General features: G+C 45.6%; 56 protein-coding genes (1 of these 56 running past the window's edge). 15 read left to right on the top strand and 41 right to left on the bottom strand.

The genetic code is table 11. The annotated features are described in order from the left end of the window. Window positions 1-516, top strand: partial view of an exodeoxyribonuclease VII large subunit gene (gene xseA / locus VHA02S_RS02390; RefSeq protein WP_038898480.1) — the final stretch only. The gene continues 816 nt to the left of window position 1, outside the view; the window shows 516 of its 1,332 coding nt (coding positions 817-1,332); its start codon lies off the left edge, out of view; its stop codon occupies window positions 514-516. Here the strand turns inward: xseA and VHA02S_RS25170 are convergent. The 21 genes from VHA02S_RS25170 to trmJ form a co-directional block, all read right to left on the bottom strand. Continuing rightward, window positions 513-737: a zinc ribbon domain-containing protein gene (locus VHA02S_RS25170; RefSeq protein ID WP_005447696.1), complete on the bottom strand. Its 225-nt coding sequence runs from the start codon at window positions 735-737 to the stop codon at window positions 513-515. The two genes, xseA and VHA02S_RS25170, sit on opposite strands and share 4 nt — an antisense overlap. Window positions 738-809: 72 nt before the next feature. Next, entirely contained in the window at window positions 810-1,814 is a 1,005-nt protein-coding gene (locus tag VHA02S_RS02385) for a GGDEF domain-containing protein (RefSeq protein WP_005447698.1), read from the bottom strand. A gap of 294 nt (window positions 1,815-2,108) precedes the next feature. Further along, on the bottom strand, window positions 2,109-2,978 hold the full coding sequence (locus tag VHA02S_RS02380; RefSeq protein ID WP_038898532.1) for an alanyl-tRNA editing protein: 870 nt from the start codon (window positions 2,976-2,978) through the stop codon (window positions 2,109-2,111). A gap of 93 nt (window positions 2,979-3,071) precedes the next feature. After that, the gene (gene der, locus VHA02S_RS02375; RefSeq protein ID WP_009697676.1) at window positions 3,072-4,568 is read right to left on the bottom strand and encodes a ribosome biogenesis GTPase Der; all 1,497 of its coding nucleotides are present in this window, start codon (window positions 4,566-4,568) and stop codon (window positions 3,072-3,074) included. Between the two features lie 181 nt (window positions 4,569-4,749). Next, window positions 4,750-5,910 carry an outer membrane protein assembly factor BamB gene (bamB, locus tag VHA02S_RS02370; RefSeq protein ID WP_005447701.1) on the bottom strand — a complete coding sequence of 387 codons (1,161 nt, stop codon included), beginning with the start codon at window positions 5,908-5,910 and terminating at the stop codon, window positions 4,750-4,752. A gap of 12 nt (window positions 5,911-5,922) precedes the next feature. Then, on the bottom strand, window positions 5,923-6,537 hold the full coding sequence (locus tag VHA02S_RS02365; protein WP_009697674.1) for a YfgM family protein: 615 nt from the start codon (window positions 6,535-6,537) through the stop codon (window positions 5,923-5,925). A gap of 126 nt (window positions 6,538-6,663) precedes the next feature. Then, a complete protein-coding gene (hisS, locus tag VHA02S_RS02360) occupies window positions 6,664-7,932 on the bottom strand; it encodes a histidine--tRNA ligase (RefSeq protein WP_005447704.1) in 1,269 nt (422 codons plus the stop codon). Between the two features lie 55 nt (window positions 7,933-7,987). Then, entirely contained in the window at window positions 7,988-9,106 is a 1,119-nt protein-coding gene (gene ispG, locus VHA02S_RS02355; RefSeq protein WP_005424674.1) for a flavodoxin-dependent (E)-4-hydroxy-3-methylbut-2-enyl-diphosphate synthase, read from the bottom strand. A 5-nt stretch (window positions 9,107-9,111) separates the two neighbouring features. After that, window positions 9,112-10,077, bottom strand: a complete 966-nt coding sequence (gene rodZ, locus VHA02S_RS02350) for a cytoskeleton protein RodZ (RefSeq protein ID WP_038898478.1) — start codon at window positions 10,075-10,077, stop codon at window positions 9,112-9,114. A 418-nt stretch (window positions 10,078-10,495) separates the two neighbouring features. Beyond that, window positions 10,496-11,623 carry a dual-specificity RNA methyltransferase RlmN gene (gene rlmN, locus VHA02S_RS02345; protein ID WP_009697672.1) on the bottom strand — a complete coding sequence of 376 codons (1,128 nt, stop codon included), beginning with the start codon at window positions 11,621-11,623 and terminating at the stop codon, window positions 10,496-10,498. Window positions 11,624-11,833: 210 nt separating this feature from the next. After that, window positions 11,834-12,259, bottom strand: a complete 426-nt coding sequence (gene ndk / locus VHA02S_RS02340; RefSeq protein WP_005440311.1) for a nucleoside-diphosphate kinase — start codon at window positions 12,257-12,259, stop codon at window positions 11,834-11,836. A 100-nt stretch (window positions 12,260-12,359) separates the two neighbouring features. Beyond that, on the bottom strand, window positions 12,360-13,658 hold the full coding sequence (gene pepB, locus VHA02S_RS02335) for an aminopeptidase PepB (RefSeq protein ID WP_005447710.1): 1,299 nt from the start codon (window positions 13,656-13,658) through the stop codon (window positions 12,360-12,362). 172 nt (window positions 13,659-13,830) lie between these two features. Beyond that, window positions 13,831-14,025 (bottom strand): Fe-S cluster assembly protein IscX, encoded by a 195-nt coding sequence (iscX, locus tag VHA02S_RS02330; RefSeq protein ID WP_005424887.1) that lies wholly within the window; start codon window positions 14,023-14,025, stop codon window positions 13,831-13,833. 44 nt (window positions 14,026-14,069) lie between these two features. After that, window positions 14,070-14,408: an ISC system 2Fe-2S type ferredoxin gene (fdx, locus tag VHA02S_RS02325; protein ID WP_005424889.1), complete on the bottom strand. Its 339-nt coding sequence runs from the start codon at window positions 14,406-14,408 to the stop codon at window positions 14,070-14,072. 13 nt (window positions 14,409-14,421) lie between these two features. Then, window positions 14,422-16,275, bottom strand: coding sequence for a Fe-S protein assembly chaperone HscA (hscA, locus tag VHA02S_RS02320; RefSeq protein ID WP_005447712.1), 1,854 nt, complete (start codon window positions 16,273-16,275; stop codon window positions 14,422-14,424). A 21-nt stretch (window positions 16,276-16,296) separates the two neighbouring features. After that, window positions 16,297-16,812: a co-chaperone HscB gene (gene hscB, locus VHA02S_RS02315; RefSeq protein ID WP_005447715.1), complete on the bottom strand. Its 516-nt coding sequence runs from the start codon at window positions 16,810-16,812 to the stop codon at window positions 16,297-16,299. Between the two features lie 55 nt (window positions 16,813-16,867). Beyond that, complete coding sequence (gene iscA / locus VHA02S_RS02310; RefSeq protein WP_005424893.1) at window positions 16,868-17,191, bottom strand: iron-sulfur cluster assembly protein IscA; 324 nt, start codon at window positions 17,189-17,191, stop codon at window positions 16,868-16,870. Between the two features lie 73 nt (window positions 17,192-17,264). Beyond that, complete coding sequence (iscU, locus tag VHA02S_RS02305) at window positions 17,265-17,648, bottom strand: Fe-S cluster assembly scaffold IscU (protein ID WP_005424883.1); 384 nt, start codon at window positions 17,646-17,648, stop codon at window positions 17,265-17,267. A gap of 37 nt (window positions 17,649-17,685) precedes the next feature. Further along, the gene (locus VHA02S_RS02300) at window positions 17,686-18,900 is read right to left on the bottom strand and encodes an IscS subfamily cysteine desulfurase (RefSeq protein WP_005447719.1); all 1,215 of its coding nucleotides are present in this window, start codon (window positions 18,898-18,900) and stop codon (window positions 17,686-17,688) included. Between the two features lie 28 nt (window positions 18,901-18,928). After that, window positions 18,929-19,435, bottom strand: coding sequence for a Fe-S cluster assembly transcriptional regulator IscR (iscR, locus tag VHA02S_RS02295; RefSeq protein WP_005381720.1), 507 nt, complete (start codon window positions 19,433-19,435; stop codon window positions 18,929-18,931). Between the two features lie 125 nt (window positions 19,436-19,560). After that, complete coding sequence (gene trmJ, locus VHA02S_RS02290; protein ID WP_009697671.1) at window positions 19,561-20,280, bottom strand: tRNA (cytosine(32)/uridine(32)-2'-O)-methyltransferase TrmJ; 720 nt, start codon at window positions 20,278-20,280, stop codon at window positions 19,561-19,563. Between the two features lie 231 nt (window positions 20,281-20,511). Between trmJ and suhB the strand changes: the two genes are divergently transcribed. Beyond that, the gene (gene suhB / locus VHA02S_RS02285) at window positions 20,512-21,315 is read left to right on the top strand and encodes an inositol-1-monophosphatase (protein ID WP_005447724.1); all 804 of its coding nucleotides are present in this window, start codon (window positions 20,512-20,514) and stop codon (window positions 21,313-21,315) included. 71 nt (window positions 21,316-21,386) lie between these two features. On the opposite strand, the gene VHA02S_RS02280 is transcribed toward suhB, so the two are convergent. The 7 genes from VHA02S_RS02280 to VHA02S_RS02245 form a co-directional block, all read right to left on the bottom strand. Beyond that, window positions 21,387-21,725: a hypothetical protein gene (locus VHA02S_RS02280; RefSeq protein WP_033002896.1), complete on the bottom strand. Its 339-nt coding sequence runs from the start codon at window positions 21,723-21,725 to the stop codon at window positions 21,387-21,389. Window positions 21,726-22,204: 479 nt separating this feature from the next. After that, the gene (gene secF / locus VHA02S_RS02270; RefSeq protein WP_005447727.1) at window positions 22,205-23,152 is read right to left on the bottom strand and encodes a protein translocase subunit SecF; all 948 of its coding nucleotides are present in this window, start codon (window positions 23,150-23,152) and stop codon (window positions 22,205-22,207) included. Between the two features lie 14 nt (window positions 23,153-23,166). Then, the gene (gene secD / locus VHA02S_RS02265) at window positions 23,167-25,023 is read right to left on the bottom strand and encodes a protein translocase subunit SecD (RefSeq protein WP_005447728.1); all 1,857 of its coding nucleotides are present in this window, start codon (window positions 25,021-25,023) and stop codon (window positions 23,167-23,169) included. 21 nt (window positions 25,024-25,044) lie between these two features. Continuing rightward, the gene (gene yajC, locus VHA02S_RS02260) at window positions 25,045-25,374 is read right to left on the bottom strand and encodes a preprotein translocase subunit YajC (RefSeq protein ID WP_005424903.1); all 330 of its coding nucleotides are present in this window, start codon (window positions 25,372-25,374) and stop codon (window positions 25,045-25,047) included. A 177-nt stretch (window positions 25,375-25,551) separates the two neighbouring features. Continuing rightward, window positions 25,552-26,688 carry a tRNA guanosine(34) transglycosylase Tgt gene (tgt, locus tag VHA02S_RS02255; RefSeq protein ID WP_009697666.1) on the bottom strand — a complete coding sequence of 379 codons (1,137 nt, stop codon included), beginning with the start codon at window positions 26,686-26,688 and terminating at the stop codon, window positions 25,552-25,554. 207 nt (window positions 26,689-26,895) lie between these two features. After that, entirely contained in the window at window positions 26,896-27,948 is a 1,053-nt protein-coding gene (gene queA / locus VHA02S_RS02250) for a tRNA preQ1(34) S-adenosylmethionine ribosyltransferase-isomerase QueA (RefSeq protein WP_038898477.1), read from the bottom strand. Between the two features lie 228 nt (window positions 27,949-28,176). Then, window positions 28,177-29,346 (bottom strand): trypsin-like serine protease, encoded by a 1,170-nt coding sequence (locus tag VHA02S_RS02245; RefSeq protein ID WP_038898475.1) that lies wholly within the window; start codon window positions 29,344-29,346, stop codon window positions 28,177-28,179. A 259-nt stretch (window positions 29,347-29,605) separates the two neighbouring features. Here VHA02S_RS02245 and VHA02S_RS02240 point away from each other — a divergent pair, with 259 nt between their 5' ends. Both VHA02S_RS02240 and VHA02S_RS02235 read left to right on the top strand, forming a co-directional pair. Next, window positions 29,606-29,827 carry a hypothetical protein gene (locus VHA02S_RS02240; RefSeq protein WP_038898474.1) on the top strand — a complete coding sequence of 74 codons (222 nt, stop codon included), beginning with the start codon at window positions 29,606-29,608 and terminating at the stop codon, window positions 29,825-29,827. 234 nt (window positions 29,828-30,061) lie between these two features. Continuing rightward, window positions 30,062-30,508 (top strand): CBS domain-containing protein, encoded by a 447-nt coding sequence (locus VHA02S_RS02235; RefSeq protein WP_009697664.1) that lies wholly within the window; start codon window positions 30,062-30,064, stop codon window positions 30,506-30,508. Between the two features lie 101 nt (window positions 30,509-30,609). On the opposite strand, the gene aceA is transcribed toward VHA02S_RS02235, so the two are convergent. The 3 genes from aceA to VHA02S_RS02220 all read right to left on the bottom strand — a co-directional run bounded on the left by aceA (window position 30,610) and on the right by VHA02S_RS02220 (window position 35,231). Further along, complete coding sequence (gene aceA, locus VHA02S_RS02230; protein ID WP_005440333.1) at window positions 30,610-31,923, bottom strand: isocitrate lyase; 1,314 nt, start codon at window positions 31,921-31,923, stop codon at window positions 30,610-30,612. Between the two features lie 167 nt (window positions 31,924-32,090). Further along, on the bottom strand, window positions 32,091-33,719 hold the full coding sequence (gene aceB / locus VHA02S_RS02225; protein ID WP_005424786.1) for a malate synthase A: 1,629 nt from the start codon (window positions 33,717-33,719) through the stop codon (window positions 32,091-32,093). Window positions 33,720-34,325: 606 nt separating this feature from the next. After that, window positions 34,326-35,231, bottom strand: coding sequence for a hydrogen peroxide-inducible genes activator (locus tag VHA02S_RS02220; RefSeq protein ID WP_005440336.1), 906 nt, complete (start codon window positions 35,229-35,231; stop codon window positions 34,326-34,328). Between the two features lie 200 nt (window positions 35,232-35,431). On the opposite strand from VHA02S_RS02220, the gene VHA02S_RS02215 reads away from it, so the two are divergent. From VHA02S_RS02215 to VHA02S_RS02190, 6 genes are all read left to right on the top strand, one after another. After that, on the top strand, window positions 35,432-36,040 hold the full coding sequence (locus VHA02S_RS02215) for a peroxiredoxin C (protein WP_005445301.1): 609 nt from the start codon (window positions 35,432-35,434) through the stop codon (window positions 36,038-36,040). Between the two features lie 275 nt (window positions 36,041-36,315). Beyond that, window positions 36,316-37,059 (top strand): copper homeostasis protein CutC, encoded by a 744-nt coding sequence (locus VHA02S_RS02210; RefSeq protein ID WP_009697663.1) that lies wholly within the window; start codon window positions 36,316-36,318, stop codon window positions 37,057-37,059. 66 nt (window positions 37,060-37,125) lie between these two features. Continuing rightward, on the top strand, window positions 37,126-37,902 hold the full coding sequence (ppk2, locus tag VHA02S_RS02205; protein ID WP_005445296.1) for a polyphosphate kinase 2: 777 nt from the start codon (window positions 37,126-37,128) through the stop codon (window positions 37,900-37,902). Between the two features lie 9 nt (window positions 37,903-37,911). Next, a complete protein-coding gene (locus VHA02S_RS02200) occupies window positions 37,912-38,844 on the top strand; it encodes a LysR family transcriptional regulator (RefSeq protein WP_038898473.1) in 933 nt (310 codons plus the stop codon). A gap of 138 nt (window positions 38,845-38,982) precedes the next feature. After that, entirely contained in the window at window positions 38,983-39,621 is a 639-nt protein-coding gene (locus tag VHA02S_RS02195) for a YadA C-terminal domain-containing protein (protein ID WP_005445292.1), read from the top strand. A gap of 53 nt (window positions 39,622-39,674) precedes the next feature. Beyond that, window positions 39,675-40,154: a hypothetical protein gene (locus tag VHA02S_RS02190; protein WP_038898472.1), complete on the top strand. Its 480-nt coding sequence runs from the start codon at window positions 39,675-39,677 to the stop codon at window positions 40,152-40,154. A gap of 3 nt (window positions 40,155-40,157) precedes the next feature. Here the strand turns inward: VHA02S_RS02190 and phoU are convergent, their stop codons facing one another. Genes phoU through VHA02S_RS02170 form a run of 4 tightly spaced genes read right to left on the bottom strand, consistent with a single transcriptional unit; the run spans window position 40,158 to window position 45,615 of the window. Then, window positions 40,158-40,856 carry a phosphate signaling complex protein PhoU gene (gene phoU / locus VHA02S_RS02185; protein WP_005440349.1) on the bottom strand — a complete coding sequence of 233 codons (699 nt, stop codon included), beginning with the start codon at window positions 40,854-40,856 and terminating at the stop codon, window positions 40,158-40,160. A 32-nt stretch (window positions 40,857-40,888) separates the two neighbouring features. Beyond that, on the bottom strand, window positions 40,889-41,707 hold the full coding sequence (gene pstB / locus VHA02S_RS02180) for a phosphate ABC transporter ATP-binding protein PstB (protein ID WP_009705559.1): 819 nt from the start codon (window positions 41,705-41,707) through the stop codon (window positions 40,889-40,891). Window positions 41,708-41,709: 2 nt separating this feature from the next. After that, complete coding sequence (gene pstA / locus VHA02S_RS02175) at window positions 41,710-43,383, bottom strand: phosphate ABC transporter permease PstA (protein WP_053051845.1); 1,674 nt, start codon at window positions 43,381-43,383, stop codon at window positions 41,710-41,712. 27 nt (window positions 43,384-43,410) lie between these two features. Next, window positions 43,411-45,615, bottom strand: a complete 2,205-nt coding sequence (locus tag VHA02S_RS02170) for an ABC transporter permease subunit (RefSeq protein ID WP_038898455.1) — start codon at window positions 45,613-45,615, stop codon at window positions 43,411-43,413. A gap of 212 nt (window positions 45,616-45,827) precedes the next feature. Between VHA02S_RS02170 and ppk1 the strand changes: the two genes are divergently transcribed. Both ppk1 and ppx read left to right on the top strand, forming a co-directional pair. Next, window positions 45,828-47,918 carry a polyphosphate kinase 1 gene (gene ppk1, locus VHA02S_RS02165; protein ID WP_038896018.1) on the top strand — a complete coding sequence of 697 codons (2,091 nt, stop codon included), beginning with the start codon at window positions 45,828-45,830 and terminating at the stop codon, window positions 47,916-47,918. Next, a complete protein-coding gene (ppx, locus tag VHA02S_RS02160) occupies window positions 47,902-49,407 on the top strand; it encodes an exopolyphosphatase (RefSeq protein ID WP_038898454.1) in 1,506 nt (501 codons plus the stop codon). The genes ppk1 and ppx overlap by 17 nt, the downstream gene beginning before the upstream one ends. Before the next feature lie 34 nt (window positions 49,408-49,441). Here ppx and VHA02S_RS02155 read toward each other — a convergent pair whose 3' ends face one another. From VHA02S_RS02155 to phoB, 3 genes are read right to left on the bottom strand one after another with little or no spacing between them, the layout of a single operon-like run. Then, complete coding sequence (locus VHA02S_RS02155; protein ID WP_038898453.1) at window positions 49,442-50,407, bottom strand: PstS family phosphate ABC transporter substrate-binding protein; 966 nt, start codon at window positions 50,405-50,407, stop codon at window positions 49,442-49,444. Further along, window positions 50,407-51,705 carry a phosphate regulon sensor histidine kinase PhoR gene (gene phoR, locus VHA02S_RS02150; protein ID WP_005445279.1) on the bottom strand — a complete coding sequence of 433 codons (1,299 nt, stop codon included), beginning with the start codon at window positions 51,703-51,705 and terminating at the stop codon, window positions 50,407-50,409. The genes VHA02S_RS02155 and phoR overlap by 1 nt, the downstream gene beginning before the upstream one ends. Window positions 51,706-51,745: 40 nt before the next feature. Continuing rightward, window positions 51,746-52,435, bottom strand: a complete 690-nt coding sequence (gene phoB, locus VHA02S_RS02145; protein WP_005424836.1) for a phosphate regulon transcriptional regulator PhoB — start codon at window positions 52,433-52,435, stop codon at window positions 51,746-51,748. 224 nt (window positions 52,436-52,659) lie between these two features. Here phoB and rdgC point away from each other — a divergent pair, with 224 nt between their 5' ends. The 3 genes from rdgC to VHA02S_RS02130 all read left to right on the top strand — a co-directional run bounded on the left by rdgC (window position 52,660) and on the right by VHA02S_RS02130 (window position 55,398). Next, window positions 52,660-53,574 (top strand): recombination-associated protein RdgC, encoded by a 915-nt coding sequence (gene rdgC / locus VHA02S_RS02140; protein ID WP_005445276.1) that lies wholly within the window; start codon window positions 52,660-52,662, stop codon window positions 53,572-53,574. A gap of 166 nt (window positions 53,575-53,740) precedes the next feature. Next, a complete protein-coding gene (gene trhP, locus VHA02S_RS02135) occupies window positions 53,741-55,141 on the top strand; it encodes a prephenate-dependent tRNA uridine(34) hydroxylase TrhP (protein ID WP_005440369.1) in 1,401 nt (466 codons plus the stop codon). A gap of 2 nt (window positions 55,142-55,143) precedes the next feature. After that, a complete protein-coding gene (locus tag VHA02S_RS02130) occupies window positions 55,144-55,398 on the top strand; it encodes a YfhL family 4Fe-4S dicluster ferredoxin (RefSeq protein WP_005445273.1) in 255 nt (84 codons plus the stop codon). 41 nt (window positions 55,399-55,439) lie between these two features. Here VHA02S_RS02130 and VHA02S_RS02125 read toward each other — a convergent pair whose 3' ends face one another. From VHA02S_RS02125 to VHA02S_RS02115, 3 genes are all read right to left on the bottom strand, one after another. Then, the gene (locus tag VHA02S_RS02125) at window positions 55,440-55,748 is read right to left on the bottom strand and encodes a hypothetical protein (RefSeq protein WP_005445270.1); all 309 of its coding nucleotides are present in this window, start codon (window positions 55,746-55,748) and stop codon (window positions 55,440-55,442) included. 337 nt (window positions 55,749-56,085) lie between these two features. Beyond that, window positions 56,086-56,925, bottom strand: coding sequence for a penicillin-insensitive murein endopeptidase (mepA, locus tag VHA02S_RS02120; protein WP_038898452.1), 840 nt, complete (start codon window positions 56,923-56,925; stop codon window positions 56,086-56,088). Between the two features lie 12 nt (window positions 56,926-56,937). Further along, window positions 56,938-57,270 carry a DUF1904 domain-containing protein gene (locus VHA02S_RS02115; RefSeq protein ID WP_009697655.1) on the bottom strand — a complete coding sequence of 111 codons (333 nt, stop codon included), beginning with the start codon at window positions 57,268-57,270 and terminating at the stop codon, window positions 56,938-56,940. Window positions 57,271-57,671: the final 401 nt, after the last annotated feature.

The following is a 57,671-nucleotide window of genomic DNA, read 5'->3' as shown; positions in this document are numbered from 1 at the left end:
GCTTTGGTGACTCGCCAACATAAGCTAGCCAGTGCAATGCGTTACTACCTAGCGCAACAAAAACAGCAATCGGCTCAACTGATGCACCGTTTAGATCGCCAGCATCCAAGCTATCAATTGCAGCGTCAGACGCAACAACTTGATGAGTTGGAAATGCGCCTACAACGCGCAATGCAACGATTTATCACGACACGCCAACAAGCAGTTGAGCGTAAACATCATCGTCTACAACTGAACTCACCAGTAAAACATTTGGCTGAGCAGAAGTCGAAGCTTGACCGCGTTGAGCAAAAGCTAATGGATGCAATGGATCGCAAGTTACTGACTATGCGTCACCAACTGGCAATCGCGGCAGAGAAGCTAGATACGGTAAGCCCACTGGCAACACTAAAACGTGGCTACTCAATTACTCAAACTGAGCAAGGTCAGGTTGTTACCCAAGCAAAGGATGTAAAAACGGGCGACGTTTTAGTCACCCGCTTATCTGATGGTGAGCTTCGCTCAACGGTTAATTAACTGACTTTTTGAAACTCAAATCGAACACGTGATTTCGATTTGAGTTCATTACAACTATTGCAGAAATAGTTTGCCGCACCACAAGCCTGTAGTTTTTCTAACTCCGCATCGCAATCTGGGCAAAACCCTACCTTCTTATAATCTGAGTCGCACTGATTACAGTGATATTGCCCAGTCCATTCCAGTTCTACGTCGCAAGTTGGGCAAATATTTGGTTGCATAACTTCCTCTAAATAACTTCAATTCACTGACTTACAGTCTAATCATAAGCCAGCTTAACGCTTTGATCTTTATCACGCTCGCTTAGCACGCTTGTTCTGATACATAGCAACATCAGCTTGTTGAATAAGCTGCTGCAACACTGCACGCTCACTAGCTGTACTACAAGAAGCGCCAATACTGGCTTTGACTTGATATTCTTCTAATTGGTAAATCTGATTAAGCTCATCCGCTAAACGAGAAACAAAGTGAAAGTAGGTCTGCTCATCTGGGAAACAACAAAAACCGACAAATTCATCACCACCGTAACGTCCGATCACCGAGCAAGAGCGAAAAGCTTGTTTTAAATGTTCAGCTACTAGTACTAAAACTTGATCACCAGTCTCATGACCAAATCGGTCATTAATATACTTAAACTCATCAATATCAACGAAGAAACAGGCGACTAAGGCATTACGACCACATTTACCGTTTATTTTCCGGTCAACTTCTGACAACAAAGCACGACGGTTAAAGCAGTGCGTGAGAGGATCTCGACTGGCATGAAAATGAAGCTGTTCTTCTAAACGGTATTTCTCTAGCGCAACGGCATACAAGGCAGCTAGCATTTCGAGCACTTCAAGTTCATAAGGGTGAGGTTTGGAAGGGACGTTACTGTAAATAGCAAATGTACCCAGAACATGACCATCCGATGCAATAATCGGCACTGACCAGCACGCATGAAGTTGGGCTTGTTGAGTGAGTTTAAGAAAAGGTGCCCAGTTAACATGATGATCGATATCGCTAACAACCACAGTTTGTTTTAAGAATGCAGCAGCACCACAAGACCCGACCTTTGGTCCAATGGGGACTCCTTCAATAGCTTGGTTGTAGAAATCAGGTAAATGCGGAGCAAATTCCAAGTGCAATGTATTGGTATCGGGGTGCAATCGAAGTATGGAAGCTTGCCTCTTACCGAATAGGTGTTCACTTAACTTAATAACCTCATTGTTGAGGCTATCGCGTTCCATTCCCAGAGCAAGCTTACCTAAAAGACGATTGACTGCTCGGTGAGCATCTAACAGTCTATCTTTATCCATAATGGCGTAATCATATCGTTATTATGTTTATTAACCTGAAATATAATAAATCTATTAATATGACACAGGTAACTAACTCACATTATGCGAACGCGGCACTATAAAAGATCGCATGCTGATCATCGGATATTACCCTTTTGATCAGCGATCACCCCTTAAAAGAATATTTATATAACCACATACCGAAAGCATAAGTTACATATTCTGTCTTTCAATTTAAAACAGAACTTAAAACCACACTTCCGAGAAAACAAACAAATAAACAGAATATAATAAAAAGATCAAAAAGCTAAATTAGCGAATTACATCGGTGTGCATTTCGATGGTTTGTGAGTCTATCTCCACCAGTGTTACTTGGATGGAACCAAAGTCATTCAAATGGCTCGCATGCGTTCCCCCACAAGGGATGAAAGCGATTTCACCTTCGCCTAAATCACACTGCCAGTAACGTGAATCGGTAAGGTGTTCACCATGGCAATCGATGGTGATCGCAACGTCCCTTTTTAGCCAATCTCTCAACAGAACATTCACCTGTTGTTCGATGCTTTTTAGGTCAGACAGCATATCTGCACTGTTTAACCCCCTTTTACGGAGTGTTTTACCTAAACGATAGGTATCCAAACATTTATCTGAGGTAACAAAGCTGGTCTCTTGGGCATAGCTGTTGAAGTCATAATTACCATGTGGGTCTTTACGATCTGCATCTTTTCGCCAATAGTTTTGTGCAAGTACCTTGTTGAGCGCAAGGTATGCGATGTGCCCAGCACTATGACCACGACTCAGTGACAGTTGGTATTCCTTATCTACTTCTAGTAATGCAGCATCACCAACGGCAACAGCTTCTGTACGTGGCAACACATGTACCACAACAAACACCCACCCTTCCGTATCACGTTTTACCGGAATTTCAGTACCGACGAACAACTTTCCACTCGCAAGTTCTACCGCACCAACTTGGCAATCGACCACTTCAAAGCTCATGCCCTTAATAGTTAGTGTGCCTTTGTCAGCGGGATGATCTGGCCAAATGTGGCTGACAGGATGAAAAGGGGTCTCCTCAGTAACAACGTAAGTGACTTCTTCAGTTGAGTGAGAAAGTTGTACTGGTGCTTCCAGTTGCCAAGTTTGATGACAGAAGCGAGTTTTGGTAGCTGTGATCGTCATGTTAGTCATACTTCTAATGCATTGGTTCGAGCAAAAATCTGCTTATAAAAAAATACCCAAGTCGAAACTTGGGTATTCAGAAAATCTTAGCGATTACTTGTTGCGGTTTTTCACCGCAGACATCATACGCTTGCGCTTACGTTCTTGAGACAGCGTTAGCTTGTTTGTACGGTTTTCGTACGGGTTATCGCTGTTCTGGAAGTTAATACGGATTGGTGTACCCATGATTTCCAGAGACTTGCGGAAGTAGTTCATCAAGTAACGCTTGTACGAATCTGGTAGATCGCGAACCATATTACCGTGAATAACTACGATTGGTGGGTTGTAACCACCCGCGTGCGCATATTTCAGTTTGATACGGCGACCACGAACCATTGGCGGTTGGTGATCGTCTGTTGCCATCTTCATGATACGAGTTAGAACAGAAGTACCAACACGTGTCGTTGCTGACTTGTACGCTTCTTGAATCGATTCGAACAAGTGACCAACGCCTGTACCGTGAAGCGCAGAGATAAAGTGAATACGTGCAAAATCAACGAAACCTAAACGGCGGTCGAGTTCTTTCTTCACGTTCTCTTTCACTTCGTTATCTAGACCATCCCACTTGTTCACGGCTAGTACGATTGAACGACCTGCGTTCAATGCAAAGCCAAGTAGACTCAAGTCTTGATCAGAAATGTTTTCGCGCGCGTCGATAACCAATAGAACCACGTTTGCGTCTTCTACGGCTTTCAGTGTTTTAACAACAGAGAACTTCTCTACTGTTTCGTTGATACGACCACGACGACGTACGCCTGCAGTATCGATCAACACGTATTCACGACCATCACGTTCCATTGGGATATAGATAGAGTCACGAGTGGTGCCTGGCATGTCGTATACCACGACGCGCTCTTCACCAAGAATACGGTTTGTTAGTGTTGATTTACCAACGTTTGGACGACCAATGATTGCCAATTTGATTGGCTGGTCTTGCAAACGTTTGAACTCCGCTTCAGCATCTTCTTCGGTGTAATCTTCAATCGCTAGCTCTTCATCTTCGAATTCAGTCAGATCTTCAATCTCACCTTCTTCAGATTCGCTTGCTAGAAGATCATCGAAAAATGGCGCTAACGCTCGTTCCAACAATGCTGTCACACCACGACCGTGTGCCGCAGCGATTTGGTACATGTCATCAACACCAAGTTGCCAGAAATCGGCACAAGCAGCATCAGCATCAATACCATCGATCTTGTTTACTACCAGCATTGCTGGTTTTTCGATTTTACGCAGATGCGCGGCAATCGCTTCATCCGATGGTGTTAATCCAGCACGACCGTCAACAAGGAATAGCACTACGTCAGCTTCATCAATCGCTGCTAACGATTGTTCCGCCATCTTTGTTTCTACACCTTCTTCCGTGCCATCAATACCGCCGGTATCAATAACGATGAATTCATGTTCTTCGCCAAGGCGAGCTTGGCCATATTTACGGTCTCGCGTTAGGCCAGGGAAGTCCGCAACCAACGCATCACGCGTACGTGTCAATCGGTTAAATAGTGTAGATTTACCTACGTTCGGACGCCCCACAAGAGCAACAACAGGTACCATAACAACCTCTACAATAATCTTTCTTCTGTAGTTATAGGTAACGACTTGCTTGATGCCAAATCAAACCAGCTTTTTACCTATAACCACGTCAGGAATAACGGTTAATAAATAAAAATTTCAAACAACAAAACGGCTCCTAACTGTTACCAGCCAGGAGCCGAATGTGAATTATATCACGATATTATTCGTTGATGGTTAGTTTCTTTACATCGCCATTGCGAGTTGTAATCACGTAACCATCAGACAATAGTGTCGGACCAACAGCAAAACCACTGTCATCGACATATTGTTGTGCAACGAATTCGCCAGTCGAACGATCCATCCAGTGTAGGTAACCTAATGTGTCACCTACCACTAGATAGTTATCAACAATCACTGGGGCAGTAAGCTGGCGGTATTCCAACTTGCTGTTTTCCCAAAGCTCTGTACCGCTGCGTGCATCTACTGCAACTACGTGATCTTTTTCTGTGATCACGAAGATACGGCTACCGTCTGTAGCAATATCAGTTGCTGACGAGTAGTTACGCTTCCAAATTGGATTTGCAGAACGTAAGTCGATTGCAATAAGTTGACCGTTGTAACCAACAGTGAAAAGAGTGCCGCCCAGTACAATCGGTGAAGAATCAACGTCTACAAGACGATCGATTTCCGTAGCACCTTTTGGAGTGCCTACTGGTTGTTGCCAGATCAATTGACCACGTTCAACAATTGCCGCAGCTAGTCGACCGTTTGCTGTCCCCCAGAATACACCACCACCAATAGCCGTTGGCGTGCTATCGCCACGCAGCGTTAGGTTTGGAACTTCTGTGCTCAGCGCCCAGCGTTGCTCACCAGTACTTTCATCCAAAGCAATCAAAGTGCCTCGGCTAGTATTTACAATGATCAAACCAGAGTCAGCGACGGGTTTCGCTAACACCTCACCACCTACTTCGATACGCCAGATGATGTCACCGGTTTCTTGGTCAAGTGCAATCACTTCACCATTTTCAGAACCAATGTAAAGGTGTTCATACGCAGCTGTGATACCACCAGAAAGGCGTGCAATCACATCTTCTTCTAGATCAGTTTGCCATTTGAGCTTACCGTTTTCTGGATCTAATGCTTTGACTAGACCATCACGACTTGCAACAAACAATGTGTCGTTAGCAACAACAGGAGACAGCTTCGAGAAATAATGACCTACGCCATCACCAATCGACGTTGACCATTCCGCACTTGGCGTAAACTGACTGTCTACCTGAGGCAATGGAGCCATGACAATGGTATCTTCCTCGCCAGCACAACCAGCCAGAATTCCCACTGTTAATGCCCCTAACAAGGCTTTCTTAAAGACTCTTTTCATCCAATGCGGTCCTTATTTCGCCAGGTCGTCCAATTTCATTTGTAGTGCAGGGCTAGCATCTGCAGCTTGTTGAGCTTCAGTGTATGCCGTGTATGCTGCCTCTTTGTCACCTTGACGAAGAGCGATATCACCACGAAGTTCTGCAATACGACCCGTCCATGCAGCGTCAGTTACTTTGCCTAGTTCTGCATTTGCAGCGTCAAAGTTGCCCATTTCTGCTTCAATACGCGCAATACGGTAGCTGATAAGTGGAGTTAGCGCGGCATCTTTAGTGTTGCTTTGAGCCCACTTAAGTTGCTCAAGTGCAGCTGAAAGATCTTTGGCATCTACTTGTACTTTTGCTAACTGAAGCGCAGCAAGTACTGAGTATTCTTTAACTTTGTTTGAGTCGATGAACGCTTGAATATCTGCTTGTGCGTCTGCACCTTTGGTTTGCAGGGCGTTCATTACTGTTGTGTAGCTTTGAGAAGCTGCTTCACTCGCCTGAATCACAGAATCCTGGTAGTAACGCCAGCCAAATAGACCACCTAAACCAACAACCGCACCGATGATGACGGCTTTGCCGTTTTCCTTCCACCAGTCTTTAATGGCTTCAACTTGTTGTTCTTCAGTATCGTAAAGTTCCACTTCCTGTCCTCTTAAAACATGTAAATGACAGCGAGGCTGCCATTGTTCCTATTTCGTCGAAAGGCTCCTATCTTGGGAGCCTTACTATTACGAATTAGGATTTTAATCTTTAGCTTATTAAAAGACTTAAATCAGTGCTGCGATCTTCTCAGCAACTTCTGTTTGGTTGTAAGTCTCTTGCTCACCACCCACCAAGTCTTTTAGTACTACGGTGTTTTCTGCAACTTCGTTTTCGCCCAGAACCAATGCTACTACAGCACCGACTTTATCTGCGCGCTTAAACTGTTTCTTGAAGTTACCACCACCGAAGTGACTCATCACACGAACGCCTGGAATAGCTTCACGAAGCTGTTCTGCTAGCTTCATACCAACCATCATTGTGCCTTCGCCTGCTGTCACAACGTAAACATCTACACTGCGACGAACGTCTGTTAGCTCTAGCGTTTCTAGCATCAGTACAAGGCGCTCTAGACCCATAGCAAAGCCAACGGCTGGTGTTGCACTGCCACCCAATTGTTCTACAAGACCATCGTAACGACCACCGCCACATACTGTACCTTGAGCACCTAGGCTCTCAGTGATCCATTCAAATACCGTGCGGTTGTAGTAATCCAGACCACGAACTAGACGCTCGTTAACTGTGTATTCGATACCTGCAGCGTCTAAAAGTTCACATAGACCTGCGAAGTGTGCTTTAGATTCTTCACCTAAGTACTCAGAAAGGCGAGGTGCATCACCTAAAATAGCCTGAACATCAGGGTTCTTAGTATCCAGAACTCGCAGTGGGTTCGTGTGCATGCGACGCTTACAATCTTCGTCTAGCACATCGATATGTTGCTCAAGGAATGCAACCAGTGCCGTGCGGTAGTCTGCGCGATCTTCTTGAGAACCGATAGAGTTAAGCTCAAGACGAACATGCTCATTGATACCCAGCTCACGCCATAGACGTGCAGTCATCATGATAAGCTCAGCATCAACGTCTGGACCATTTAGACCGAACACCTCAACACCACACTGGTGGAATTGACGGTAACGACCTTTCTGCGGACGCTCATGGCGGAACATAGGTCCCATGTACCACAGACGCTGTTCGTCACGGTTGATCAGACTGTTTTGAATACATGCACGCACACAACCCGCCGTACCTTCAGGGCGAAGTGTTAGGCTGTCTCCGTTACGATCATCAAAAGTGTACATTTCTTTTGAAACGACATCAGTCTCTTCACCAACCGCACGGCTGAATAGGTTTGTTTCTTCAACGATTGGCATGCGCACTTCGTTATAGCCGTATGCGCTCACAGTACTTTTTACTGCGTTTTCAAGTTTTTGCCACAGCGGAGACTGAGTTGGAAGGCAATCGTTCATGCCTCGGATTGCTTGGATTTTCTTTGCCACAATTATTACCGTCGCTTAGTAACCCGAGCACACTTAGTGTGCTCAAGCTATGAGATTAATCTTCTTGTTTGATATCGATGCGGTTAGCTTGATCTAATACAGATGCTTTCGCACGGATTTTCGCTTCTAGCTGATTCACTAGATCATCGTTGTCAAAACGCTCTTTCTGACGTTTTCCGTCTTCGTAGAATGCGCTCTTCTTGTTGCTGCCTGCCAGACCTAGGTGTGAAACCTCAGCTTCACCTGGGCCGTTTACGACACAGCCGATGATAGACACATCCATAGGTGTGATGATGTCTTCTAGGCGCTCTTCCAATGCGTTTACTGTGTTAATCACGTCGAATTCCTGACGTGAGCAGCTTGGACAGGCAATAAAGTTGATACCACGTGAGCGAATACGCAGAGACTTAAGAATATCAAAGCCAACTTTGATCTCTTCTACCGGATCTGCCGCCAACGAGATACGTAGCGTATCACCGATGCCTTCAGCTAAAAGCATACCAAGACCAACCGATGACTTCACAGCACCAGCTCTTGCACCACCAGCTTCGGTGATACCGAGGTGTAGTGGCTGGTCAATCTGCTTTGCCAATAGGCGGTATGAATCCACCGCTAGGAATACATCCGACGCTTTCACACTAACTTTGAACTGGTCAAAGTTAAGGCGGTCTAGATGATCCACATGACGCATCGCCGATTCCACCAATGCTTCTGGCGTTGGCTCACCGTATTTCATCTGCAGATCTTTTTCTAAAGAGCCACCGTTGACGCCAATACGGATTGGGATGTTTTTGTCACGGGCACAATCAACAACCGAACGAATACGCTCTTCGTTGCCAATGTTACCTGGGTTAATGCGCAAACAGTCAACACCGTACTCTGCCACTTTCAGTGCAATACGGTAGTCGAAGTGGATGTCCGCAACGAGCGGCACTGACACTTGCTGTTTGATAAGCTTAAAGGCTTCCGCCGCATCCATGGTAGGAACAGAAACACGTACAATGTCTGCACCCACTTTTTCTAATGCTCGGATTTGTGCGACTGTGGCTTCCACATCAGTCGTGCGAGTGTTTGTCATTGACTGTACAGCAATTGGTGCACCATCACCAATTGGCACATCACCCACATAAATACGCGTCGACTTACGACGAATAATTGGAGATTCGTGTTGCATAATATTTATAACGGTAAAGTGAATCTAGCTACTTTGCCTGAAGTATACCCAGAAAGGTCGACAGGTTCACTTGCAAATGTCATTGTTACGCCTTCAGGTGCGCCTAATATCACTTTAAACGGTGCTTTTCCGGCAAGTTCTACATCTTGACCCGGTTTGCGAGTACCACTTACCAGTGTTTTGCCGTTTGCGTCTTTAACTTGAATCCAGCAATCAGCTTCAAATTTCATAGTCAGTAACGTCATGCCTTCTGGAATAACTGGAGTTACTGGCTCTTCTGCCGCTTGAGCATCTTCGATAACCGCAACAGGCTCTTGAGCGGTTTCCTCAACAGCTTCAGCTGTCAGAGTTACTGTTGACTCAGCCATCCCCTCATCAGTCGCGCTCATTGTCGTATCAGCTTCAGAAACAACCGCTGGCGCAGCAGATACAGGAGCAATTTCAGCTGGAGTGCTTGCGATTAGCTCATCTGCGCTCATCTGATCGATATCAGCATCATTGGCAACATGTTCTGTTTCTGCCGTTTCAGAACTCAACTGTGCAAGGCTATTCTCTTGTTGGTTTTGCCACCACCATGCCGCGGAGATACCGGTAATCACGATCGCGATTGCCCAAGTCAGCAACATAATTCGGCTGTTGTGTTTCTCGTGCTTGGTTTTACGAGAGAAGCTTTGCATCTCTGTTTCTTGCGGCTTCACATGAACTTCAGATGTTTGCTCTAAAGCTGCCAAAACAATCTTTTCATCAAGACCAACAAGCTTTGCATACGAACGCAAATAGCCACGCGTGAATGTCGTGACCTGTTGTTCTTCAAATCGATTGTTTTCAATGTCTTCAATAACAGAAACGCGAAGTCTAAGGCGATCAGCAACGTGCTTCTGAGTCATGCCTAGAGATTCGCGTTTGTTTTTTAGTATTGTGCCTGCTTCCATAGAAAACGGCATTTCATTAGTCTTTTCGTGTTCTGTCATAATGGCGGTATTTAATCTGTTTGGTGGCTAACGCAGTTATTTATTTTCGTTTTTGTTCTAATTAAGCCTCACTTAAAGATAGCTAGCCTAAACGCGTTAACCAAAAATAATCTTTTAGAAATTCCCAGTAGTCAGAGTAAGAATGCTCGTCTTGCAATGGTTCAGCAAAGCGTATTGGAAAAATACTGAGAATAGTCAATGTCGTAGTTATATTTCACTCACCATGATAAGCGAATGTTTAACGAAGACAAAAACTCTTTGCTCTCAAATTAACAGATAGCTCAAGCTTTTGTCCAAAAATTGACACAGCAAAGTAAAATTAGCACCGTTCAGTCTGTCAGCATCAAATGACAATCCACTTGTAATAAACAAAATAGCCAGAGCATAAGGCTCTGGCTATTTCTTTATTCTTGGCGTCTTAAACCGCTTTTACATCGATAGTTTCAGCACCACGTGCTGCTTTTAAAGCTGCGGTACGTTTCGTACGGTCAATAACATCACCGACTAACTGACCACACGCAGCATCAATATCATCACCACGTGTTTTACGAACCGTTACGGTGTGGTCATATTGCATCAATGTTTTTTGGAAACGGTCAATACGTGAGTTACTTGGTTTCTTATAAGGTGAACCTGGGTACGGGTTAAATGGAATCAGGTTGATCTTGCATGGCGTATCTTTCATTAGCTCAGCCAACTCACGTGCGTGGTCCATGTCATCATTAACATGATCAAGCAGCACGTACTCTACCGTAACTTTACCGCGGTTAGCATTTGAAGACGCGATGTAACGGCGAACAGACGCGAGAAAATCTTGGATATCCCAACGGTCGTTGATCGGCATGATTTCACTACGTAGCTTGTCGTTTGGTGCATGAAGAGAAATCGCCAATGCTACATCAATTTTACCGGTCATCTGATCAAGACCAGAAACAACACCTGACGTTGATACGGTAACTCGACGCTTAGAAAGACCGAAACCAAGATCATCAAGCATGATTTCAAGCGCAGGGATAAGGTTCTTCATGTTAAGAAGTGGCTCACCCATCCCCATCATCACTACGTTAGTGATTGGACGGCGACCCGTTTCTTTCTGTAAGCCGATTTCACGTGCAGCACGCCATACCTGACCAATGATTTCAGATACTTTTAGGTTACGGTTGAAACCTTGTTGAGCGGTTGAACAGAACTTACACTCCAGCGCACAACCAACCTGAGAAGACACACATAATGTTGCGCGGTCATCTTCTGGGATGTAGACCGTTTCTACGTCTTGGTCACCCACCTTCATCGCCCACTTAATTGTGCCGTCTGAAGAATGTTGAGCCTCTGCTACCGTTGGTGCTTTGATTTCACACTTGTGCTGCAGTTTTTCACGTAGTTTCTTGTTGATGTTCGTCATGTTATCGAAGTCATCAACACCGAAATGGTAGATCCACTTCATAACCTGATCAGCACGGAACGCTTTTTCGCCTAGCTCTTCCGCGAAAAATTGACGCATGCCCTTGCGATCAAAGTCGAGTAGATTGATTTTTTCAGTGGTCATGTTGCCTCTCAATGACTGAAACAAGAATAAGGGCGCGAATTGTACAGCCTTTATGCAGCTACAACAAGGGCTGTAAGACCCCGACTTCGCTAAGGCATTAAAATCTTAATGATTAAATTTTAGCCAATTATTATCATTCATTCTTTCTAAGTAACAGATAAGAAAAAGCCCCGGAAAGATCCGAGGCTTAGGAAGCAAATTAGTACAAGATTAGCGAGGGCAAATCTCTGACTCAGGGAAGAAGTACTCGATTTCACGAGCTGCTGACTCAGGGCTATCCGAACCATGAACAGAGTTATGGCGCATGCTTAGTGCGTAATCGGCACGGATAGTGCCACATGCTGCTTCTTCTGGGTTTGTTTTGCCCATTAGCTCACGATAGCGTGCGATTGCATCTTCACCTTCAAGAACCTGAACCATGATAGGACCAGATGTCATGAACTCTTTCAGTGCAGGGAAAAAAGGTTTGCCTTCATGTTCTGCGTAAAAACCGCTCGCCTGTTCTTCTGTCAGATGAACCATTTTTGCAGCAACGATACGTAGACCCGCCTTTTCGATACGGTGGTAGATTTCACCAATCAGGTTGCGTTCTACAGCGTCGGGCTTAACAATTGAAAACGTTCTTTCTAGAGCCATAAAGTTTCCTTTTTGTACTTGTAATAATAGTTTTATATGAGTGACTTGCGTCTCTCTTAGTTATACCAGTACAGACGGGGTGTCTGCACTGGTAAAAGTCTTATTTTGCCGCTTGTTCGTTCAAGAAACGAGCAAGTGTGCGAACACCCATGCCTGTTGCGCCTGCAGCCCACTTATCAGACGCTGACTTACGGTACGTGCCTGCACAGTCAAAGTGCAACCAACCTTTCTTGTAATCCTCAACGAAGTAAGACAAGAATGCTGCCGCTGTACTTGCGCCAGGTGAGTAATCGCCAGAACTGATGTTAGATAGGTCAGCAAAGTTTGACGGCAGCATGCCACGGTGAAAATCAGCAAGAGGCAGTGGCCACAGACCTTCTTTCTCTTGGTTTGCCGCCGTTAGCGCTTGATGAGAAAGCTCATCATCAAAGCTCATTAATGCATGGTAATCGTTCCCTAGTGCATTCTTCGCTGCGCCCGTTAGGGTCGCACAGTCAATGATCAGTTCAGGGTTTTGCTCACTTGCGTAAATAAGACCATCAGCAAGAACCAAACGACCTTCTGCGTCGGTATTCATGATCTCAACGGTCTTACCATTTTTGTAAGTGATGATGTCGCCCAGTTTAAGTGCGCGACCAGAGACCATGTTCTCCGCACAACAAAGGATAAGCTTTACACGCTTATTAAGACCACGAAGAATAGCAAGACCAAGACCGCCAGTAATCGTACCTGAACCGCCCATATCCGCTTTCATTGCTGTCATGAAGTTTGATGGCTTCAAGCTGTAACCACCTGAATCAAAGGTGATGCCTTTACCTACTAGACATGCAAAGACTGGTGCGTTTTCATCGCCTGTTGGGTTGTAATCAAGTTGCAGCATTGCCGATGTGCGCTCAGAGCCACGACCTACGGCATAAATACCTTCCCAACCTTCAGAAAGCAGATCTTTATCTTTAACGATACGAGCCGTTACTGTACCTTGTGGCGCGATAGATTTGATGAATTCAGCTGCCATGGTTGCCAATTGACGTGGCGCCACTTCTTCTGCAGTTTTGTTGATGATATCGCGAGTAAAGTCCGTAGAAGTGATGCGAGCGTGAAGCTCTGCTTGGTCTTGCTCAGAAAGCTCAACCCATTCTAGTGTGCCGTGTTTTTTCGGGTTGCGGTAACCTTGGTGGAATGCCCAAACGCTCTCCAAATCCCAGTTATCACCAGCAAGTAAAACTGAACGAATTCCTTGGCCATCGAGTTGACGCGCTGCACGTTGAATCGCACCAAGATCGTGACCTTCACCTAGGTGAATGGTTGCGCCATTCTCAGCGAAAGAAAGCAGTGCTTTGTCGCCCCAATGTGGTGCCGCTGGTTCTTGGCTAAGAAATACAGACATCTGTGTAGACATGGTTTCTCCTTGTCTTATAACGGCGTTGCCTACGCCTCTTCTTTTTTAATAACTAACGGATGTTAGCATTATGTAGGGTAAAAATGTCAACTTGATAAAAAAACGGACCTAAAGGTCCGCTTTTTTTAGTGAGAATTGTTAACTCTGCTGCGTTTTACCGCCGAATTGAGCATTAATCTGCTTCGTCCATCCAGCACAAGATAACCGCTTCTAGAATCTTTTCATTACAATGGTTTGGCTCATCGTCAAACTCATCCAACTCCATGATCCATTGGTGAAGATCGGTAAAACGTACGGTTTTAGGATCTAAGTCGGGAAACTTGTCACAAAGCTCAATCGCGATATCGCGAGAATCTGTCCATTTCATTGCTCATCTTCCTTTTGCTTCGCCCCTATGTTGGGGAGATAGTATTAGTGATCTTCCGACGCGTGGTTTAGCGTGTATTTTGGAATTTCAACAACCAAATCTTCATCCGCTACTTTTGCTTGGCAACCAAGACGAGATTCAGGCTCTAGACCCCATGCTTTATCTAGCATGTCATCTTCTAGCTCTTCACTCTCTTCTAGCGAATCAAAACCTTCACGAATGATCACGTGGCAGGTAGTACATGCACATGACTTTTCACATGCGTGTTCGATACCAATGCCATTTTTTAGCGCTACGTCTAGAACGGTGTCACCAGTGTTTGCTTCCAACACTGCACCCTCTGGGCACAAATCTTCGTGTGGTAATACAATAATCTTAGGCATAACTACTTATCTCTTATATATCATTAACTGACTGACCTGACAGTGCAGCTCGAATCGATTTATCCATACGGCGCGACGCAAAATCTTGGCTTGCTTTGTCGGTGTCTTTGATGCCTTGCTCGATAGCGTCCGCATCTTCGCCGTTGCGCAGTTCAATCAGCGCTTCAATCACTTTTAATAGGTCTTGTTTCTCTTGGTCTGATAGTAGTTCATCACCATCAGCTTGCATCGCAGCAATCAAACCTTCAATCACACGATCCGCTTCTACGCGCTGCTCAGCCAGTGCGCGAGCTTGCATGTCTTCTTTCGCGTAAGTCATCGAGTCACGCAGCATGTTTGCGACTTCGTCATCGCTTAAACCGTAAGAAGGTTTCACTTGGATTTCAGCCTGAACACCCGTGCTCTTTTCCATCGCAGTAACAGACAACAGACCATCAGCGTCCACTTGGTACGTCACGCGAATGTGTGCAGCACCAGCCGCCATCGGTGGAATGCCTTTTAATGAGAAACGAGCCAGTGAACGACAGTCATCCACCATTTCTCGTTCACCTTGTACGGTGTGCACGCTCATTGCCGTTTGACCATCTTTGAACGTCGTAAACTCTTGCGCACGAGCCACAGGAATAGTGGTGTTACGTGGAATGATTTTCTCAACCAAGCCGCCCATGGTTTCAATACCAAGAGATAAAGGAATAACGTCCAGAAGCAGCATCTCAGAGTCAGGTTTGTTACCCGCTAGGATATCTGCTTGAATACCCGCGCCGATTGCAACAACTTCATCTGGGTTAATGCTTGTCAGTGGTGTACGACCGAAGAATTCGCCTACCATTTCACGAACAAGCAATGTGCGAGTTGAACCGCCAACCATAACCGCTTCAAGTACGTCTTCCGCATCCACATCCGCATCTTTCAATGCACGACGGCAAGACATCAGGGTTTTCTTCACTAGCGGACGAATCAGATCTTCGAACTGCTCGCGAGTCACAGAACCTTTCCAACCAAATACATCAACATCAACACTGTCTTGCTCAGAGAAAGCAATCTTAGTTGCTGTTGCAATGTTCAGTAGTGCACGGTTTTTCTCAGCAGAAAGCGGCGCTTCTAGACCAGCTTGCTCCATTAGGTAATCCGCTAATAGGTGGTCAAAATCATCACCACCTAGCGCAGAATCACCACCTGTTGCTAATACTTCAAATACGCCTTTTGACAAACGTAGGATGGAGATATCGAACGTACCGCCACCTAGATCGTAAACCGCAATCACGCCCTCTTGACCAGAGTCTAGGCCGTAAGCGATCGCTGCAGCTGTCGGCTCGTTAAGCAGACGTAGCACATGAAGCCCCGCCAATTTCGCCGCATCTTTTGTACCAGCACGTTGAGCATCATCAAAGTAAGCAGGAACAGTAATAACCACGCCAGCTAACTCGCCGCCGAGTGTCTCTTCTGCACGTTTTCCTAGTGCTTTAAGAATATCGGCAGACACTTCAATCGGGTTCTTGTCACCTTGTGCAGTTTGCAAAATAGGCAGACCGTTGTCGCTTTCTTTAAATTGGTAAGGCAAAGATGGGTAGCGAGCTTGAATGTCTTTTAGTGAACGACCAATTAGACGTTTTACCGAAATAATGGTGTTTTCTGGTTCTTGCTCTGCTTTTGCTTTTGCCTCGTAACCAACTAAAGCCGAGTCCTGTGCGTAGTTCACCACAGAAGGCAAAATGCTACGACCTTGATCGTCTGTCAGTGTGTTTGCGTCACCGCTGCGAACAGACGCAACCAAAGAGTTGGTAGTACCTAAGTCGATACCCGCTGCTAACTTGTGCTCATGAGGTGCCGAGCTTTGGCCCGGTTCTGCGATTTGAAGTAATGCCATGATGGGTCCTTGTCGCGCTAACTAGCCGAGGAGCTTGTCTTCAACCAGTTCAATTTCGTTCTTTAGCTTGGCAATGAATTTGAGTTTACGAACTCGGTCTGCAGCTTCCGCCCAAAGACCTTGGTCAAGTTCTTGTTCTACACTCGCCAAATGCTGTTTGTACATTTTGCTGACCTTAGAATCGAAGTCAAAAAGCGCTGATTCAGGATCAGAGCTGTCAGCAATGTCTTCCAGTTCTTCACGCAGTTCCATTTGTTCCATTAGGAACATCGGGTCTTGCATGGTTTGTTGCTCACCACGAATTTCTGTGCCGTTTTCTGCCAATATGTATTCAGCGCGAGAGATTGGATGCTTAAGTATTTGATACGCATCGTTGATTTGCGCTGCTTTTTGAACAGCCATCAAGCGATCACGCTCTGAGGCAGTCGCAAAGTTGTCTGGGTGGAAGCGTTTTTGTAGTTCTCGGAACTGAGAAGAAAGAAGGCTACCATCCAGCTGAAACTGACTTGGTAGCCCAAATAATTCAAAGTGATTCATTAAGATCGGGTCCTAGTAAAGCCTTCTGGACTCGCTTGCCCAGAAGGACAGTCAATTAGACGTTGAAGCTTTCACCACAACCACATTCACTTTTCGCGTTAGGGTTGTTGAATTCAAAACCTTCATTCAACCCTTCCTTAACGTAATCCAGCTCAGTACCGTCTAGGTATACTAGGCTTTTCTTATCAATGATGATCTTTACATCCGACAGTTCAAAAACTTCATCTTCTTCGTTTAGATCATCAACAAACTCAAGAACGTAAGCCATGCCGGAACAGCCTGTCGTCTTCACTCCAAGACGCAAACCGATACCTTTACCTCGGTTATCTAGGAATGCTTTTACGCGACTTGCCGCTGATTCTGTCATTGTGATGGCCATACTGCACCTTAGTCTGTCTAAATTACGTTTTGGAATGGGAGCATTTCAAGGGCTCCCATTATATACGGAATAATTATTCCTGGTGTTTTTTCTTGTAGTCAGCAACCGCTGCTTTGATTGCGTCTTCCGCAAGGATTGAGCAGTGAACTTTCACTGGTGGAAGCTCTAGCTCTTCTGCAATCTCAGAGTTTTTGATAGATGCCGCTTCGTCGATAGACTTGCCTTTTACCCACTCAGTTACTAGTGAGCTTGAAGCGATTGCACTACCACAACCGTATGTTTTGAATTTCGCGTCTTCAATGATGCCTTCTGGCGTCACTTTGATTTGAAGCTTCATTACGTCACCACAAGCTGGTGCGCCAACCATGCCGCTGCCTACTGATGGGTCTTCTTTATCGAACGAACCAACGTTACGTGGGTTCTCGTAGTGATCAATTACTTTTTCGCTGTATGCCATGATAAATTACCTCGAATCCTCTATTCAGTCCGTGAGATTAATGGTGAGCCCATTCAACAGTGCTCAGATCAACCCCTTCCTTGTACATATCCCATAGAGGAGACATGTCGCGTAGCTTAGTCACTGCAACGCGGATTTGTTCAATTGCGTAATCAATTTCTGCTTCAGTCGTGAAACGACCAAATGAGAAACGTACTGAGCTGTGCGCCAATTCGTCGTCTAGACCAAGTGCACGAAGAACGTAAGATGGCTCTAGGCTCGCTGATGTACAAGCGCTACCAGAAGATACTGCTAGGTCTTTCAGTGACATCAGTAGAGATTCACCTTCTACGAATGCAAAGCTCACGTTTAGGTTGTGTGGAACACGCTGTTCAAGATCACCGTTCACCGTTACTGCTTCTAGATCTTTAACGCCATCTAAAAGACGGTTACGAAGTGCTAGCGCGTGATCGTAATCTTTTTGCATGTCTTCCTTCGCTACACGGAACGCTTCACCCATACCCACGATTTGGTGAGTTGGAAGTGTACCCGAACGGAAACCACGCTCATGACCACCACCGTGCATTTGCGCTTCCAGACGGATACGAGGCTTACGACGTACGTAAAGTGCGCCAATGCCTTTAGGACCGTATACTTTGTGCGCAGACAGTGAAATTAGGTCAACTTTCAATTCTTGAACATCGATTGGCAGTTTGCCCGCAGACTGTGCCGCATCCACGTGGAACACAATCTTACGTTCACGACATAGTTCGCCGATTGCAGCGATGTCTTGGATTACACCAATTTCGTTGTTAACGTGCATGATTGATACCAAAACAGTGTCTTCTCGCATCGCTGCTTGAAGTTTGTTTAGATCGATCAGACCGTTTGATTCTGGCTCTAGGTAAGTCACTTCAAAGCCTTCGCGTTCTAGTTGACGACATGGGTCAAGAACCGCTTTATGCTCTGTTTTACAAGTGATTACGTGTTTACCCTTCTTAGAGTAAAAATGTGCTGCACCTTTGATAGCAAGGTTGTCAGACTCTGTCGCACCAGATGTGAATACGATTTCGCGAGGATCTGCATTTAGAAGGTCAGCAATTTGCTCACGAGCAGTATCTACAGCTTCTTCTGCCTGCCAGCCGTAACGGTGCGAACGCGAAGCTGGGTTGCCAAATGTGCCATCCATTGTCATGTACTGAACCATTTTTTCAGCAACACGAGGATCTACTGGACATGTAGCGGAATAATCAAGATAAATCGGCAGTTTCATTCTCTACTCCAATGTAAAATGCTGACCGCTAAGAGCGGACGTTTACACCGATGGGCGCGGCGGTTGTATTTTTGTTTGAAAGCCCATGAGTTACCGCCAGATCAATGTCCTGACGATCAGAAATTTCTAAAACTTCATTGTCTGTCATTAGCTCACCGAGCGTAATGTTATTCAAGAAGTCACTAATACGAGAGCTCAGGTCACGCCATAGGGTGTGAGTTAAGCAACGAGTGCCACCCTGGCAATCGCCTTTGCCTTGGCATTTGGTTGCGTCTACTGACTCATCAACCGCGGCAATCACAGTGCCAATGGCAATGCTGTGCGCGTCTGCTCCAAGTCGGTAACCACCACCAGGACCACGAACGCTGGCTACAAGACCTGCTTTACGCAATTTTGAAAAAAGCTGCTCTAAGTATGAGAGCGAGATCCCTTGACGCTCTGAGATATCTGCAAGAGGTACTGGGTTTTGTTGCGAATGCAGTGCCACATCCAGCATGGCTGTCACCGCATATCTTCCTTTAGATGTAAGTTTCATACCACACCGTATCCACATGGTTTGTAATGATTAGGATTTTTCCATACCCGACTAAAACGGTCAAGTATTTATTTGACTATTTTAGTCAGGTATTCATCCTTACACCTAAAGTGGTTATTATTTGTTCAGAGTTTCTTTTCGATCGCCGTCAAAACACCGCGCAGAATATTCAACTCTTGCGCCTCTGGTCGTGCACGTGAGTACAAACGACGCAGCTTGTTCATCACCTGACCCGGCTGTTCTTTGTTGATAAATTGGGTATCAACCATCACCTTTTCAAGGTGCTCAAAGAACATTTCTAGCTCTTTATGACGTGGATACTCTTCAGGCTCACTTGGGGCGTATTGGCTTTGCTCTAGGTTGAGGTGTGCAACGCGAACTTCATAGCTCAACGTTTGGACGGCCATCGCTAAGTTAAGCGAACTGTATTCAGGGTTAGCAGGAATGCAAACATGATAGTGACACTTTTGCAGTTCATCATTCGTTAGACCGGTTCTTTCTCGACCAAAGACCAATGCGACTGGGTGCTTTTGCCCTTCAACTGCAAACTTTTCTCCACACTCACGTGGCTCAAGCATTGGCCATTCAAGTGTACGTGAGCGAGCACTTGAACCCACAACAAGACCACAATCTTCAATGGCTTCTTCAAGCGTACTTACTACAGTGGCATTTTGAGCAATATCACCAGCACCAGCAGCAAGCGCAAGGGTTTGATCATCGACTTCACATTGCGGATCAACCAATACTAGTTGGCTTAAACCCATGACTTTCATTGCTCGAGCTGCCGAGCCAATGTTGCCTGAATGAGAAGTTCCGACGAGTACGATTTTTACTTGATCCAACATCTGTGTTTGCTACCTGAATTAAAACCGAGGGATATTATCATAATTTTCTAATACACCCTAGAGTGAAGCGGGCTTCTATTCGCATTCTCATCAATTGTTTTCTTCTCTATCAACATAGCTATCACAACTCGTTTTGCTTGCGCACAAAAAATAACCACTTCCCTTTTCGTTTGACTCTGGTATACTCGCCGCCGCTTTAAATTGTTCTTTAACATCCGTTGGGAAATTCGTATGCATCCAATGCTAAACATTGCTATTCGCGCTGCGCGAAAGGCAGGCAATCACATTGCTAAATCATTAGAAAACACAGATAAAATTGAATCTACGCTAAAAGGCACTAATGACTTTGTTACTAATGTAGACAAAGAAGCAGAAGCTATCATCATCGATACTATCAAGCACTCTTACCCAGAGCACTGCATCGTTGCTGAAGAAGCTGGTCTTATCGAAGGTAAAGATAAAGACGTACAATGGATCATCGACCCAATGGATGGCACTAATAACTTTGTAAAAGGTTACCCAACTTTCGCAGTATCTATCGCGGTTCGCTTCAAAGGTAAAACTGAAGTGGCTTGTGTATACGATCCAATGCAAAACGAGCTATTCACTGCACAACGCGGTGCTGGCGCTCAGCTAAACAACGCTCGTATCCGTGTTACTCAACTTAAAGACCTACACGGTACTGTTCTTGCGACTGGTTTCCCATTCAAACAGAAGCAACACTCTGAGTCTTACATCAAGATCGTAGGTTCTCTATTCACTGAGTGTGCTGACTTCCGTCGTAGCGGTTGTTCTGCTCTTGACCTATGTTATGTGGCAGCTGGTCGTGTAGATGGTTACTTTGAGCTAGGTCTAAAACCTTGGCAGATGGCTGCAGGTGAGCTTATCGCTCGTGAAGCTGGCGCAATCCTAACTGACTTCGCTGGCGGTACTGACTACATGAAGTCTGGTAACATTGTTGCTTCTAGCGCTCGTGGCGTGAAATCTATCCTTAAGCACGTTCGCGAAAACGGCAACAGCGCGATCCTTAAGTAAGATTCTGAAGTCATACTAAGCCCGTCACGCTGATGACTTTTGAATAGCCCCGCTCATTGAGCGGGGCTTTTTTATATCGAACAATCTGCCTGTTTATAGAAACGGTCGTAGTCAGGTAAGTGGTCTATTTTTACGTGCTTAACCTTCCATACTTGTTCCTTCATTAGAAACTGCAACGAAACCGTGACTGGCTGGTATACATCTCCAAATCCGTTAACGGAAAGACACCCAACGCCTCCATCCTCACTGTATGCTTCAAAGTAAGACAGCTCCGTAACCAAACTTGATGGGATGGATGATAAAAATGGAAATTGATGACCAAATTTTATTGGGTGAGATTTAATACTATTTAGCTCTTCAATCGATAGGTTTGGTCCTGCCATAGCTTCTACCACCTCGATATACTGCATCTTGTATAAATTATTGCGTATATCAAGGTAAGTATCGTGGAGTGGGCTTGCTATGCAGGGTCCTGAAACACTGAGTAAAACCGGAATAGGTAGAATTCTATTTAGCATAATCAACTAAACCCAAGCTTCACGGAGCGCTTGATCAATTTTACTCGGCTTAAATCTGTACTTACAAAGCCCCCACTCGCACTGCTCTAAAAGCTCTCGGACATTTACCTGCCCAGTAACTAGCTTGGTGGTAACGCCTTTATAGTGTTTGTAAGAAATCTCTACAAACTTCAGTAACTGTACTTTTATTTCAGCTTGCCTTGACATTATTTCCCCCCGAAATTGTTGAACATACTTCCGATATTCAACTCAATCAAAAAACTACAATTCAAGCTGGAAATACTTCAAAGAAAAGTGAAACAATCAAATCTATCAAGCATAAAAAAACCGCTGACTGCTCAGCGGTTTTTGTTTTCGGTTCTCAATCTGCCTTATGGCATCTCGTCGAACTCTGCACCTTCTTTTTCTACTTGAGGTGGCATCAAGTGCTCTTTCTGGATGCCCAGTTTTAGCGCTAGCGCTGATGCTACGTAGATAGAAGAGTAAGTACCAACAGTGATACCTAGTAATAGTGCTGTTGCAAAGCCGTGAATCATCGCACCACCTTGCATGAACAGTGCAATTACCACGAACAACGTCGTACCAGACGTAATCAAAGTACGGCTCAATGTTTGAGTAATTGAAGCGTCCATGATGTCCGAAGGTTCACCCTTACGCATCTTACGGAAGTTTTCACGAATCCGGTCGAATACAACAATGGTATCATTGAGCGAGTAACCGACTACCGTTAGTAGCGCCGCTACGATGGTAAGGTCAACTTCGATTTGTAGGAATGAGAATACACCCAGCGTGATGATGATATCGTGTGCCAGTGCCATTACCGCACCAGCCGCTAGACGCCATTCAAATCGCATCGATACGTAGATCAGGATACAGATTAGCGATACAAGGATCGCCAGACCGCCCGCTTCTGTTAGCTCATCACCAACGTTTGGACCTACGAATTCAATACGACGCATTTCTACGCTTTCGCCAGTACCTTCTTTGATCGCACCAATGATTTGGTTGCCTAGCGTTTCACCTGAAACGTCGTCACGTGGACGAAGACGAACCATCACTTCACGAGCACTACCGAAGTTTTGAACTGTCGCATCGCCGAAGCCTTTTGAATCTAGTGCTGCGCGAATTTCTTCAAGGTTTGCAGGTTGTTCAAAACCTACCTCGATTAGCGTACCACCAGTAAAGTCTAGACCCCAGTTCAACCATTTGGTTGATAGCGTGAAGATAGAAGCAGCGATCATAAAGATGGAGAATACGAACGCGACTTTCGACCAACGCATAAAGCCGATCGTGTTTTCTGCTTTTAGAATTTGAAACATATTAATTCCCAGCCTTAGATCGACAATTTATCAACGCGTTTGCCACCGTAAATCAGGTTCACGATACAACGTGTACCCACAATAGCGGTGAACATTGAAGTTAAGATACCAATAGATAGTGTTACCGCGAAGCCCTTCACTGCGCCTGTACCCACTGCAAATAGAATGATTGCAGTGATAAGCGTTGTGATGTTCGCATCGGCAATGGTACTGAATGCGTTTGCGTAACCTTGGTGAATCGCTTGCTGAGGACTGCGTCCATCTCGAAGCTCTTCACGGATACGCTCGAATATCAGCACGTTCGCATCGACCGCCATACCGACGGTTAATACGATACCGGCAATACCTGGCAACGTCATGGTAGCGCCTGGAATCATCGACATTACACCAATGATAAGAACCAAGTTTGCCATCAACGCAATGTTAGCAATCAGACCGAAGCCACGGTAGTAAAGCAGCGTAAACAGCATTACCGCAACCATACCCCAGATACATGCTTGGATACCCATATCGATGTTTTGCTGACCCATTGATGGACCAATGGTACGTTCTTCAACGATAGAGATCGGTGCGATTAGTGCACCAGCACGAAGTAGAAGTGCTAGGTTGTGCGCTTCTGCTGCAGAGTCGATACCCGTGATACGGAAGTTACGACCAAGAGCCGATTGAATCGTTGCTTGGTTGATAACTTCTTCATGCTTATCAAGGATAACTTTGCCTTCAGGCGTACGACGACCACTGTCTTTGTATTCTGCAAACACGGTAGCCATTAGCTTACCGATGTTCTTCTTAGAGAACGCAGACATTTTGTTGCCACCTTCGCTGTCTAGCGAGATGTTAACTTGTGGGCGACCGTATTCATCAACACTTGAACTTGCATCCGTGATGCTTTGACCACCAAGAATAACGCGCTTCTTAAGCACAACTGGGCGACCATCACGGTCCATCTTGATTTCGCTACCTGCTGGCGCGCGACCATTTGCCGCCGCTGATAGGTCAGCTTTATCGTCAACTTCGCGGAACTCTAGTGTTGCTGTAGCACCTAGAATTTCCTTCGCACGAGCTGTGTCTTGAACACCTGGTAGCTCAACTACGATGCGGCTAGCACCTTGACGTTGAACCAATGGTTCAGCAACACCCAGTTCGTTAACACGGTTACGAAGAATCGTGATGTTTTGTTCAACTGCGTAGTTACGTATCTCTTGTAAACGTTGCTCGGTAAAGGTGGCAATCAACGCGTAACGACCATTAGAATCAGAGTCGACAAAGTTCATGTCTGGGTGATTCTTTTCTAGCGTTGCTTTCGCTTCCGCTAGCTGCTCCTCATTACGTAGCAGAACTTCCACACCTTCTGTACCAGAAGGACGGATTGCACGGTAACGGATCTTAGCTTCACGAAGTTCGCTACGGAAAGCTTCTTCTTGTTGACCAACCAACTTCTCCATCGCCGCGTCCATGTCAACTTCCATTAGGAAGTGAACACCACCGCGCAGGTCAAGACCTAGCTTAAGTGGCGACGCACCGATTGCTTCTAGCCAATCTGGCGTAGATGGAGCAAGGTTTAGTGCAACAATTTTATCTTTGCCAAGCGCTTCGCTGATGATATCGCGGGCACTGATTTGAGTGTCAGTGTCATTGAAACGAACAAGGATTGATCCATTCTCGAGAGCAATGGATTTATGAGAGAGATGCTCTTTATCAAGAGCTTTGGTGACAGCATCCAGCGTTGACATATCTACAGAGGCACCACGCGCCCCTGTAACTTGAATAGCCGGATCTTCACCGTAGATATTTGGAAGTGCGTACAACGCAGCGGTGATGATGGCAAAAAATACCATCAAGTACTTCCATAATGGATAACGGTTTAGCACAGCGAGGATCCTTTAGCTGTTTTATAGAGACTTCAGCGTACCTTTTGGTAGCACTGCAGTTACGAAGTCTTTCTTGATTACAACTTCATTGTTTGCATTTAGCTCAATTGAAATGAAATCGTTGTCTTCAGCAATCTTAGTGATTTTACCCACTAGACCGCCGCTTGTTAGAACTTCATCACCTTTGCCCATAGAAGACATTAGGTTCTTGTGTTCTTTAACACGCTTAGATTGCGGACGGTAGATCATGAAGTAGAAGATCACCGCGAACATGCCTAGCATGATTAGCATTTCAAAACCGCCGCCTGCTGGTGCGCCTTCTGCTGCTGCGTGAGCTTGAGAAATAAACATTAAAACATCCTCATTATATTTTATTGATAATCCAACAAGTTGGGCTTTCGTAATTTAGATTCAAGTTTGAGATTAAGTAATAGAGATCACCTTCTCAAAAATAACGTACGTTAGCCTACTTTATTAGCAAAAGCCTCTGGCAACATGCCAAAGGCTTTAATTCTTTTAATCTGTCAATTACTGCTCTTTTGCAAGCGGTGGCACTTCACGACCACGACGCTCATAGAATTCAGTAACAAACTCATCGAAACGATCTTCATCAATCGCCTTACGAATGCTTTCCATCAGACGCTGGTAGTAGCGTAGGTTGTGGATAGTGTTCAGACGAGCACCTAAGATTTCGTTACAACGCTCTAGGTGGTGAAGGTACGATTTGCTGTAGTGCTGACAAGTGTAACAGTCACAATGCGGATCTAGCGGAGTTGTATCCGTTTTATGTTTCGCATTACGGATCTTGATCACACCACCAGTCACAAATAGGTGACCATTACGCGCGTTACGCGTTGGCATTACACAGTCAAACATGTCGATACCACGACGAACACCTTCAACCAAATCTTCCGGTTTACCTACACCCATTAGGTAACGAGGCTTATCTTCTGGAAGTTGTGGACATGTGTGCTCAAGAATACGGTGCATGTCTTCTTTCGGTTCGCCTACTGCAAGACCACCAACTGCGTAACCATCAAAGCCGATTTCTGTCAGACCTTTGATAGACACATCACGTAGATCTTCGTAAACACCACCTTGAACGATACCAAATAGGTTGTTCGGGTTTTCTAGTTTGTTGAAGTGATCACGTGAGCGTTGTGCCCAGCGTAGTGACATTTCCATCGATTTTTTCGCTTCGTTGTGTGTCGCCGGGTATGGCGTACACTCGTCGAAGATCATTACGATGTCAGAACCTAGGTCTTTTTGGATTTCCATCGACTTTTCCGCGTCCATGAAAATCTTGTCACCGTTTACAGGGCTACGGAAGTGAACACCTTTCTCAGTGATCTTACGCATTTTTCCTAGACTGAATACTTGGAAACCGCCTGAATCGGTAAGAATAGGACCGTGCCAGTTCATGAAATCGTGCAGGTCACCATGCATTTTCATCACTTCTTGACCAGGACGTAGCCATAGGTGGAAAGTGTTACCTAGCAGGATTTCTGCACCAGTACCTTTCACTTCTTCTGGTGTCATGCCTTTAACGGTACCGTAAGTACCTACTGGCATGAACGCAGGAGTTTGAACAGTGCCACGTTCGAAGGTCAATTGACCACGACGTGCATTGCCGTTTTTCTTCTTAAGATCGAATTTTAATTTCACGATGCCTCCGAGTGTCAGAGAAACAGTCTGACTATGTATACAGGGTGATAAACCCTACTTTAAGGAGCGGTCGCTTTTCCGTGCGAGAGACAAAGCAGAGATTCCACTTTATTTCCTAGCTTACTGCTAGCACTCGTAAATCGTTAACTTTCTCCCCCTCCTAGCCTCACCCTTTTTTGAGAGGAGGGCTAGAGAGGGGTCAAAACATTATGCGGTCTTCTTTTTAATAAACATTGAATCACCGTACGAGAAGAAACGGTATTTGTTTTCCACCGCGTGCTTGTAAGCATTCATGGTGTTCTCGTAACCTGCAAACGCACTTACCAACATGATCAGGGTTGATTCAGGTAAGTGGAAGTTGGTGATCAAGCAATCCACCAGCTGGTACTCGTAACCAGGGTAGATAAAGATTTCAGTATCGCCAAAGAATGGAACCAGTTCTGTGCCTTTCTTAAGCGCGTCTTGCGCTGCACTTTCTAGTGAGCGAACAGACGTTGTACCTACAGCGATGATGCGACCACCGCGCGCCTTAGTTGCGTTAATCGCATCCACTACGTCTTGTGGTACTTCAACGTATTCTGCGTGCATGTGGTGATCATTAATGTCATCCACTTTAACTGGCTGGAACGTACCCGCTCCCACATGCAAAGTAACGTATGCTAGCTCAGCGCCTTTCGCTTTGATTTTTTCAAGCAGAACATCATCAAAGTGAAGACCCGCCGTTGGCGCAGCAACCGCACCAGGCTTTTGGTTATAAACCGTTTGGTAACGCTCTTTATCCGCGTCTTCATCTGGACGGTCGATGTATGGAGGAAGTGGCATGTGACCAATTTCTTCCAGAATCTCTAGTACCGTGTTATCAGAATTAAATTTCAGTTCAAACAGTGCATCATGACGAGCGACCATTTGTGCTGAGTATTCATCGTTTTCACCAACAAAGATCGTTGTACCTGGTTTTGGCGATTTCGAACAGCGAACGTGCGCCAGAATGCTTTTCTCGTCGAGCATGCGCTCCACTAACACTTCTAGCTTACCGCCTGATTCTTTACGACCAAACAAACGCGCAGGAATAACGCGAGTATTGTTGAAAACCACTAGGTCACCGGCTTGAACCTGCTCCAGCACATCGGTAAACGTGCCATCAATAAGTTCACCAGTATTGCCGTCCATTTGCAGCAGTCGGCTAGCGGTACGCTCTGGTTGAGGGTAGCGAGCGATGAGTTCATCTGGAAGGTCGAAATGGAAATCTGATACTTGCATGTTACTTGTCTTATCTATTGGTCAAATCACGTCAAAGACGACGATAAAATTGCGACGAGTTTTTCGCAGCAGACTAGTATATGTTTACATGCTGCAATAGCAAGCAAATCCCCCTAGATTGACTGTAAAAGCTTTCACCAAGAGTGTAATAAAACGTGAAAGACGCAAAACAGACGCGCATAAAAAAAGCAGCGAAGTTCGCTGCTTTTTAAAATGTTTATCAGTCGTTTAACTTTTGCGTCGGCGCGCCCACACCAGTGGAACCAATAAGCCGAATAGCCAAGCGCCTAGGCTACCACCGTCGTCCTCAGAACCTCTGAAATCACAATTGTTGGTCGCAATGCCATCGTGGCACTCCTCTTCCCCACCACCACTTCCACTATTCGCTTCTTTGATGAAATTCGGCTCAATGATGTAACTGCTCGGTGGGTCACCGGCGGTGATGTAAGACTGTACCCAATCGTAATATTGGCTCACTTTGGTGTAGAAGCTTGGGATCGTCAAAGAGCCACACGTAGGCAGAATAAGAGGCGCACCACTAACAATTCCAATCTGTTTGCCCGTCGCCACATCCACCAGCGGACCACCACTATCACCTTTACACGCGGAGTTGCCATACTGAGTGTGGCTATCCGGTTCTAACACTCGGTTTTTCGTTGGTAGTGTACAGATTTTGGTTTGGTTCTCTCTGGAATCAATGATCCCCGGAAAACTGCTGCCAATTTCTAAACGCTCATAACATTTATCGATAGGTAAAAATGTACTGATGGTAGTTTTGAGCGTATTGGAAGGTTCAGATGCATCCGGCTGAGTGGTTCCCCACCCAAATACTTGCACGTTTTCGACACGTTGATTGGTCAGGTCGTTATCGTTCCAATCCGCTGCCAGACGCGCTTCGATATTCTCCATATCAGTTTTATTCGCTAAGTCAGCAAAGCGTGCATTTGCTACTGGGCGTGTGAGATACAATAACGCGATGTCTGAATCTAAACCCGTTTGGATAGGTTTCACATTGCCATTGCTGTCAATCTCAGCCTTTGAAATCCGCGTGTAGTCGGGGTGAACCACAACGTGAGACACAGGATAGAAGTTATCCAGCCCAGCAGAGTTAAGTTCATAAACGTTGGCATTCACCGACAGTTCTCCCGGCGGAGTCACATAGTAGCTCGCTTCGTTGGTTCCCTGCCCCATCACCACACAGTGTGCCGCAGTCAACACCCATCGTTCAGTCAGCATAGTGCCGCCACACAACGGGAACTCTGCCATGTTACTTGCTCGTAAAGTCACGCGATCTACCGGGTCGGTTTGCTCATCTCCTAGCACAATTGCCTGAGCAGATTGCATGCTGAATGCCGCTACTGTCAGCGCAATGAGTTTGTTACACGTTGTTCGTTTCATTTAGGTTGTTATCTTCAATCTGGTAAGCCTGAGCGTATCTTCTTCCACAGGCTTATCTTGGAAAATCAAGCAAGTAAAAATGTGCGATTCAATTCATTGGATTAACTGCGGTCTACACACCTTATCAGTCAAAAGTGCAAACTGACTCGCATTGAGTTTCCCCCTGCAACTACCAATTAAAAACAAACTTATCAATAGAGATAAGGGCGACTATATTGAAAGTGAGCGATACGCTCTTTGATGATAAATTGAGGTAAGTATGAAGATCTTTCTAGCCACTTTAAGTGCTTCAATATTGTTGTTTTCTGCCAGCAGTTTTGGCGATGAGAGAACAGATTTGTTTCGAGCTCAGCAACAAGCTTGTGCCTTAAAACAAGTCCCTCGCCACTGCGCTGTGAACGTACCTGGTAAACACTACATTGGTCGCTGTGTCGATGCGAAAGCGTATGGCCTTATCTGTGTGCATTTCAAGCAACGTTAAGAGTAACCAAAGCTAAGGTTTCAACGCCTTAGCTTTGGTTATTTATGATAGCGCTTACATCCTAACATCGCCCTAAATGAGTAGCTGGATTTATGGAAAACACCAGTCCATTTTCACCTCTGATTGATCTCCATCTAATCGTATTATTTTATTAGTGAAAAACGAGTTAGCTCCCAGATATACAGCAAAATATTCTCTATATTTAAGAGAAGGACAATGCCGCTGGAGGTCTCTATGATCAAGGTTGAAGACATGATGACTCGCAACCCTCATACCTTGCTGCGTGAGCACACATTACGTGACGCAAAAAGTATGATGGACGCGCTTGATATTCGACATATTCCGGTTGTTGATGCCAATAAACACTTAAAAGGCTTGGTGACTCAACGCGATATTCTTGCCGCACAAGAATCCTGCTTGCACCCAGATGAGGCAGAACAATCTTTTACCCTCGATACTCCGCTTTACCAAATGATGCACACCAACATCATGACTGCCGAACCAAGGGCAGGTTTAAAAGAAAGCGCAATCTATATGCAAAAGCATAAAGTCGGCTGTTTGCCAGTGGTCAATAAAGGTCACTTGGTCGGCATCATCACTGATACAGACTTTGTGACTATTGCAATTAACTTGTTAGAGCTGCAAGAAGAAACCGAGCCGGAAGAAATCGAAGCGGATTAATACGCCACTACGTTTTTCTCGAATCGTAGACAAAAAAAGAGCGGCTCAATCGCCGCTCAAAGATGTCATTACTAACGTAGTAATAGTCGACTCTATGATGATTAAAATTGGTCTTCTTCAGTAGAACCTGTCAGTGCTGTCACTGATGAGTTACCACCTTGGATTGTGTTGGTCATTCTATCGAAGTAACCCGTACCAACCTCTTGTTGGTGCGCTACGAACGTGTAGCCTTTCTCTGCCGCTTCAAACTCAGGACGCTGAACTTTCTCAACGTAATGACGCATGCCTTCACCTTGAGCGTAAGCGTGTGCCAATTCGAACATGTTGAACCACATGTTGTGGATACCTGCTAGCGTGATGAACTGGTACTTGTAGCCCATGTTAGCCAGCTCTTGTTGGAACTTAGCAATGGTTTCAGCGTCTAGGTTCTTCTCCCAGTTGAATGAAGGCGAACAGTTGTATGCCAACAGTTGGTCTGGGTACTCTGCATGAATCGCTTCTGCAAACTTGCGTGCTTCTTCTAGACATGGCGTTGCTGTCTCACACCAGATTAGATCCGCATATGGCGCGTAAGCTAGACCACGAGAGATAGCTTGGTCGATACCTGCACGTACACGGTAGAAACCTTCTTGAGTACGCTCACCTTCGATGAAGTCTTTATCATATGGGTCACAATCAGATGTTAGTAGGTCTGCTGCGTTTGCATCGGTACGTGCGATTACTAGTGTTGTCGTGCCAGCAACGTCCGCAGCAAGACGAGCTGCTACCAGTTTTTGCACTGCTTCTTGAGTTGGAACCAGTACTTTACCGCCCATGTGACCACACTTCTTCACGGATGCCAGTTGGTCCTCAAAGTGAACACCTGCCGCACCAGCGTCGATCATCGATTTCATTAGCTCGTAAGCGTTCAATACACCACCAAAGCCTGCTTCTGCATCCGCTACGATTGGTAGGAAGTAATCAATACCGCCTTCGTCTTCTGGTGACTTACCTGCAGACCATTGGATTTGGTCTGCGCGACGGAATGAGTTGTTGATGCGTTTTACTACCGATGGCACAGAATCTACTGGGTACAGAGATTGGTCTGGGTACATCGTCGAAGCGGTGTTGTTGTCCGCCGCTACCTGCCAACCTGATAGGTAAATCGCTTCAATACCCGCTTTTGCTTGCTGTACGGCTTGACCACCCGTTAGTGCACCAAGACAGTTTACGTAGCCTTTCTTTGAACTACCGTTGACCAGTGACCAAAGTTTGTCAGCACCACGTTGTGCGATTGTGTTCGCAGGCACCATAGAGCCACGCAGTTCTACCACTTCTTCTGCTGTGTAAGTACGCTTTACGTTCTTCCAGCGTGGGTTGGTTGCCCAATCTTTTTCCAGAGCTTCAATTTGTTGGCGGCGAGTTAAGTTAGTCATTGGTCTATCCCTCTTATAATGTGCACTTGTGCATGTGCGTTGAGTTTTCCGTTCTTAGGCAGTACATCCTTATCTGCCTCGAATCTTTCACGTAGTCGTTAAACAAACACGTATTAGTTAAATGAACATGTATTAGTTAAATAAGTTGAGTGTTCTAAGTCTTTGGGTTAATCCAAGTAGTCATAACCTGGAATGGTTAAAAAGTTGGTCAGTTCATCGCTCGTGGTGAGCCTTGCCATCAAGTCTGCCGCTTCTTCAAATCGACCAGCTTGGTAACGCTGCTCACCAATTTCTTGCTTCACGACTTCAATCTCTTCTTTCAGATAGAGTTCGAACAGCTCTTTAGTGACCTTCAATCCGTTGTCGAGCGACTTACCGTGTTGAATCCATTGCCAAATAGAAGCACGGGAGATTTCTGCCGTTGCAGCGTCTTCCATCAGCCCGTAAATCGGCACACAACCATTGCCAGAGATCCAAGCTTCGATGTATTGCAGCGCAACGCGGATGTTATGGCGCATGCCCTCTTCTGAGCGTTCACCTTCGCACGGTTCAAGCAGCTCTGCGGCGGTTATTGGTGCGTCTTCTGAACGGCTCACATCCAATTGGTTGGTGCGCTGCCCCAGTGTGGCACTGAACACTTCCATTGCGGTGTCTGCCAAACCTGGGTGTGCAACCCAAGTGCCGTCATGACCGTTGTTAGCTTCTAGCGATTTATCGTTGTGGATCTTATCCAGCACTTTTTGGTTTTCTTGTGGGTCTTTAGCCGGAATAAAGGCTGCCATGCCGCCCATCGCAAATGCGCCACGTTTATGACAGGTACGCACCAACAATCTTGAGTAAGCGTTGAGGAATGGCTTGTCCATCGTCACTACTTGGCGATCCGGAAGTACGCGATCTGGGTGGTTTTTCAGTGTTTTGATGTAGCTAAAGATGTAATCCCAGCGACCGCAGTTCAACCCAACGATGTGCTCTTTCAGAGAGAACAGAATCTCATCCATTTCGAATACGGCTGGTAAGGTTTCAATCAGCACTGTTGCTTTGATGGTACCTGTATCCAAACCGAAATACTCTTCGGTGAAATGGAACACTTCGCTCCACCACTTCGCTTCATGATGCGATTGCAGTTTCGGGATGTAGAAGTAAGGACCGCTTCCCTTTTTCAGTAGCGCTTTATAGTTGTTGTAGAAGTACAGAGCGAAATCGAATAGCGCACCTGGAATAATCTGACCGTGCCACGTTACGTGTTTTTCTTTTAAATGCAGTCCCCGAACACGGCAGATCAACACCGCTGGGTCTTCTGCCAGCTGATAGTGTTTGCCATTGCCAGGGTTGGTGTAGCTGATAGTGCCATTAACAGCGTCGCGCAGGTTGATTTGACCATCCAGAACTTTACTCCACGCAGGGGACATCGAATCTTCGAAGTCTGCCATGAACACTTTTACATTCGCATTCAGTGCGTTAATCACCATCTTGCGATCAGTCGGTCCTGTAATCTCCACTCGGCGATCTTGCAGATCTTGCGGGATTCCAAGGATCTTCCAACTTCCTTCACGAATGTCTTGTGTCTCTGGTAGAAAGTCTGGCAGTTCACCAGCATCGATGCGTGCTTGCTTCTCTTCTCGTGCTTCCAGCAACTGTTCAACACGTCCGGCAAATTTTTCACACAGTAGAGATAAAAAGGTTTGGGCTTCAACAGGGAAAATTGCTTGATGTTCAGGAGCAACGACTCCATTCACCTCAAGCATGCCTTGGGTTTGCTTTAGTTGTTGTGTTTTTTGTTCTGTCTGAGCAAGCATAATCATTCATCCTTAACGTGCTTTATCCATCTTGGGCAGTCAGCCTAAAGCTACATTTGTAAGTTATGAACAACAAATTACATCCTTCGATTTGGTGTTCACTTCGCTTCGTTGTGTCTATACATTGCGCAACCTGAATTGCTTTTTCAATCTAGACATAAGTCTTACAAGCCTTTAATTAAGCTAACCCAACAAAGATTTAAGCGAAACCCCTCAAGTAAACAAAACGTTAAATTCAAAGTTTTATTCGGTATCAAACAAGTGTTTGATTTTTGAGTTTAATTTGTAAGTTATTACGTAATTAAATTACATCAAATTTACAGGTTATTTTTGAATTCAAACAAGCGTATGAATAGTGAGGCAGGAGAAAAATCCTTGTATTCACAAGGGCTAGGAAGAGGAAATTAAACGCGACTTAAACGCGTTACACAGGCAGTTGTGTAAAATTAACATTGTGAAATTTCACTATTTTATGAAAGCTTCATGAAAGTTCATCTGTAAAATTTTACAAGTCAAAGTTCACGCACAGAATAAAATGCTAAAAAGCGCACTATTTCTAGTGCGCTTTTTGATATTAGATCGGGAGTAGCAGGCTAATACTAATAGCTAAAGCAGTTCAGAGACGACTTCTGCCAATTGATTGAAAGTGTTTGATCGTGACGAACTCGGACGCCAAACCAAACCAATATCGCGATACGCTTGCTGACCAGGAGGGTCGATCACCACTAAGTTCTGGTTGTGTAGCAAACCATGATCAATCGCCATTTGCGGGATAAACGTGGTGCCCAGACCATTCGCCACCATTTGCACCAATGTATGAAGACTGGTCGCGGTGAATGGGTTGATCTTCTCTTTGTCCGTCAACTTACATGCTGAAACCGCGTGCTCAGTAAGGCAGTGCTCTTTCTCTAATAAGAAGACGGATTCATCTGGCAAGTCTGCATAACGGATCGGCACAGGAACGGAATCCGCTTGATTGGCACTGATCACCATGCGGAACGGGTCTTGTCCCACTACTCGGCTTTCCATTCCTTCTATCTCTACAGGCAGAGCCAGAATCAACACGTCCAACTCACCGTGGCGAAGTGCTTGCAGCAAGTTAGTCGTCGTGTCTTCTCTTAATAGAAGATTTAATTGAGGGAAGCGGTAGTTCACCTCCTGAACAAGGTCGCACAATAAGAACGGAGCAATGGTCGGAATACAGCCTACTTTTAGCTGCCCTTCCATATCATCGCCTTGGCATAGACGCCCCAGTTCAACAAGATCTTGCCCTTTAGCGAGCAGTTCTCGACCATGTTGCACCACCATCTCACCAGCTTGGGTGAAAACTAATGGGCTTTTTTTATCTTTCTTTTCATAAAGCGGGCAACCAATCAACTCTTCAAGGTTTTGGATGCCTTTACTTAAGGTAGATTGACTGACAAAACAACGCTCAGCAGCATCACTAAAATGTCGAGTTTCATGCAGAGTGACCAAATAGTGTAACTGCTTCAAGCTAGGCCATTTATTCATAATTCTATTTGTATCTATTGCTGTTCCAGTGATCGAGATAATAGTTTCGTTATTATCGCTTTTTTCGATGAACTCAATCTATTTATTTCGCTTTTTTCAATACTACAATCTGTACTATAGTTTGTCTCGCACAAACAAGGACCAAACCTAAATAACTGAATGTAGGTTTGGATCAAACCAAATTTTTTAGGAGCAAAAAAATGGTACTAGTAGGTCGTCAAGCCCCTGACTTTACTGCAGCAGCTGTTCTAGGTAACGGCGAAATCGTTGAAAACTTCAACTTTGCAGAATTCACTAAAGGTAAGAAAGCAGTAGTATTCTTCTACCCACTAGATTTCACTTTCGTTTGCCCATCTGAGCTAATCGCATTCGACAACCGTCTAGCTGATTTCCAAGCTAAAGGTGTTGAAGTAATCGGTGTTTCTATCGATTCTCAGTTCTCTCACAACGCATGGCGTAACACTGCTATCGAAGATGGCGGTATCGGTCAAGTTAAATACCCTCTAGTTGCTGACGTTAAACACGAAATCTGTAAAGCGTACGATGTAGAGCACCCAGAAGCAGGCGTTGCTTTCCGTGGTTCTTTCCTAATCGACGAAGAAGGTCTTGTACGTCACCAAGTAGTTAACGATCTACCACTAGGTCGTAACATCGACGAAATGCTACGCATGGTTGATGCACTAAACTTCCACCAGAAGCACGGCGAAGTATGTCCTGCACAATGGGAAGAAGGTAAAGCAGGTATGGACGCATCTCCAAAAGGTGTTGCAGCGTTCCTATCTGAGCACGCAGACGACCTAAGCAAGTAATAGACTACATAGCCCAAGCTCAACGGGCGTGTTGGTTGGATGTATATATAAAGCAAAAAGCTATAGCGGAAAAACCGCAAACGCCAATCAGTCTAAGTAAAGTCATAAAAAAGCCCAGAGTTCACTCTGGGCTTTCTTTTTATCTGCATTTTTGAAAAGCAAAAGAGGCAAGCATCACGCAAAAAGTTTACCTCTATTTCCCTCCGTCTCAGTACAGATTCTCCCCTTTTGTCCTGCTAGTATTTGCTGTAATTACAATAATTCAGGACAACCTAGTGAACACTCAACTTGAAGTCTGTATTGATAACATTGAATCTCTCCACAACGCGATTGCCGGTGGTGCAACCCGCATCGAACTCTGCTCTTCACTTGCTTTGGGTGGCTTAACCCCAAGCTATGGCTTTATGCAGCAAGCCGCTAAACGCTCTACTATTCCGGTTTACGCGATGATTCGCCCTCGCCAAGGCGACTTCTTCTACAGTGAGGAAGAAATCGAAATGATGCGTTGGGATATTGAAGCTGCTAAACAAGCAGGCTTGAATGGTGTCGTACTCGGCGTGCTCACTCAAGACGGCAACATTCATATGCCGTACGCAACTGCGCTGTGTGAATTTGCTCAAGCGCTTGGCTTAGGCGTGACCTTCCATCGTGCCTTTGACCAGTGTCGCGACGCTGAAAAAGCGTTAGAAGAAGTGATCAGCTTAGGTTGTGAACGTATTTTAACCTCCGGTCTTGCGCCTTCGGCGCCGCAAGGTATCGATGTGCTTAAAACCTTAGTTGAACAAGCACAAGGACGCATTGCGATCATGGCGGGCGCCGGTGTGAATGCGGACAATGTTGGTCAGATCGTTGAACAAGCCAAAATCACTGAAGTGCATTTATCTGGCAAGACAACTCGCCCAAGTCACATGACCTTTATTGCCGAGCAAAGCAAAATGGGCGCTGCCGATATAGATGATTTTTCGATTCCAGTCACCAATACCGATGCTATCGCGAACATGGTAACAGCTCTCAATTAAGAGCTTTCAAATCCCGTCTTTAGTTATTGAGTGCTAACATATTGATAACTAAGGACGGGAGGAAACATGGCGAAACTGAAGAAAAAGGAATACGAAGAAGCACTAGAACAACTGCAAATTGAGTTGGTTAAGCTCCAAGAGTGGGTCAAACACAAAGGGCTTAAAGTCGTGGTACTTTTTGAAGGACGTGACGCCGCTGGCAAAGGTGGCACCATCAAACGCATCACTGAAAAACTCAACCCTCGTGTCTGCCGTATCGCAGCCCTTCCCGCCCCAACAGAGAAAGAAAAAACACAATGGTACTTCCAGCGTTATGTGGCACACCTGCCTGCTGCTGGAGAAATCGTACTGTTTGACCGCAGTTGGTACAACCGTGCCGGCGTAGAGAAAGTCATGGGCTTTTGTACCCCAGATCAATATGAAGAGTTTCTCCGTTCTTGCCCGGAGTTTGAACGCATGCTTCAGCGCTCTGGCATCATCTTAATTAAGTACTGGTTTTCGGTCTCCGATGAAGAGCAAGAAAAGCGCTTTCTAGAACGCATCAACACCCCGATTAAACGCTGGAAGTTCAGCCCAATGGATTTGGAATCACGCAATCGCTGGGCAGAATATTCAGAGGCAAAAGATAAGATGTTTGCCTACACAGATACGAAAAACTGTCCTTGGTGGGTAGTCCCTTCTGATGATAAAAAGAAAGCTCGATTGAACTGTATCAGCCATCTGCTTAGTCAAGTCGAATACGAAGAACTTGAGCATCCAGTTATCGAATTGCCAGAGTTGAATAAAGAAGGTTATGTCCGTGCGCCTATCGACGATCAAACCTTCGTTCCTGATAAATATTAGAGATGTATCATGGCGAAAGACCTGTTTCACACCCTTGACCTGAATCTGCTCAAGACCTTTATGGTTTTGATGCAAGAGCGAAACATGCGTAAAGCATCACAGCGCTTGTTTGTCTCTCAGCCAGCGATCAGTCAGGCATTACAAAAGCTACGTAATCACTTCGATGATGAGCTGTTTGTGAAGGTCAAAACTGGTCTTGAACCGACACCGTTCGCCGAATCTCTTGCCAATGATATTACCCCCCATCTCGATGGTTTAGCTGCCGCAGTTAATCGCTCTCATCAGTTTGATCCTGCCGAAGTGGACAACAAAATTCGAATTGCACTGGCACCAATCACAATGACTTGCTTGCCCGGTTTCCTCTTCGAACAAATGAGAGCGTTAGCACCTAATGCTCAACTTGAATTAGTTGGTTGGTCGAACAGCACGGTTGATGAGATCTTGAAAGGTGAAACACTGATGGGAGTAAATTACGAGTTACTTCTGACCAATAAAGAGATCTACACGCCGAAGCTACTGGATTTGAAAGGGCGTATTTTTGTCCGTGAAGATCACCCAATCACCAAGACTCATGTTGAGCCACATGATCTTGGCAGATACCCAATTGCTTCTTTGATTTCCCCAGGTTGGAACGACAAGTTCAGTTACGCATCTGAGCTTCTTACCGAAATGGGCATTGAACACAGCATTGGCTTTCGCTCAGAAATGGTCTCTGCAATACTTGATGTCGTCAAACACACCGACATGTATTTACCTCACTCCAATTTACTTCCGGTAGAGCAATTTCCGGGATTAAGAGCCGTTGATGTCACGATTGATGGTCAACCACAAATGAAGTCTATTCACGCTCATATGCATGTGAGAAACCGGAATAACCCACTAGTAAAATGGTTAACAGAGCTTATTCAACAAGGTCTAAAATCACAGAGTGATAAGATTTGATTATCACTAAGATAACGATAGCCATTTAGTCATAAATCATACTTCTCAATAAGATAGCCCTGCTTTTAAGGGAAATGACAAAAAGCGATTGCTTACAGTAAGGATGCTGTCCCTCGTTTACTTATTGAGAGTTCAGACATGACTAAAAAAATTGTAAAGCTTACCGCTGCTTGCACCCTTCTTGCTTCTTTCAGCTCAATTGCAGCTGTTATCCCGGATCGTCCACACCCAGGCATTCCAACCAACCCAATTCAAGGTGTGCCAGAGCAACCTGTTCTACCAGAAGTTGATAACGGTGTTCCTGGAGTGCCAGATCGTCCACATCCAGATCAATCACCAACACCACCAATCGAAGCAGCACCAGAGCACCCAACGCTTCCTGAACCAGACAACGGTATTCCTGAAGTCCCTGAGCGTCCAACACCGCAACTGCCATCAAACCCTATTGAAAATAACCCGACGGATGACCGTCTGAACCACTTAGAAGGCTTAGCCGCAGAATACGACTACCGCTTAAACCAACAAGCAGAACAAATGGATGGTATTCGCGCAAGTCTACACGCAGTGACCAACGCTCGCCCTTACGCAACCAATGGTGAACTGGCAATCGGTGCCGGTGTGGGTTTTTCTGGTAGTAAAGAAGCAGTAGCGATTGGTGGTGCGTACGGTCTAAGTGATCAAGTAAGCCTGTCAGGCACATTCCACTATGAATCATCAGGCAAATATTCTTCATCTGACGTTGCTGGCGGCGTTGGTGTTCAAATTAGCTTTAAGTAAAAACTGCACTCAATAAGTTCATAGCCAAGGAAGGCTTTTATTTAGGTAACTCTATGAAACGCAAATTCTTTCTCGCTGCCCTTATTCTCGCTCCTATTAGTGTCCAAGCTTCAGGTATTTATGTCTCTCCAGAAGTTAAGATTGGCTCATTTCGAGGGGCAGGTATCCAATTGGGGGCGACCGATATTGCGGGCTTTGATGCGCTGTATTTTGATTACTCTCAGATTACTTATAAGAGCGGTAATTATGATGAAACCATTGACGCCTACCGTATTGGCTTTCAACACTTATTTGGTCATCAACCACAGATGGGATTTCAAGCGAGCTTAGGATTAGCGCAGTACGATGGAACGTATCGCAATGAACGAAGAGATGCGAACGGATTGAGTATTGGTGGCGCTTACGTATATCAAGTTAACCTAATATTATCAGTTCGAGCAGGTGCGGATTTAGACGTTTTCATGAACGATAAAACACACACCTACACAGACACTGCCATTAACTTTTCTCTAGGCTTTGGTTTGCGCCTTTAAGACTTACTTCAGTACGTCATCGATGCTTTGATCACCTAGATGGCGTACATCTTTCCCTTTCACGAAGTAGATAATGTATTCACAGATATTTTGGCAACGGTCACCCACGCGTTCAATGGCACGCGCCGACCACATCACTTGCAGAATATGTGGAATGTTTTTCGGATCTTCCATCATGTAAGTCATCAGCTGACGAATCACCGCTTCGTATTCCGCATCCAACTTATCATCAAGCTTGTGCACTTCTGCTGCGGCTTCTACGTCCATACGCGCAAAGGCATCGAGCACTTGGTGAAGCATTTGGATTGCTTGCCGACATAAAGGCTCTAACGATACTTGGAATTGGCGCTCTTTTGATGATGGGCTTTCAATCGCCACGTAGGCAATACGCGTTGCAACATCACCAATGCGCTCAAGATCTGTGATGGTCTTAATGATAGCCATGATCAAGCGTAAGTCTTTTGCTGTAGGCTGACGCTTAGCGATGATGCGAGTACAAGCGTCATCAATCGACACTTCCATCGCGTTGACTTTGTGATCATCACGCACAACTTTACGCGCCAGTTCGATGTCTTCCTTGTGCAAGGCTTGAATAGCATACGACAACTGTTGTTCTACCAAGCCTCCCATGGTAAGTACATGGGTACGAATCGATTCTAGCTCTACGTTAAATTGTCCTGAGATGTGACGTCCAAAGTGCATGGCTTTCCTTTTAATCCTTGAAAGGTCGCGGCTTAACCGTAACGACCGGTAATGTAATCTTCGGTTTGTTTCTTCATTGGAGAGGTGAAGATCGAATCCGCATCCGAATATTCAATCAACTTACCCATATGAATGAACGCAGTGTGGTCACTGACGCGCGCCGCTTGCTGCATGTTATGGGTAACGATAACCACAGTATATTGAGTCTTGAGCTCGTTGATAAGCTCTTCAATAGTTAAAGTTGAGATTGGATCCAAAGCCGATGTTGGTTCATCCAATAATAGTACTTCTGGCTCAATCGCGACGGCGCGAGCAATCACTAAACGTTGTTGCTGACCGCCAGAAAGTCCAAATGCGTTTTCATGTAGACGATCTTTTACTTCGTCCCATAATGCCGCAGAACGCAGTGAACGCTCGACCGCATCGTCCAACATGCGACTGTTCTTCACACCTTGTAAACGAAGGCCGTAAACCACGTTTTCGTAAATCGACTTAGGGAATGGGTTTGGGCGCTGGAATACCATGCCTACTCGACGGCGCAGCGTTGCCACATCCACGCTTGGGTTGTACACATTCTTACCGTGCAAACGTACTTTACCTGTCACCTTACAACCTTCGACTAAATCGTTCATGCGGTTGATACAGCGCAGCAATGTGGATTTACCACAACCTGACGGTCCGATGAATGCGGTTACGCGTCCTTTCGGGATACGCATAGAGATATCATGCAACGCCTGAGTCTGACCATAGAAAAGATTAAGGTTCTCAATCGAGATAGCCGTTTGTTCATCCGTCAGGTTGTGCACATCCAATGGCGGCTCATAACCTAATGTATTATCAAAGTTAAACATGCTTAATCTTGTCCTAAAGTTCGGTATTTCTCTCGCAGATTATTACGAATACTGATTGCTGTTAAGTTTAGTCCGACAATAACCGTCACGAGTAAGAAGGAAGTCGCGTAAACCAACGGACGCGCAGCTTCGATATTAGAGGTCTGGAATCCGACATCGTAAATGTGGAAGCCCAGGTGCATGAACTTTCTGTCCAAATGCACGTAAGGGAATTGCCCATCCACTGGCAAGCTAGAAGCTAACTTCACGACCCCCACCAGCATCAATGGTGCTACCTCACCCGCAGCACGAGCAATCGCGAGAATCAAACCAGTGATTATCGCAGGGGTTGCCATAGGCAAAACCACACGCCAAAGCGTTTCGAACTGCGTTGCACCCAAGGCTAACGAGCCATGGCGAACTGAACTCGGAATACGGGTTAAACCTTCTTCTGTGGTAACAATCACCACAGGTAGCGTTAAGACTGCTAGCGTCAATGCAGACCACAACAAGCCCGGCGTACCAAAGGTTGGAGCAGGTAATCGCTCGGCGTAAAACAGGTTATCGATTGAGGCACCAATGGTATAAACAAAAAAGCCCAAACCAAATACGCCGTAAACGATAGAAGGAACACCTGCAAGGTTAATCACCGCAATACGGATCACCCGAGTTAGGGCATTATTCTTGGCATATTCATGCAAATAAATCGCCGCAATCACACCCAATGGCATTACGATGATCGACATGATGATAACCAAGAAAACCGTCCCGAAAATCGCTGGGAAAACACCACCCTCTGAGTTCGATTCACGAGGGTCTTCGGATAAGAACTTCCAAACCTGTTTTCCCCAATGGGCAACCTTTTCAGGCAGTGACATTTGGTTTGGATACCAGTAGTCCAAAATGTCTTCTAATGGAATCGAAACTTGAGTCCCAGTCATGTCTTCGACAATCAGCGCATAATCAGAGAAGCCCAAGCGCAGCCCGTCAAGTTGCATGTCTAGCTTGGCTAACTCAGCTTCAATTTCTGCCTTACGCTTGCTGTTGTTTGCTAAAAAGTCTTCAGTTATGGTGTCGTTAAGCTCATGCTTACGTTTGTCTAAACGAAGCTGCTCCAATTGCCATCCCAAGTCTTTTACTTGGTCATCCACCAGCATGTCGATTTCATGATGCAAGGTTTCGGCATCATCGAGCTTTTGATCCAAAAGCGTTTGAATGTTGTTTTCGTAACGCGTGTTACCATCTTGGAAGGCAACAAACTTACCGAAGAAGTAGCCACCGCTGCTGCGTTCAATCACTGCCCATTCGCCCGGCGTAGTTGGATCATCCAACTGCATTCTCAACACAGAAATAAAGTCCGCTGGGTACAATTCACGGTTGGCAATTTTGATGTTTAGGCGCGTCGCAAACTCTTCGTCATCCGCGAGTTTATTCGCCGCTTCTTCTGGTAGGTAACTTCTTGGCACAAAGCTGCGCTCGTAAACTTGACCAACCAGAATCGAATTTTCATGCAGCACTTCGCCCTGCACCGGTGTCAGTGCAGCAACATTCCATTGATAAAGTGGCGCCGGCCAGAAGTAAGTTAATCCCTTCCAGCCAATCAATAGCAATAAGCCGAGGACAGAAAGCAGACTGATGCTTACCGCTCCCCCGGTTAACCAAATCCAAGGTGCGCCAGAACGAATCCAATTTAACACGCTATTACTCGCTCTTTCGTTAACTGATTACAACGCACGATATTTATCTCTTAGTCTTTGACGAACCCATTCCGCCAAGGCGTTCACCGCAAAGGTGAAGACAAACAAAATTAATGCCGATAGGAACAATAATCGGTAGTGCGAACTGCCTACTTCCGACTCTGGCAATTCAACCGCAATGGTTGCCGACAAGCTACGCAAGCCTTCTAGCACGTTCCAATCCATTAATGGCGTATTACCCGTCGCCATTAATACAATCATGGTTTCGCCCACAGCACGCCCCAGTCCCATCATGATTGCGGAGAAGATCCCCGGACTGGCTGTTAGCAGGACCACATAAATCAGGGTTTGCCATGGCGTCGCGCCAAGTGCTAATGAACCATCCGATAAGTGTTTCGGCACAGAGAAAATCGCATCTTCGGCAATGGTGAAAATCGTTGGAATAACCGCAAAGCCCATCGCCAAGCCAACCACCAGCGCGTTGCGTTGGTCAAAGCCAATGCCATGGTCAGTCAGGAACAAACGCATGTCCCCGCCAAAGAAGGCTTGTTCAAGCATTGGTGATACCCACACACCCAAACCGATCAACAGCAGAAGCAAAGGCATTAACACCAAAGCATGCCACCCGTTTGGCAGGCGGTTACGTATCGGTTGTGGGATCAGCGCCCATAGACCGCCCATCACCATGGTGCTCAGAGGCAGAACAAACAACATCACCACAACGGTAATCAAATGGTCTTCCACAATCGGGGCGAACCAAAGTCCGGCAAGGAAACCGATGATAACGGTAGGCAAAGCTTCCATTAACTCGATTGATGGCTTCACCACGCGACGCATACGTGGTGACATAAAGTAAGCGGTATAAATTGCGCCCAGTACAGCCAGTGGTACCGAGAACAACATTGCGAACATCGCCGCCTTGATGGTACCAAACGCAATTGGCACTAAGCTGAATTTCGCCTCGAAGTCATCACTGGCAGAGGTGGATTGCCACACAAATTCGGGCTCTGGGTAACCTTCATACCAAACCTTTTGCCATAAGGAGGACAGAGAGACTTCTGGGTACGGGTTATCAACAAACGCGACATTCAATTCGTCGTTTTGCCATGTGATCAGGTAGCGCTCGTTATTCGACATTCCTGCCATCACTGGCGCTTGTTTGTAGGCACGTTTAAACAACACCAACTTCTCACTGGTGGTGTAGTGGCTTTGCAACGTACCGTTGGTGTAAAAGCTGTAGAAACCTTTGCGGTGTGAATCGGGAAGTAAATACTTCAGCTCAGATGCCAACTTAAAGTCACGAATGTGAGTCAAAGTTCGCTGGTCGCCCTGCAACGTATCAAACCATTGCGATACACGACCATCGTTATGCGTAACAAGCAGGGAATACGCCCCAGCCAACAAATCCATCGTTCTCACTGAGTGCTTTTTATCACCCTGAGTCAGATCGATCACTTCACGCACTGAGAACTTGTTGTCACCTTTCACCAAGACAATCAGCTCTGATTCATTTCGCAAGTAAAGGTTATTGCCATCTGGCGTCAGCAACATTTGGTCTGGCGCATCAAAACCTGAAGAGAAGGTGTAATCATGGGTAACAGGTGATGCATCTAACAGTTGAGGAACCTGCCAACGCGCTTTTATTACGCCGCTTTGTGTTTGCCAAACAAGGGTTGGAGCTTGCGTGGAAGTACTAAAAACAAACTTCTTAACAGGATCGGATGCATCTGTCAGTTGCATGTCCATTGAAGTTCGAAACGGCACGACTTCTGGTGGGCGAGTGTTTTCGCGCAGCGTTGCGTTAAATTCTGGCTTGAAGATGTGCGCTTTGCCTTGGTCATCAACCAAACCATACCACCCTAACCCTGGCGCAGACTGAGAAAATGCCACTGGGTTGTTGGCTATCTGCTGAGTGTACAGCGCAGGCTTGCTGGAATCATCGAGAGGAAGAAAACGCACTTCACCGGATTGGGTTAACACCAGACCGATTTGAGAGTAATCATCAACGGAAATTGCGAGTGGCTTCCCGCTTTGGGTAGCACGAGCGGCATAATTGGTTTCGATCTCTGCATCAGAAAACAGAGGAATGATCACCATCGCAAGGTAAACGAAGATCAACACAAGAGCAGCAAGAACGCCTACACCACCGGATGTCACTGCAAATCGAACCAAACGATCTTTGATCAATCGTTTTTTATCTTTTTCCTGCAATGAAAACTCGGCTTGTGCCATTGATCTCTCTACCCTTTTTGACTTAGTACTAGAATATGTCGTTAAGATGACAATTATATTACAGATCACATTAAACAACTGAAAAGAATACAACTCTTATGCAGACCGTGTTATGAAATAAATCTGTAACGTAAACCTCATAATGTTCAGGCTCATCTTTTTTTATCCCACAGATGAGTGCGGATTTACTTCATTTTAGGCTAGGTAAGGTTATGAGCGCAGAAAAACTCTATATAGAAAAAGAACTTAGTTGGTTGTCTTTTAACGAGAGAGTATTACAAGAAGCCGCTGATAAAACCGTCCCCCTAATCGAACGTATTCGTTTTCTAGGGATCTTTTCCAATAACTTAGATGAGTTCTACAAGGTTCGCTTTGCAGACGTAAAACGTCGGATCTTGATCAGCCAAGAACGAGGTGGAAGCGATAACTCTAAGCACTTGTTAACTAAGATGCAAACCAAAGCATTGAGGCTGAACGAACAATTTGATGAACTGTACGGTGATTTGATCCGAGAAATGGCGCGACGCCGCATTTTCTTGGTTAACGAAAACCAGTTAGATGACACCCAAAAACGCTGGATCACCAAGTACTTTCGCAAAGAAGTCATGCCACACATCACTCCGCTTTTGATTAAAGATGACATCGATGTGTTGCAGTTTCTTAAAGACGAATACGCCTACATTACCGTCGATCTGCGCAAAGACGATCATTCCCAATACGCTTTACTCGAAATCCCAACTGACCACCTACCCCGCTTCGTTATGGTTCCGGAGCAAAAAGGCAAACGTCGCAAGACCATCATTCTGCTCGACAACATCATCCGTTACTGTCTGGATGAGCTGTTTAAAGGCTTCTTCGATTATGACGAGCTAAATGGCTACGCGATGAAGATGACCCGCGATGCCGAATACGATTTACGCCTAGAGATCGAATACAGCTTGCTTGAACAGATGTCTGAAGGGGTGAACCAACGCTTGACTGCCATGCCAGTGCGCTTTGTTTACGAGCGTGAAATGCCGCAAGAGATGCTCGATTTCTTGTGCAGCAAACTGCAAATCTCCAACTACGACAGTTTGATTCCCGGTGGTCGTTACCACAACTTTAAAGACTTCATTGGCTTCCCAAATGTTGGTCGTGAGTACCTAGAAAACAAACCCATGCCACCGATGAAATGTGCCGACTTCGAAGGCTATGCCAACAGTTTCGATGCGATCAAAGCCAAAGACATTTTGCTTTACTACCCTTATCACACTTTTGATCACATCTCTGAACTGGTTCGCCAAGCTTCCTTCGATCCTAAAGTATTGGCGATCAAGATTAATATCTACCGCGTTGCTAAAGATTCGCGCTTGATGAACTCACTGATCGATGCCGTCCACAATGGCAAAAGCGTAACTGTGGTGGTGGAACTGCAAGCCCGATTCGATGAAGAAGCCAATATCGAGTGGTCAAAGGTTCTCACCGATGCAGGCGTACACGTTATCTTTGGTGCGCCGGGTCTAAAAATTCACTCAAAACTGCTCTTGATTAGCCGCCGCGAAGAAGGTGAAATCGTACGTTACGCGCATATAGGAACAGGTAACTTCCACGAGAAAACCGCACGTATCTACACCGACTTCGCGCTGCTAACTGCAGATCAAGAAATTACCAATGAAGTCCGTAACGTCTTTGGTTATATAGAGAACCCATACCGTCCTGTAAGGTTTAATCACCTCATTGTTTCACCACGCAATTCGCGTAAACAACTCTACCGTCTGATTGACGGTGAAATTGCCAACGCAAAAGCCGGCAAGAAAGCAGCACTGACGATCAAAGTGAATAACTTAGTCGACAAAGGCATCGTCAATAAACTTTATGGAGCAAGCAATGCTGGGGTGAAAATTAATATGATCATCCGCGGTATGTGTTCACTCGTCCCTGGTATTGAAGGCGTGAGCGAGAACATTCGCATCATCAGTATTGTTGACCGTTTCCTCGAACACCCTCGTGTCGTGATCACCCACAATGATGGCGACCCGCAGGTTTATATCTCATCAGCGGACTGGATGACGCGAAATATCGATCATCGTATTGAAGTTGCCGCTCCGGTTCGTGATCCACGTTTGAAACAGCGAATTATTGATATAACTAACATTCACTTTACCGATACAGTAAAGGCTCGTTTGATAGATAAAGAGATGAGCAACAACTACGTACCACGAGGTAATCGTAAAAAAGTTCGCTCACAAGTTGCCATCTACGACTATCTTAAAAATATAGAGAAGCAAACAAGAAAACAAAAAGCAGATGCCTCAAATACTTGAACAAGATGTACGCCATATTGCAGCCATTGACCTTGGGTCGAACAGCTTCCATATGGTGGTGGCGAAAGTTGTTGGAAGTGACCTGCAATTAGTCAGCCGCCATAAACAGCGAGTGCGCTTAGCTGCCGGACTCGATTCAGAGCTCAATCTTAGCCATGCTGCAATGGAGCGAGGTCTTGAGTGCCTCGCGATGTTCGCCGAACGCTTGCAAGGCTTTGAAGCTTCAAACGTAAGAATTGCAGCCACCCACACTTTAAGGCGTGCTAACAACGCCCACCTCTTTATAAAACGAGCCAAAGAGGTGCTGCCTTTCCCAATTGAAATCATTCCGGGCGAAGAAGAAGCTCGCCTCATCTATCTCGGCGTCGCGCACACCCAAGCGGAGTCTAACTCCAAGTTAGTTGTCGATATCGGTGGCGGCAGTACCGAGATGATCATTGGTCAAGAGTTTGAGCCAGAGCTTCTCAACAGTAAGCAAATGGGTTGTGTGAGTTTTACCGAGCAGTTCTTCAATAATGGCAAACTGTCACGGAAGAACTTCAGCAAAGCGATTCTCGCCGCAGAGCAACGCATGGAGTCCATTGCTGCAAAATACCGCAAGAAAGGCTGGGATATTGCCCTCGGCTCTTCAGGTACTATTAAAGCGATTCGCGAAGTCTTGATTGGATTGGGTCATGAAGATGGGCTGATCACCAATAAGCGTTTGGGTAAGCTCATCGACACATTGTGCGAATTTGAGTCCATTGATGATATTGAACTAGTTGGTCTGACCGACGAACGTAAGCCAGTCTTTGCCGCTGGTGTAGCCATTTTATCTGCCATCTTCCAATCACTAAAAATCAACCAGATGTTCTTCTCGGATGGCGCATTGCGAGAAGGGCTGCTCTACGAGATGGAAGAACGTTTCGCTCGTTCTGATATTCGTATGCGCACCACAGAAAACCTCGCAAAACAACATCGCGTTGATATCGAACACGCAGCACGCGTAAAAGGTCATGCAAGAGAGATGCTGTGCAATGTTCGTTCTGAACTAGGTATCAAGAAGAAAAGTGAGTTGTTTGATTTATTGGAATGGGCGGCTTTGCTACATGAAGTCGGCTTGAGCATCAGTCTGCGCGGTTTCCATCGTCACTCATTCTACATTCTGCTGCACTCAAACTTGCCCGGCTTTAACCGCGAGCAGCAATTGGTATTGGCGACTTTAGCTCGCTTCCAACGTAAATCCCTCAAGTTGAATGAGTTCCCAGAGTTTAACCTCTACAGAGAGAGTGACATCATCAACTTAATTAAGATTCTGCGTCTAGCCATTGTGGTCAACGGTCAACGCAATGATGACCCGCTACCAGAGCTGACATTATCGATAGAAGAAGATAAGTGGGTACTTACCTGCGTAGAGGAAGATTGGTTGGAGAATAACAAACTGCTCGATGCCGATTTGCAGGAAGAACAGCAACGCTGGGAAAGCGCAGGATGGACATTGAACTTCTAACTACGAACTCAATGAGATAAAGAAAAAGGTCGGCTTATAAACCGACCTTTTTTAATTCCTCGACAGCGAAATCAGCAGTAATCGGAACATAACCGTCTTTCGCGACCAGCGCTTGCCCTTGAGCTGAGAACATAAAGCGAATGAACTCAGCTTCAATTGGGCTTAACGGATAGTCCGGATGTTTATTCACGTATACATAGAGGTAGCGCGATAGTGGGTACTTACCTGAAATGATATTTTCACGCACAGGGCTAACGTAATCTGTGCCTGTTTTCGCAATTGGGACTAAACGAACACCCGCCACGCGATAGCCTACGCCTGAATAACCTACACCACTGATCGTTGATGCCACAGACTGCACCACTGACGCCGATCCCGGTTGCTCGTTCACACGAGTTTTAAAATCACCGCCACACAAGGCATTACTTTTAAAATAACCGTACGTACCCGATACCGAGTTACGACCAAACAGCTGCAAATTACGTTTCGCCCACTCAGCTTTGATGCCTAACTCACGCCAGTTGGTGATGAACTCACTTTCGCCACAGCGTAAAGTCGCGGAAAACATCGCATCCAACTGATGGAAATTAAGCCCTTTGATTGGATTATCTTGGTGCACAAAAATACCAATCGCATCAATCGCAACACGAAGCGCCGTTGGTTTGTAACCATGCACCCGCTCAAATGCTTCGATCTCACGCATACGCATTGAGCGACTCATTGGGCCGAATTGTGCAGTTTGTTCCGTTAACGCCGGTGGCGCAGTCGATGAACCAGACGCCTGAACCTGAGCATTAATATTCGGGTAGATAGATTTAAACTCTTCCACCCAAAGCGTGGTCATGCCCGCTAGCGTATCCGAACCGACTGACAATAAGTTGCCCGCTATACCAGTCGTCTTTTGATAATTCGGCAGCGGTTTATCTTGTGCAACAGCCACGCTGGAAAGCATCAACGTGGCTAGAGTGATTTTCTTAATTGCTTTGGATACGACACTCATTACTTCACCACCAAACGACTTGGTAGGATGAAGGAGAACTTACTGCCGACACCAACTTCACTGTAAATTTCGAGATGAGAGTCATGGTGGCTCAACGCGTGCTTCACGATGGCTAAGCCAAGACCACTGCCGCCGGTATCTCGTGAGCGGGCTTTATCGACGCGATAGAAACGCTCGGTCAATCGGTGTAAGTGTTGTGGTTCAATACCATCACCGCTGTCTTCTACCTCTAGACAAGCGCCTTGTGCGGTTTGATACCAACGAACGTTGATGTGTGCACCAGGTGGGGTGTATTTCACCGCGTTGTACACCAAGTTAGAGATAGCACTACGCAGTTGGTCATCATCGCCGAGCACGCGCAGACTAGAATCCACGTCGAACTTCAACTGATGTTGATCATCACCACTTAGGCTTACCGCTTCCTTTTCTAGCACTTCTAACATGCTAGGGACATTGACCACATCTTCCAACTCATGCATTGGTGCCGCTTCAATCTTAGACAGCGTCAGAAGCTGATTAACCAAGCTGTTCATGCGGTTGAGCTGCTCTGTCATCACCCCATGCGCTTTCGTCCACATTGGACCAACAATCATGTCTGGATCTTCCGTCATCTCAAGGTAGCCTTGCAGTACCGTCATCGGTGTACGAAGCTCATGAGATACGTTAGCGAAGAAGTTACGACGCATACCTTCAAGCTGTTTAAGTTGGCTCACATCACGCACCACCATCAGGTGTTCCCCTTCGGTGTAAGGTACGATACGCAGTTCCAACATTCGCTCGACATTCAATGGTGAGCGCATTTCTAGCGGCTCTGAGAAGTCTTGTTTATTGATGTACTTAATAAAGTCTGGAGTACGGATGAGGTTAGAAATAGGTTGCCCAGAATCTTCCGGCCAGTGGAAACCCAAAAGGTGTTGCGCGAGCTTGTTACACCACACAATGTTACCTTCAGCACGAAACACCACCACCGCATCCGGCAGCGATTCAGCACCATTACGGAAACGGCGAATCAAATTGGTAAGCTCTTTACGCTTACGACGCTGACGTTGTTGCAATCGGTATAAACCGTTGAATAACGATTCCCAGTTGCCACTACCTGACGGTGGCGTAAGACGCTTTTCATCCCACAGCCAAGCCGACAAGCGCACCTGATTATGCAAATGCCATACAAGCTGCAAAGCCGTGGCCGCCAAAAGCAACCACGGCATATAACCGAATATCCAACCTATTATCACCCAAGGGGTGTAAAAAAAAGCCAGCTCCCAGGCCAGCTTTTTCCAAGTCAATCTTTCAACCACTCATTACTCCAGAAATGGTATTGATAAGCTGCTAGCGATGTTATGCCTTCGTCGAGAAACGGTATCCTGCGCCACGAACAGTTTGGATGAGTTTGTCGTGACCTGCGGCCTCAAGCGCTTTACGCAAACGACGAATATGTACATCAACGGTACGGTCTTCTACATACACGTTGGTGCCCCAAACATTGTTTAGTAGTTGTTCACGACTGTAAACACGCTCTTGGTGCGTCATGAAGAAGTGCAACATTTTGAACTCTGTTGGTCCCATATCAACCGCTTCATCATTTGCGGTCACACGGTGAGAAACAGGATCCAACTTCAGACCTTGTACATCAATCACATCTTCGAGCGCAGTCGGTGTTACGCGGCGAATAACGGCTTTAAGGCGAGCAACCAACTCTTTTGGTGAGAAAGGTTTGGTGATGTAGTCATCCGCGCCAACTTCTAAGCCGCGCACTTTGTCTTCTTCTTCACCACGAGCTGTCAGCATCACAACGGGAATGTTGCGAGTTAACTCTTCGCGCTTCATGTGTTTGATGAAGTTAATACCACTGCCACCTGGTAGCATCCAGTCTAGTAGCACTAAATCCGGGAAGGGTTCAGCCAGTTTGGTTACCGCAGAGTCGTAATCTTCTGCTTCTACTGCTTGATAACCTTTCTGTTCAAGCACGAAGCATAGCATTTCACGAATCGGAGCTTCGTCTTCAACAACCAGAATCCTTCTAGACATAATTGAATAACCTTATGTTAGTTGAGCTAATGAATTTAAAGGACAAAGCGCCCCTCTATGCATAAGCATTATTACTACCAATTATGACACTTTTGTGACCTTTGAAAACAAATTTTCATATAACTTTCTTTTGAGATTCATCATGATCTTTTTCAATTCAATTAGGACAACGCCGGGAAAATTCCCTATGATTAGTCCCTTGTCATCAAGCCTAGAGAAGATTTATGTGGTTTAAAAACTGTCTGGTATACCGCGTTAACCGCGAGGTTAACTTCAACGCCGATCAACTGGAAACTCAACTAGCCGAGTTCCGATTCACCCCTTGTGGAAGCCAAGATAAGCAAAAGTTTGGCTGGGTTAGCGCGATGGGTAGAAATGGCGACATGATGACGCACGTTTCTGAAAACCGCATTCTGATTTGCGCTAAGAAAGAAGAAAAAATGCTGCCTGCTTCAGTGATCAAAGACTCACTAAATGCAAAAGTAGAAGCAATGGAAGCACAGGAAGGTCGTCCTCTTAAAAAGAAAGAGAAAGACAACCTGAAAGATGACATCGTAATGGACCTCCTGCCACGTGCGTTCAGCCGTAGCAGCCACACTTACGTGCTGATTATGCCAAAAGAAGGCTTCATCCTTGTTGATGCAAGCAGCTACAAAAAAGCAGAAGACGTATTGGCACTACTACGTAAGACAATGGGTAGCCTGCCTGTTGTACCAGCAATCCCAGAAGTTGCGATCGAAACAACTCTAACTGAATGGGTAAAAACTGGTGATACACCACAAGGCATCACAATGATGGACGAAGCAGAGCTTAAGTCTGTGCTAGAAGAAGGCGGCGTGATTCGTTGTAAGAAGCAAGAGCTTACAACCGATGAAATCCGCAACCACATCGCTGCAGACAAAGTTGTGACTAAGCTAGCACTGAACTGGCAAGATCGTATCGAATTCATCATGGCAGAAGATTCTGGCATCAAACGTCTGAAGTTCTCTGATGAACTAAAAGACCAAAACGATGATATCCCACGCGAAGATCAGGCTGCTCGCTTCGACGCAGACTTCTCTCTAATGTGTGGCGAGTTCAGCGCTTTCCTACCAAATCTATACGAAGCATTGGGCGGTCTGCCAAACCCTAACGCTTAATTTCGTACAAAGATTAACCATAACGCCCTCACTTTTTTTGAGGGCGTTTGTTTATCCAAACCATAATTCTCCTAGTCACAGGTCACATTTTGACGTAAAATTTGCGCCCCATTTCCATGAGGTGGAATTGGCCTGACTTGTGATCAGATATTAAGAGAATTGAGCAATGACAACAGAGAAAGCATTCGTACCAGAGCTACTATCTCCAGCAGGTAGCCTTAAAAACATGCGTTACGCATTCGCCTACGGCGCAGATGCAGTATACGCTGGTCAACCTCGCTACAGCCTTCGCGTACGTAACAACGAGTTCAACCACGAAAACCTACAAATCGGTATCAACGAAGCGCATGCCCTAGGCAAAAAGCTTTACGTGGTATGCAACATCCAACCGCACAACTCTAAGCTTAAAACTTTCATCCGTGACCTTAAACCAGTGGTAGAAATGGGTCCAGACGCACTTATCATGTCTGATCCAGGTCTCATCATGATGGTTCGCGAAGCGTTCCCAGAAATGCCAATTCACCTGTCTGTGCAGGCGAACGCAGTAAACTGGGCAACTGTTAAATTCTGGGCTGCTAACGGTGTTGAGCGCGTGATCGTTTCTCGTGAGCTTTCTCTAGAAGAAATCGAAGAAATTCGCGAGCATTGTCCTGAAACTGAATTAGAAGTTTTCGTTCACGGTGCTCTATGCATGGCTTACTCTGGTCGCTGCCTACTGTCCGGTTACATCAACAAGCGTGACCCTAACCAAGGTACTTGCACTAACGCATGCCGTTGGGAATATAAAGTCGAAGAAGGTAAAGAAAACGACGCCGGTCAAATTGTTGAAGCGTTCGATCCAAACGAAGCTCAAGCAATCGAAGTCGCAGACGAACGCCCAGAAACCACTATCGGTCGCGGCAAACCAACTGACGAAGTGGTATTGCTTTCTGAAAGTCACCGTCCAGAAGAAAAAATGGCGGCGTTCGAAGACGAGCACGGTACTTACATCATGAACTCGAAAGACCTGCGTGCAATCCAACACGTAGAACGTCTAACTAAGATGGGTGTTCACTCATTGAAGATCGAGGGCCGTACCAAGTCATTCTACTACTGTGCACGTACTGCTCAGGTTTACCGCAAAGCGATTGATGACGCAGTTGCTGGTCGTCCATTCGATGAGAGCCTAATGGGTACGCTAGAAAGCCTAGCTCACCGTGGCTACACAGAAGGTTTCCTACGTCGTCACACTCACGACAGCTACCAGAACTACGATTACGGTTACTCTGTATCTGACGCACAACAATTTGTTGGTGAATTCACTGGCAAACGTCGCGGTGACATGGCAGAAGTTGAAGTGAAGAACAAGTTCATCGTTGGTGACAGCCTTGAGCTAATGACGCCAAAAGGCAACGTAATCTTCACGCTAGAAGCGATGGAAAACCGTAAGTCAGAATCAATTGAAGACGCAAAAGGTAACGGTCACTTTGTATTTATCCCGGTTCCAGAAGACATGGATCTGGAATACGGTCTGTTGATGCGTAACTTAAATGCAGGTCAGGATACCCGTAACCCAACTGGTAAGTAATCATGGCACTACTTATTACCGATAAGTGCATCAACTGCGACATGTGTGACCCTGAGTGCCCTAATGGTGCAATTACTATGGGTGACAGCATTTTCGAAATTGACCCTGCTCTATGTACAGAGTGTAAAGGTCACTACGAAAAACCAACATGTCAGTCGGTGTGTCCAATTACGAAGTGCATTATTACCGACCCAAATCATGTCGAGACTGAAGAGCAATTGCTAGAAAAGTTCGTGATTATTCAAGGGCTAGCGTAATTGAAAGAGGTTCAACTTTGCGCTCAAAGTTGAACCTTTTTTTAACCTGATTTCTCGATAGGAATAATGTTGCAGAAGAGCTCTTTCTCGAAATGATACTCTAGCCTTTCACGCCAATTTTCAGCTTGTGAGACAGGTATCAAATAGAAATTCTCTCGACTCGTATCCGTAACGAAAGCCATCCCATATTGCATTAGTTCGTAATGCACATCATTAACAAATCCCGGGTCAAGACGCTGACGTCCTGTCAGGTGATTAACATCCTCTCGAGTCAGATAGACTCCCTTATTCTCACTGCTAAATCTGTGTCTTAACCACTCTGCAAATTCTTTTGCACAAATCATAGTCATGGTTTTGTCCTTGATTAACTCTTAGATGGGGAAAGTCTCCATACCCACCTCAATACACTTGTCTGCGTTGCCATTTGTCTTTCACCAACCAACAGACATATTGCTAAGAAACCAGAGAATCGCGACGAAAAGATCTTTGTAAAACCAGAGTTATAACTACAAGAAAAACCACATAACCCTTTGTTTAATTTAGATTTCTGTAATATGCCACCAAAACTAATTAGGTTAGTTTTTATACTGGTATTATTCACTGTAGACAAAAGAATGATCTTTCTCCAGTTTCATAATGGAGATACCTAGTAGGTTTAATCGCAGCTTGATAGGAAGGAATTACCCTTTACTTCTTAGTAATCAATGGCAGACATTGTGCAGGCATTATCTTTTTCTTCTTAGGCTTGGGCGTAGTTTTGACTGTCTTTTTAGCCACGGGAGGTGGCGTAGCTTTAGGTTGCCAACTCGCAAGTTCAGCTCCACAACCATCACCCACTGGAGGAGGAGCCTGGTTGATGCAGTTAGCACTCGACTCCGGACAGTTTAATCTAACGTGGAAGTGATAATGATGCCCCCACCAAGGGCGAACTTTGCGTAACCACCCCCTGTCTTTTCCCCCTTCCTGCTTACAAAGTTGCTCTTTTATCACCGGGTGAACAAAAATACGAGCTACACCCTCACTTTGCGCTGCGCTACGAATCAGTTCAAAGTGTCGAGTTTCCCAACGGTTTTCCAAAATCTTATATTTTTTAAGATCAACTACGCTCATTGGTTTAGGCAGCTGGAGCTCATTGTACGACAAAGGTTCATCGGCTAGACGCAACCAGATATCGATATCTAAACCTGTTTGATGACTAGAATGTCCAGAAGAGAAACGCCCGCCACGAGCCAATGACAAGTCACCAACCAACAACGTTGTGCTTAAATCTTGATTCATTTTTTTTGCTAGTTCTTGAATGAAACTGATCGTATGTGGGTGCCCATAGTAACGCTTCGTTTTGCTACGTAGCACTTGGTAACCAATACCATCCAAAGGAAGTGGAGATGCGCCGTCTAGACAGCCATTGGCATAACTGCCGATAGAGGAAGAAGTGTTATTTGTGGGACCAGAGACCTGCTCCCACGGAGTTGCATAAAGAGAAGCTGAGAATAGAAAACTTAAACAAAAAGAAAGACTCAGCTTCATCACGCTCATTCCTTAATAGTGGTCACCATTATCATAGTAGCCTTTAGGAGAGAGTGCAGAGAAAATTACCGCAACATCGATATCTTCACCCACAATACCACGTACTTGTTGAGTTATTGCTTTTGCAACCTTGTTCTGCGTTTCTTGACCGCGATCGAACCATAAAACTTCAACAAAAGGATAAGCAGCACTTACTTCACCTTCGTTGAAAAATGTACTGTAGATATATTCGAACGTAAAATCTTCGCGAGGGCAGTCCATAAGAGGCTGTAGTTCGTCAGTAAGTGGTTTTGATAGCGCTTGAACCGCTTGTGGCTCGACCGCTCTAAATCGAAGATGTGGCATAGACTTGCTTCCTAATTATTAGAATTCAGCGCCGATAATAACAGGAAGTCGACCTCTTATCACGTTAGCTTCTGGCAACACTCACTTTAAATAACGAAGAGGCGGAGAAGCTTCAGGACTTCTGTTGAAGACTTAGAAGATCCCAGAAGAACTAGGTCGGTAACTAACAGATTCGAGTAAATTATCGAGCAAGCACTCTGAGTTAGTCTGAAAAGACAAAAACGAAAAAAGCCCCAGCATTTCTGCTGAGGCTTTACAAGATGGCAGGGGTAGATTGGACCGGCACTCCGGAAATTCGATATGACTTGCTACCAAGCAGGCTGGCTGGCGGCTCAGTTCCCAACACGCACTATTTGGGCATTAGGGGAATCTGCTACTCTTCCAGCTAGACTGGTACTCTT

It is taken from the genome of Vibrio harveyi NBRC 15634 = ATCC 14126 = KCTC 12724, from assembly GCF_001591145.1.
GTDB classification, from domain to species: Bacteria; Pseudomonadota; Gammaproteobacteria; order Enterobacterales; family Vibrionaceae; genus Vibrio; species Vibrio harveyi.
The sequence above is the reverse complement of the archived record's forward strand: the minus strand, read 5'-3'. Positions and strand labels throughout refer to the sequence as shown.

Coding starts and splice junctions, on each gene's coding strand:
- VHA02S_RS02245 (WP_038898475.1), bottom strand. CDS start 29,346: ATGAAACGAACAACGTGTAACAAACTCATTGCGCTGACAGTAGCGGCA.
- iscX (WP_005424887.1), bottom strand. CDS start 14,025: ATGAAATGGACAGATTCTCGCGATATCGCGATTGAGCTTTGTGACAAG.
- phoB (WP_005424836.1), bottom strand. CDS start 52,435: ATGTCTAGAAGGATTCTGGTTGTTGAAGACGAAGCTCCGATTCGTGAA.
- VHA02S_RS02115 (WP_009697655.1), bottom strand. CDS start 57,270: ATGCCACATCTTCGATTTAGAGCGGTCGAGCCACAAGCGGTTCAAGCG.
- pstB (WP_009705559.1), bottom strand. CDS start 41,707: ATGTTTAACTTTGATAATACATTAGGTTATGAGCCGCCATTGGATGTG.
- VHA02S_RS02235 (WP_009697664.1), top strand. CDS start 30,062: ATGATCAAGGTTGAAGACATGATGACTCGCAACCCTCATACCTTGCTG.
- iscR (WP_005381720.1), bottom strand. CDS start 19,435: ATGAAACTTACATCTAAAGGAAGATATGCGGTGACAGCCATGCTGGAT.
- VHA02S_RS02130 (WP_005445273.1), top strand. CDS start 55,144: ATGGCACTACTTATTACCGATAAGTGCATCAACTGCGACATGTGTGAC.
- VHA02S_RS02380 (WP_038898532.1), bottom strand. CDS start 2,978: ATGACGATCACAGCTACCAAAACTCGCTTCTGTCATCAAACTTGGCAA.
- queA (WP_038898477.1), bottom strand. CDS start 27,948: ATGCAAGTATCAGATTTCCATTTCGACCTTCCAGATGAACTCATCGCT.
- trmJ (WP_009697671.1), bottom strand. CDS start 20,280: ATGTTGGATCAAGTAAAAATCGTACTCGTCGGAACTTCTCATTCAGGC.
- aceA (WP_005440333.1), bottom strand. CDS start 31,923: ATGACTAACTTAACTCGCCGCCAACAAATTGAAGCTCTGGAAAAAGAT.
- VHA02S_RS02200 (WP_038898473.1), top strand. CDS start 37,912: ATGGCGAAAGACCTGTTTCACACCCTTGACCTGAATCTGCTCAAGACC.
- aceB (WP_005424786.1), bottom strand. CDS start 33,719: ATGCTTGCTCAGACAGAACAAAAAACACAACAACTAAAGCAAACCCAA.
- ndk (WP_005440311.1), bottom strand. CDS start 12,259: ATGGCTCTAGAAAGAACGTTTTCAATTGTTAAGCCCGACGCTGTAGAA.
- VHA02S_RS02215 (WP_005445301.1), top strand. CDS start 35,432: ATGGTACTAGTAGGTCGTCAAGCCCCTGACTTTACTGCAGCAGCTGTT.
- VHA02S_RS02300 (WP_005447719.1), bottom strand. CDS start 18,900: ATGAAACTGCCGATTTATCTTGATTATTCCGCTACATGTCCAGTAGAT.
- iscA (WP_005424893.1), bottom strand. CDS start 17,191: ATGGCCATCACAATGACAGAATCAGCGGCAAGTCGCGTAAAAGCATTC.
- ppx (WP_038898454.1), top strand. CDS start 47,902: ATGCCTCAAATACTTGAACAAGATGTACGCCATATTGCAGCCATTGAC.
- fdx (WP_005424889.1), bottom strand. CDS start 14,408: ATGCCTAAGATTATTGTATTACCACACGAAGATTTGTGCCCAGAGGGT.
- rdgC (WP_005445276.1), top strand. CDS start 52,660: ATGTGGTTTAAAAACTGTCTGGTATACCGCGTTAACCGCGAGGTTAAC.
- trhP (WP_005440369.1), top strand. CDS start 53,741: ATGACAACAGAGAAAGCATTCGTACCAGAGCTACTATCTCCAGCAGGT.
- pepB (WP_005447710.1), bottom strand. CDS start 13,658: ATGTCTACACAGATGTCTGTATTTCTTAGCCAAGAACCAGCGGCACCA.
- VHA02S_RS02155 (WP_038898453.1), bottom strand. CDS start 50,407: ATGAGTGTCGTATCCAAAGCAATTAAGAAAATCACTCTAGCCACGTTG.
- rodZ (WP_038898478.1), bottom strand. CDS start 10,077: ATGACAGAACACGAAAAGACTAATGAAATGCCGTTTTCTATGGAAGCA.
- iscU (WP_005424883.1), bottom strand. CDS start 17,648: ATGGCATACAGCGAAAAAGTAATTGATCACTACGAGAACCCACGTAAC.
- VHA02S_RS02170 (WP_038898455.1), bottom strand. CDS start 45,615: ATGGCACAAGCCGAGTTTTCATTGCAGGAAAAAGATAAAAAACGATTG.
- rlmN (WP_009697672.1), bottom strand. CDS start 11,623: ATGACCACTGAAAAAATCAATCTACTCGACTTTGATCGCAAGGGCATG.
- VHA02S_RS02385 (WP_005447698.1), bottom strand. CDS start 1,814: ATGGATAAAGATAGACTGTTAGATGCTCACCGAGCAGTCAATCGTCTT.
- VHA02S_RS02125 (WP_005445270.1), bottom strand. CDS start 55,748: ATGACTATGATTTGTGCAAAAGAATTTGCAGAGTGGTTAAGACACAGA.
- mepA (WP_038898452.1), bottom strand. CDS start 56,925: ATGAAGCTGAGTCTTTCTTTTTGTTTAAGTTTTCTATTCTCAGCTTCT.
- VHA02S_RS02195 (WP_005445292.1), top strand. CDS start 38,983: ATGACTAAAAAAATTGTAAAGCTTACCGCTGCTTGCACCCTTCTTGCT.
- hscA (WP_005447712.1), bottom strand. CDS start 16,275: ATGGCATTACTTCAAATCGCAGAACCGGGCCAAAGCTCGGCACCTCAT.
- VHA02S_RS02280 (WP_033002896.1), bottom strand. CDS start 21,725: ATGCAGTATATCGAGGTGGTAGAAGCTATGGCAGGACCAAACCTATCG.
- VHA02S_RS02220 (WP_005440336.1), bottom strand. CDS start 35,231: ATGAATAAATGGCCTAGCTTGAAGCAGTTACACTATTTGGTCACTCTG.
- ppk2 (WP_005445296.1), top strand. CDS start 37,126: ATGGCGAAACTGAAGAAAAAGGAATACGAAGAAGCACTAGAACAACTG.
- ppk1 (WP_038896018.1), top strand. CDS start 45,828: ATGAGCGCAGAAAAACTCTATATAGAAAAAGAACTTAGTTGGTTGTCT.
- VHA02S_RS25170 (WP_005447696.1), bottom strand. CDS start 737: ATGCAACCAAATATTTGCCCAACTTGCGACGTAGAACTGGAATGGACT.
- ispG (WP_005424674.1), bottom strand. CDS start 9,106: ATGCAACACGAATCTCCAATTATTCGTCGTAAGTCGACGCGTATTTAT.
- VHA02S_RS02190 (WP_038898472.1), top strand. CDS start 39,675: ATGAAACGCAAATTCTTTCTCGCTGCCCTTATTCTCGCTCCTATTAGT.
- secF (WP_005447727.1), bottom strand. CDS start 23,152: ATGTTTCAAATTCTAAAAGCAGAAAACACGATCGGCTTTATGCGTTGG.
- yajC (WP_005424903.1), bottom strand. CDS start 25,374: ATGTTTATTTCTCAAGCTCACGCAGCAGCAGAAGGCGCACCAGCAGGC.
- bamB (WP_005447701.1), bottom strand. CDS start 5,910: ATGAAAAGAGTCTTTAAGAAAGCCTTGTTAGGGGCATTAACAGTGGGA.
- VHA02S_RS02240 (WP_038898474.1), top strand. CDS start 29,606: ATGAAGATCTTTCTAGCCACTTTAAGTGCTTCAATATTGTTGTTTTCT.
- der (WP_009697676.1), bottom strand. CDS start 4,568: ATGGTACCTGTTGTTGCTCTTGTGGGGCGTCCGAACGTAGGTAAATCT.
- suhB (WP_005447724.1), top strand. CDS start 20,512: ATGCATCCAATGCTAAACATTGCTATTCGCGCTGCGCGAAAGGCAGGC.
- phoU (WP_005440349.1), bottom strand. CDS start 40,856: ATGCACTTTGGACGTCACATCTCAGGACAATTTAACGTAGAGCTAGAA.
- hscB (WP_005447715.1), bottom strand. CDS start 16,812: ATGAATCACTTTGAATTATTTGGGCTACCAAGTCAGTTTCAGCTGGAT.